The organism is Thermobifida fusca NBRC 14071 = JCM 3263 (assembly GCF_001592045.1).
Taxonomy (GTDB): domain Bacteria; phylum Actinomycetota; class Actinomycetes; order Streptosporangiales; family Streptosporangiaceae; genus Thermobifida; species Thermobifida fusca.
This window is the reverse complement of the sequence record NZ_BCWB01000050.1, coordinates 1-41921: the sequence shown is the minus strand read 5'-3', so window position 1 is coordinate 41921 and position 41921 is coordinate 1. Positions and strand designations below refer to the sequence as shown.

Below are 41921 nucleotides of genomic sequence, written 5' to 3'. Positions count from 1 at the left end.
TCACTTCAGAGCTCTTCCGGCGCCTGCCGGCTTCGCTCTTGGCTTCTTTCTTTACTCTAGCGCCTCTCCGAGAGTGCTCGGACCATCGGCGCTGGAGTGGGAGAACCGGCCCGTCCGCGGCAGCTACCGCGTCCGTCTCGCTCGGTTCGCTTATCCAGATTACCGTGCTCTGCGGAGTGCTTCGCACATCCTCTGGACTGACCACCGTGCCCGGGCACGCCCGGAAGCCCGGCGGCGTTGGAAGACTTTATCCCACGTTCGCCCGCTTGGCGAATCGGGTTCGGCCAGGACGCATATGCCCAGGTCGAACCCGTATCCGCGGATGCGTGCCCGTCGTCGTCAGAGCTTCTCCAGCGGAGCGAACTTGACCATGAGGTCCTTCTGCCCGACCCCCGCTCCGAAGTCGACACGGGCCCGCGTCCGATCCCCGGTGCCGTCGACCGAGAGCACGGTGCCCAGCCCAAAGGAGTCGTGGTTCACCTTGTCGCCTGGCCGCAGCGCTAGCACCGGGCGCTCGGCCTTGCGGGTCGGCCGCGACGTGCGGGCAGGGGACACGGAACGGCGGAGCGCCTCCGTCGTGGACTCTGCCCGGCGCCAGGTCACGAGTTCTGCGGGAATCTCGTCCAAAAACCGCGACGGAGGGTTGTAGGCCGCGGCCCCCCAGGAGCTGCGTGTCGCAGCCCGGGTCAGGTAGAGCCGCTCCTGGGCACGGGTGATACCGACGTAGACCAGCCGCCGCTCCTCTTCCAGTGCGGACCGGTCGCCGAGCGCCCGCAGGTGCGGGAAGACCCCGTCCTCCAACCCGGTGAGGAAGACCACGGGAAACTCCAATCCTTTGGCCGAGTGGAGGGTCATGAGGGTGACGGCCCCGCCCTGGTCGTCCTCGTCAGGGAGCTGGTCGGTGTCGGCGATGAGGGAGACCTGCTCGAGGAAGTCCACCAGGGTCGGTTCCGCACCGTCGCGGCCGGTTTCCCCGTCGGCTCCTTCTGCGGCCAGCGCGGCGTCAAAAGACGATTCGAACTCGCGGGCGACGCCGACGAACTCCTCGAGGTTCTCCACGCGGCTCTCGTCCTGGATGTCCTTGGAGTTGACGAGCTCTTCCAAGTAGCCGGTGCGTTCCAGGACCGCTTCAATCGTCTCGGCCGGGCTGCGGGTGGCAGCCAGCTCCTCGAGTTCTTCGAGGAGCGCGACGAACTCTTTGATCGCTTTGAGCGAGCGGGTGGCGATTCCCGGTGCTTCGTCTGCGCGGCGCAGGGCCTGCGCGAACGTGATCCGCTCCTGTGCCGCGAACTGTTCGATGACCTGCTCGGCCCGCTCCCCGATCCCGCGTTTCGGCACGTTCAGAATGCGGCGCAGGCTCACCGAGTCCTCAGGGTTGGCCAGCACGCGGAGGTAGGCGAGGATGTCGCGGATCTCCTTGCGTTCGTAGAACCGCACCCCGCCGACGATCCGGTACGGCATGCCGGTGCGGACGAACACTTCCTCCAGTACGCGGGACTGGGCGTTGGTCCGGTAGAACACCGCGACATCGCCGGGGGTGCAGGTTCCCGCGTCGGTGAGGGCGTCGATCTCCTGGACGACGAACGTTGCCTCGTCGCGCTCATCGTCGGCGACATAGCCGACGATAGGCTCGCCCTCTCCCTGGGCGGACCACAGGTTTTTCGGGCGGCGCTCCGTGTTGTGCGCGATAACGGCGTTGGCTGCGGAGAGGATGGTCTGCGTGGACCGGTAGTTCTGCTCCAGCAGGATGGTGGTGGCCTGCGGGTAGTCGCGCTCGAACTCCAGAATGTTGCGGATCGTCGCCCCGCGGAAGGCGTAGATGGACTGGTCGGCGTCGCCCACCACGCACAATTCCGGTCCCGGGGTGGCGGGGTCGCCGTCGCCTACGAGCTCCCGGATCAGGGCGTATTGGGCGTGGTTGGTGTCCTGGTACTCGTCGACCAGCAGGTGCCGGAACCGCCGCCGGTAGTGCTCGGCGACCTCGGGGAACATCTGCAGCAGATGGACCGTGACCATGATGAGGTCGTCGAAGTCCATCGCCCCCGCCTCGTAGAGGCGCTGCTGGTAGAGCTGGTACGCCTCCGCGAGAGCGCGCTCCTGCACGGTTTCTGCCCGCCCCGCGAACGTGTCGTAGTCCACCAGTTCGTTCTTCAGGCTCGACACCTGGGCGGAGAACGACTTGGGCGGGAAGCGTTTGGGGTCCAGGTCGAGTTCGCGGCAGACCAGTTGCATCAGCCGCTGGGAGTCCGCGGAGTCGTAGATGGTGAAACTGCTGGGGTATCCCAGGCGGGCCGCCTCGCGGCGCAGGATGCGCACACAGGCCGAGTGGAAGGTCATCACCCACATGGCGCTGGCCGTGCGTTCACCGAGCAGCCGCTCGACACGCTCCTTCATCTCGGCTGCGGCTTTGTTGGTGAAGGTGATCGCGAGCACCTCGCTGGGGCGGACTCCCCGCTCGGCCAGCAGGTAGGCGATGCGGTGGGTGAGGACACGGGTCTTGCCTGACCCCGCTCCAGCGATGATCAGCAGCGGGCTGCCGTGGTGGAGCACCGCGGCGCGCTGGAGCTCGTTGAGACCTTCGAGAAGCTGCTCTTGGGAGGACACCCCACCAAGGGTAGACGCGGCGGAAGGACACCGCTGACCTCCTGCCGCGGCTAGTCTGGGCCGTTGCCCGTGGAAGCAACGGTTGTGGAGGGATTCAGTGCGGGTTTTCGTCGACTGCGACCCGGGGATTGATGACGCGCTGGCATTGGCCTACCTCGCGGCGGACCACAGGGTCGAGATCGCGGGGGTAGGGGCGGTCTACGGGAACACGGGGGTGGAGAGCACCGCGGAGAACGCGGTGCGGCTGCTGCAGCTTTTCGGACGTCCCGAGACCCCGGTTGCGGTGGGGGCGGCGCGCCCGCTCATGCAGCAGCCCCGGCTCGCCCGGCATGTCCACGGGGACAACGGGCTCGGAGGGATCGAACTGCCCGAGGCGGCGAAGCGTCCCGTGTCCGAGTCGGCAGCGGAGCTGCTTGTGCGCCTGGCCCGGTCGGCTCCCGGGGAGCTCAACGTGCTGGCGCTCGGTCCGCTCACCAACCTGGCTGTGGCGTTGGCTCTCGAACCGCGGCTGCCTGAGCTGGTGAACCGGGTCGTGGTGATGGGCGGTGCGGTCCGGTCGCCGGGCAACGTCACCCCGTGGGCCGAAGCGAACGTCAACAACGACCCTGAGGCGGCCGAGGCAGTGCTCGGCGCAGGGTTCGACCTGACTTTGGTGGCTCTCGACGTCACCATGCGAGCCTTGGCGACCGAGTCGTGGCTGGAGGAGTTGGCGGCGCTGCCGGGGGAGCGCGCCCAGTACGCGCACCGGTTCCTCGCCTACTACGTGGGCTGGTACACGTCGTTTCTGGGCCAGCGGGCGTGTCCGATGCACGACCCGCTTGCTGCAGCGGTGCTGGTGGACCCGTCGCTGGTGAAAGAGTCGGAGACCGTTCCCGTGCTGGTGGAGCTGGCCGGTGCGCACACACGCGGCATGACCATCGCGGATCTGCGTCCCCGCCGCGAGGAGACCTCGCGGCCTGCGGTGGTGCTGCCCACCGAGGTGGACGTGCCCAAGTTCCTCTCCCGGATGCTGCGCGCGCTGGCCTGAGCGGGTTAGACGAGTTTGCGGGCCGTAGCCCAGCGGCTCAGTTCGTGCCGGTTGGACAACTGGAGTTTGCGCAAGACCGAGGAGACGTGGGTCTCCACGGTCTTCACCGAGATGAACAGTTCGCGGGCGACCTCCTTGTAGGCGTAGCCGCGGGCGATCAACCGGAGCACTTCGCGTTCCCGCTGGGTGAGGCGGTCGAGTTCCGGGTCGACGGGGGGTGCGTCGGTGGCCGCGAACGCGTCGAGGACGAATCCCGCGAGACGTGGGGAGAACACGGCGTCACCGTCGGCCACCCGCACAATCGCGTCGGCGAGCTCCGTGCCGGAGATGGTTTTCGTGACGTAGCCGCGGGCGCCGGCGCGGATCACTCCGATGACGTCCTCGGCAGCGTCGGAGACCGACAGGGCGAGGAACCGGATCTCAGGGTGTTTCGGCAGGATCCGGCGGAGCACCTCGATTCCTCCGCCGCCGGGCAGGTGGACGTCGAGCAGGACCAGGTCGGGACGCTGTTCGCTGATGACGCGGACCGCCTCGTCGACGTCTCCGGCTTCGCCGACTACGTCGACGGCGTCGCCGAGTTCGCCCCGCACTCCACTGCGGAACAGGTGGTGGTCGTCGACGATGACGATCCTCGGGATACGGCCACTGGCGAAGGTGTTCTCTTCTCCCACATCGTGGGACTCTACCTGGCTGTACCATCCCCGCAAAGACGGCGTCCTCCTTCGGACACGGGCTGCTGGGACTGGAGTGTCGTCTGGGTCGCGCTAGGTCTCCCCAGACGGGGACGGGCGGGGCATGCGTAGTTGGACTTCGGTCCCTTCCCCGGGTGCGGTGCGGATTCGGGCGTGCCCGCCGTGGCGTTCCATCCGGCCGATAATCGAGCCGCGGACGCCCATGCGGTCGGCTGGTACCGCGTCCAGGTCGAATCCGGGGCCGCGGTCGCGGATGAAGACGAGGACTTCGTCCGGTTCCACTTCGCAGAACACGGAGATGGTGTCCACTCCCGCGTACTTGGACGCGTTCACCATGGCTTCCCGGGCGGCTTGCAGGGTGGCACGCAGCCCGTCGTTGAGGGGGCAGTCGCCCACGCAGACCACTTCGATGGGGACCCCGTGGACCTCTTCCACCTCGGCGGCCACTCCTTCCAGCGCGGGGGAGAGAGTGAGATCCACGTCGGTCCGGCGCTGGTAGAGCCAGTTGCGGAGGGCCCGTTCCTGGACTCGAGCCAGCCGCTGCACTTCGCGCGGGTCGTCGGCGCGGCGCTGAATGAGGGTGAGGGTGTGCAGCACCGAGTCGTGGATGTGCGCGGCGAGTTCAGCGCGTTCCTGGCTGCGGATGCGTTCTCGGCGTTCCCGGTCGCGTTCCCGCACCAGGCCAATGATCCAGGGGGCGACAATCAGCCCGATCCCGGCAAGCAGGGTGAGCGCGAACGTGAGTCCGGCGCGTGCTTCGTGGAGCTGCTGCTGGAAGGCGAGGAACCCGATCACGCCGACGATGACGAGCAGGACGCCCAGGCCGGTGCGGATCCACGCTTTGCCGCGCAGCGTGGTGGAGGCGACCCACTCGTCGCGTTCCGCGGGGTTGGCCTGCTGCCACAGGATGGTGCCGCCGAGAGCACCGAAGACCAGGAACCACAGCAGCGGGTCCAGGACACCGCCGAAGAACAGGAAGAGCATGCCCAGTCCGGCGGCCAGGGCGATGTAGGCCAGGATCTGGCTGATGTCGCGGCCTTTGCGGCGGGTGCGCTCCTCCGGGTCGGCTGTCGTGTCCTCTTCCGCCTCCGGGTCGGGGGGGACGAGCAGGAGCAGGACGAGGTAGACCGCGACCCCGATACCGCCGACGGCGAGAGCGAGCAGCGCCAGCCGCGCCACGACCGGGTCGATGCCGAGGTGGCGGGCTAGTCCGGAGCAGACTCCGCCTAGCAGCCGGTCGTCCGTGCTGCGGTACAACTGCGGTGGCTCTTCTCGCGTCGCGGTCACCGTCTCCTCGCATTCGTCTGCCTGGTACCAGCATGCCTGCCGGGCTGCGCGGTCTGCATCGGGGGAACTCCCCGGTCCCCCGGGACCCGAGTTCAGGGTGAGGTCAGGGAACTCCCTGATGGGAAGCGGGAACACCACGGGAGAGCATGGAGCCATGGTGGACGGCGAGCAGAACAGTGCGGCGCGGGCAGCGGAGCCCGCCGCCGCGGAGACGTCCGCTCCGACCAGCGCCGCTGAGCGCGCCCTGTGCCGGGACGATGTCGCCGCCGTGCTTACCGGGGTGGCGGCTGGTTTGGGGCGTTATACGCGGATCGACCCGGTGGTGTGGCGCACGGCGTTCGCGGTCACCGCGCTGGGCGGGGGGACCGGGGTGTGGCTGTACGCCTTTGCGTGGCTGCTGATGCGGGATGCGCGCGGCGGCCCCGCCATGGCGGAGCAGTTGTTCAGCCGGAGGCTGACCGGGGATGCTGTCCTTGCCCTCCTCGGCTGCGGTCTGGCGGTGGGGACAGCTTTCACCCTGTTCGGCGGGTTCAGTTGGACGACGCTGGTCCTGGCGGTGCCGCTGGTGCTGGGCTGCCTGGTCGCGCACAACCGCGGAGTGGATCTGGCCCACACCCTCCGGCAGTTGCCGGAATGGTTGAAGAAGCAGGATCCCCCGCCGAGCGTGGCTGCTCCTAGCCCTGCCCCTGCCTACTACCACCCGGGCCAGTCGTGGACTGCGGCCTCGGACGGCCCCGTCGACTTGGCTGTCCTCGCGCGGCAGGCCACCGAGCCCGAGGCCGGCCAGAAAACGACGGCCCGTCACGAGGCTGCTGCGGGCATCGCAGAGCTGCGGCCGCAGGAGCGGAACGGGGCCTGCTCCTCGTCCCGGCGCGGCGGGGTAGGGCTGTTCGCTCTCGTGGTCTGGGGTGCGCTGGCCTTGACCGGGGTAATGTTCGTCTTCGGTGGGGTGTCGGTGGATGCCCTGCTGGGGCCGCAGACTGCCCCGCTCTACCTGGGAGGGATTGTCACGTTGTGCGGGGCGGTCCTCATCCTGGGCGCGTGGGTGGGGAATCCGCGCGGCATCGTCCCGGTCGCCACCCTAGCGACCGTGCTGGCGGTGGGTGCCACGGCAACCGATGTGACCGAAGCGCGGTTCGGCTCGGTCACCTGGCGGCCGACCGCGGTCGCCGAGATACGGGAGCCGTTCGAGTTGACTGCCGGTCAGGCCCGTCTCGACCTGACCAGGCTTCCCGTGGAGCCGGGCCAGGAGGTGACGGTGCGGGCGCGGGTCGGTCTCGGATCGGTGGAGGTCATCGTGCCGGACACGGTGCGGACCGTGGTCCGCGGTCAGGCCGGGATCGGTTGGGTCACGCTCGGCGACCAGATGTTCGAAGCGGGTCTCAGGGTGGATGTCCACGAAGTCGTTCCCCCGCGCTCGGGCCCGGGCAGTAACGAAGGCGAGGACGCTGCGGCGGAGGTGCCGACGCTGAACCTCATCGTGGATTCCTGCGCGGGCAATCTGGAGGTGTCGCATGTCACGGCGTAGCACCGACTGGGCCTCGCTGGTCGCAGGGCTGCTGTTCGTGCTGCTAGGGCTGGCGTTCGTGGTCAGTGGCACGACTGCGTGGGACTTCAACGTGCTGTGGCTGCTTCCGGTGCTTGCCCTCGGTTTGGGAGTGGTCGGCATCGTGCGTGTGCTGCTGCGGTCACGCCACTCAGAGCACCGGCGTTCCTCGTGAAACCCTGGGTCAGGCAAATTTTCTGTCTGCCGCGCGGAAAAACCTCGTATGGCGGCTCCGCGTGCTGACCGCCGCTGGAACCCCTCGTCTAGGGTCGTTGCGCACTGTGACGTGACGGACACACTGGCGCGTGCGTGAAGCCGGGGACTACGGGTTTCCCCGGCGGGGAGGGGGAGGTCCGTTTGCCTGGCATCGGTGTCACTGTGGACGGCACGCGGTACGAGGACGAGGTTGACGCGTGTCTTCCCCTCTCCCAGTACCTGCGGGAACGGAAAAGCGGCGGTATTCCCGTGGACTGCCCGACCGCCGAGTGCGGGGCGTGCCTCGTGCTGGTGGACGGGGTGGCCGTCAAAAGCTGTCTGATGCTGGCGGTCCAGACGGACGGGTGCACGGTCACCACGGTCGACGGGTTGGCGGACGACGCTACCGCGCACTCTCTCCAGAAAGCGTTCCGGCGGCATGTGCGGCGGTGCACCCGGTGTCGGCCCGGGCTGGTGGTTGCGGCAGTGGAATTGCTGCGGGGCTGCTCTTCCCCTTCGGAGCAGGAGATCCACGAGGGACTGTCGGGGGTCCGGTGCCCCTGCGGCAGTGACGCCGACATCGTGCGCGCGGTGTGCGAGGCGGCGGACGCAGTGCAGGACGCGGACACACAGCTCCCCGAGACGCGGGTGGTCGGATGAGCGGAGACAACGGCGTACTGCCCCCGGGATGCGAGTACGCGCGGGCGCACAGCATCGCGGAAGCGGTGCAGATCCTGGGTGAGAGCCTAGAAGGGCGGGTGCTGGCGGGCGGTCAAAGCCTGGTGCCGCTGCTGCGGTCGCACCAGGTCTGCCCTGATGTGCTCGTGGACCTGGGTGGGGTCGCGGAGCTGCGCGGGGTGCGGGACGAAGGGGACTCGCTGTGGATCGGGGCGCTCACCACCTACCACGAGGTGGCGAGCCATCCGCTGGTGCGGTCCCATGCCCCGTTGCTGGCCAGGGTTGCGGGGGTGATCGCCGACCCGGCGGTGCGCCACCGCGGCACGGTGGGCGGGGCGTTGGCATACGCCGACCCGGCGTTCGAGCTGCCTACTGCGGCAGTGGCGTTGGGGGCGGAATGCCGGATCACCGGTCCTGCCGGGGAACGCGGGGTTCCTGCGGCGCACTTCTTCGTAGCGAAGCGGACCACTGCGATAGGCCCCGACGAGCTGGTGACCGGTATCCGAGTGCCCAAGTGGCCGGGCTGGTCGTTCCACTACGAGCGGTTTCCCACCGACCGGCGGTCGTGGGCGATCGGCGGGGCCGCGGCAGGGGTGCGCCGCGGCGACGGGGTGATCGCTGCGGCCCGCGTGGTGCTCGGCAATGTGGGGCCTACGCCGTTGCGGGCTGCCACCGTGGAGGCGGCGTGCATCGGTCTTCCGAGCCGGGCTGCCCTGCTGCGCGCGGCAGCGCGGGCCGTTGACGAGGTCCTCCCGTCGGACAGTGCCAGCGGCGACGTGGAGCACCGGGGTCTGGCCCGGGTGTTGACGGGTCGGGCGCTGATCACCGCGGCAGGGGTGTGACCTCGCGGTACGCGGAGACCCGGCCCGCTTATCCGAAGGAAAGGCTACTGTTCCACGACGGTTCAGTGAGATTCCGGCTGCGCCCTCGCTTGCTGAGCCGCGGTTCGGGGGACGATGGTGCATGCAACCCGTGGGAGTCAGGGAGTCTCCTCCCCTGGTGTTTGGAGTCACCGCGTGGAACCGCAGTACAACCCCTCCTTCGGGGGTGGCCCGCAGTATGGTCCTCCTCCCGGACAGTATCCGCCTGGCCAGCCGCACCGGGGAGTGCCCCCGCCCGGCTACCAGGTTCCCCCGCCGATGCCCCCTCCTGGACCGGCGGGTTATACGCCGCCGCGCCGCAGCAGCACCGGTCTGATCCTCGGCCTGTTCTCAGCCAGCCTGGCGCTGGTCGTGGTTGTGGTGACGCTCGTCCTCGTCACAAGTTCGCCCGCCACACGGATCAGCGACCTTGACGCGGTGCACGAAGTCATTGAAGAGCGCTACGAGCGCCACCCGTTCCTGGGGGTCGGCGGTTTCGAGGGCAAGCACACGATCTATGTCGGGCTGAGCCTCTCCTACGTTTCCGGCGTCGGTGAACTCCGGCAGGTCTCCGAGGATCTCGTCGGGACTGTCTGGGAGCACGTGCCCGGCTCTTATGAGCAGGTGGTCACCGCACTGCTCTCTTGGAGCGAGGACTCGCTGTTCGTGGAGCAGTGGGACACGGCGGCCCTGCGAGAGCAGTTCGGTCCGCGTCCGAGCGGACTGGCCGTGGAAGAGGTTGACGGCCGGGATCCCACACTGATCCGGCCTGGGGACTGCTCTGCTGAGCAGGGCTACTGCAATTCTTTGCCTGAGGCGCTGCTGACCGAGAACAGTCGGGCGCTGACGGAGTACACCTGCGGCCTGTTCGAGGAGGGGAGCGCGTTCCCCACCGAACCCTTCCAGATCCGCAACGACAAGAACCCGTACGGCGCGAAGTCGTCGGTCACCTACCTGCTTTCTCCGCTGACTGACTCGCGGCCGGACCTCCTCCATGTCGCGCTGTTGGGGAAGCGCGACGCGTTCCTCGAGGTGACGTGCGTCATCGACGGTGTGGAGGAGAACGAATTGTTCAGCCGCGCAGAGTACGAGAAGGCGTTGGAACTGGTGGAGTAGGCCCCTTCCCCGTGCCACGGGAGGCGGGGGTGAAGACAACGCACGGCTCCCCTGGTGCAGGGGAGCCGTTGCGGTCTTCGCGGCGTGGGAGTGAACGGCGACTCCGGTGGAGGCGTCACGGCCGGGTGCGGTCCCCTGCCGTGGCTGCCGCGGACCGGAGGGTCACTCCCATTCGATCGTGCCGGGCGGCTTGCTGGTGATGTCGAGGGTGACCCGGTTGATGTCGGGGACCTCGTTGGTGATGCGGTTGGAGATCGTGGCGAGGACGTCGTAGGGGACCCGGGCCCAGTCGGCAGTCATGGCGTCTTCGCTGGTGACCGGGCGCAGCACGATCGGGTGGCCGTAGGTCCGGCCGTCGCCTTGCACCCCCACGGAGCGCACGTCTGCCAGCAGCACCACCGGGCACTGCCAGATGGCGCGGTCCAGTCCGGCTCGGGTCAGCTCTTCGCGGACAATGGCGTCGGCTGCCCGCAGGATCTCCAGCCGCTCCGCGGTGACCTCGCCCACGATGCGGATGGCCAGGCCCGGGCCGGGGAAGGGGTGCCGCCACACCATTTCTGCGGGGAGGCCGAGTTCTTCGCCGACTCTGCGGACTTCGTCCTTGAACAGCTCCCGGAGCGGTTCGACCAGGGTGAACTGCAGGTCGTCGGGGAGTCCGCCGACGTTGTGGTGCGATTTGATGTTGGCGGTCCCGTTGCCGCCCCCGGACTCCACCACGTCCGGGTAGAGCGTGCCTTGGACGAGGAATTCGACGGCTTCGTCGCCTTCCCCGGCTTCAGCGACGATCTCGCGGGCTGCCTGTTCGAAGACGCGGATGAACTCGCGTCCGATGATCTTGCGTTTGGTTTCCGGGTCGGTGACCCCGGCCAGAGCGGTGAGGAACCGCTCTTGGGCGTCGACGACTTTGAGGCTGGCTCCCGTAGCGGCGACGAAGTCTTTTTCGACCTGCTCCGCTTCCCCTTGGCGCAACAGCCCGTGGTCAACGAAGACACAGGTCAGACGGTCGCCGATAGCGCGCTGCACGAGGGCGGCCGCTACCGCGGAGTCCACTCCGCCGCTCAGCCCGCAGATCGCCCGCTTGCTGCCGATCTGGGCGCGGATGCGCGCCACCTGGTCTTCGACGATGTTGACCATCGTCCAGGTGGGGCGGCAGCCCGCGGCCTCGTAGAGGAAGTGCTGCAGCACGGCCCGGCCGTGCTCGGTGTGGACCACTTCGGGGTGGAACTGGACCCCGTAGAGGGCCCGGTCGCGGTGCTCCATCGCGGCCACCGGGGCGTCCGCGGTCTGCCCGGTGACGGTGAACCCGTCGGGGACCTGGGACACGGCGTCGCCGTGCGACATCCACACGGTCTGCTGCTGAGGCAGGCTGTGGAACAGCAGGCTGTCGGTGGCGACGTTGATCGTGGTGCGCCCGTATTCGGAGCGTCCCGTCCGTTCGACGGTGCCGCCGAGGGTCTGCGCCATGACCTGGAAGCCGTAGCAGATCCCCAAGATGGGCACCCCGGTGTCGAACAGGCCGGGGGGAGCTTGCGGGGCTCCGTCGGCGTACACCGAGGAGGGGCCACCCGACAGGATGATGGCCTTGGGTTTTTTGGCGAGCATCTCCTCGACCGGCATGGTCGGAGGCACGATCTCGCTGTAGACGTGGCATTCGCGTACCCGACGCGCGATCAACTGCGCGTATTGCGCGCCGAAGTCCACGACGAGAACGGTGTCGAACGTGCTCTCGGGAGCACCGGCAACGGACACGTAACGGCCTTCCAGCGGAGATACGGAGACAGAACCACCGCCAGTGTAGTGCGCTGCCGGGTGGTAGAGCGGCGGGAGCGGCAGCAGGGCACGGGTTCTGCTGCCGGATCTCCGCTCTACCACGGCGTCGCAGGGGCACAGAGTGTGCGGAAGCTCACCTCAGCGGATGCGTAGGGCGCGCATGAGCCGGATGCCGGTGGTCATCACTCGCGACAGGGTTTCTGCGGACATCCCCGGGGGGCCGCTGAGGCCGACGACGTGCTGGCTGGACACGGTCTGCGCTTCGGTGTAGCGCAGGATGCCCTCCACTCCGTGGCGTCGTCCCAGGCCGGAGCGTTTCATCCCGCCCATGGGGGCGCCGTAGCTGGCGAACGCGGCGCCATAGCCTTCGTTGATGTTGACTGTCCCGGCTTTCAGCCGTTCCGCGATGCGGCGTCCCCGGGCCACGTCCCGAGTCCACACGCTGGCGTTGAGCCCGTAGGGGGTGTGGTTGGCGCGTTCGATCGCTTCGTCTTCGGTGGTGAACCGGTAGAGGGAGACGACCGGTCCGAAAGTCTCTTCGGCGCACAAGGTCATGGACTCGTCGACGCCGGTGAGCACGGTGGGCTCGTAGAACAGCGGTCCCACGTCGGGGCGGGGGCGGCCTCCGGCCAGGACGGTGGCTCCTTTGCTGCGGGCGTCCTCGACGTGGGCGACGACCCGGTCGAATTGGCGTTGGGACGTGAGAGAGCCCAGGTCCGCGGAGTAGTCGAGGTCCGCTCCGAGCCGCAGGTTCTTCGTCTCTGCCACGAATTTCTCGACGAACGCGTCGTAGATGGAGTCGTGGACGTAGAGCCGTTCCATGGAGATGCACAGTTGGCCGGAGTTGCTGAAGCAGGCGGCTACGGCGCCGTGCACGGTCCGGTCCAGGTCGGCGTCTGCGCACACGATCATCGGGTTCTTGCCGCCGAGTTCCGCGGAGCAGCCGATGAGCCGGGAGGCGGCACGCTGGGCGATGCGGGCTCCGGTCGCTGAGGAGCCGGTGAAGGCGACGTAGTCGGCCTCGTCGACCAGCGGGTCACCGATCTCCGCGGGTTCGCCGAGGACGACGAGCCACAGGTCGCGGGGGAGTCCTGCTTCGACGAGCAGGTCGATGGCCCACAGCGCGCTCAGCGCGGTCTGGGTGTCGGGTTTGGCGACGACGGCGTTGCCTGCCAGCAGGGCGGGGACAGCGTCTGCGACGGGCAGGGTGAGCGGGTAGTTCCACGGGGTGATGACGCTGACGACCCCTTTGGGCTGGTAGTTCACCCTGGTCCGGGTGGCGAGGGGGATGGCGCCGGGCGCGCGGCGGCGGCGGAGGAGTCGGGGGGCATGGCGTGCGTAGTGGAGGGTGCCGAGGGCCGCGTCGCAGACTTCTTCGAAAGCGTTCTTGCGGGCTTTCCCGGTCTCCCATTGCAGGATGTCCAGGATTTCGGTTTGCCGGTCGAGCAGCAGGTCGGAGAAGCGGAGGAAGGGGGCGATGCGCTGGCGGGGCGAGCGCTGCGCCCATTCGCGCTGGGCGGCGCGGGCGCGGCGGAACGCTTCGGTGACGTCGCTGGCCGAGGACTGGGGCAGGGTGGCGAGAGGTTCCCCGGTGAAGGGTGCCGTGGTGACGACGGTACGGCCGGTACTGCTGACCACGTGGCGGGTCAGCCGCTGGACTAGAGCGTCGTCCAAGGGGAGGGAACGCGTTGCTGTGGGGTGCGTCACAGTCTCCATACCAGCAGCTTAGGCGAGCCGCCCTCCACTCGCTACCGGCAAGTAATGAAACAGGGCTGCGCATGTGCCCGCACCCCGGACCGGCACGCTCCCGGGGACGGTCGTCCGGCAGGACTCAGCCGGCGAACCCGTTCGGGTTCATGGTCTGCCAGCGCCACAGGTGGGCGCAGGCCTCGTCCAAGGTGTACGCCGTCTTCCACCCCAAGTCCCGGTTGGCGGCGGACGGGTCGGCGTAGCAGACCGCGATATCCCCCGGGCGGCGGGCCACCACCTCGTAGGGGATCGTCTTGCCGCAGGCCCGCTCGAACGCCGCGATCGCCTCCAGCACGGAGACCCCGTGGCCGCTGCCGAGGTTGTAGGTGCGCATCCCGTAGGCGTCCCCGAGCCGCTCCAGCGCAGCGACGTGCCCGCGGGCGAGGTCCATCACGTGCAGGTAGTCGCGCACTCCCGTGCCGTCGGGAGTGGCGTAATCGTCCCCGTAGACCAGGACCCGCTCCCGGCGTCCAGCCGCCACTTGGGCGATGTAGGGGAAGAGGTTGTTGGGCACCCCTTCGGGGTCCTCTCCGATCAGCCCGCTGGGGTGCGCCCCCACCGGGTTGAAGTAGCGCAGCGTGATAATCCGCCAATCCGGTGCCGAAGCGACCAGGTCGGAGAGGATCCGCTCCGCGAACAGCTTGGTCGCCCCGTAAGGGTTGGTGGCGCGCAGCGGAGCATCCTCAGGAATCGGCACCCGGTCGGGGTCGCCGTAGACGGTCGCTGAAGAGCTGAACACTAAAGAGCGCACGCCGTGGGCGTCCATGGCTTCGCACACCGTCAACAGTGCGTCGAGGTTGTTGCGGTAGTACAGCAGCGGAAGCTCCACGGACTCGCCCACCGCTTTCAACCCGGCACAGTGGACCGCCGCATCGATCCGGTGCTCGGTGAAGACCCGGTCCATCAGCTCCCGGTCGGCGCAGTCGCCGACGTAGAAGTGGACGGAACGGCCGGTAATGCGCTCTACCCGGCGCACCGCTTCCGCGTGGCTGTTGCGCAAATTGTCGACCACGACCACGTCGTGGCCGTTCTCCAACAGCTCGACAGCGACATGCGTTCCGATGTACCCGGCTCCGCCGGTGAGCAGTACGTTCATGGTGATATCCGGATTGACGTGGCACGATGCAGCAACCCTGCTGCGCCACCAGCATAGACGTGCAGGTCGTCTCGCCGGAGCATGCCGCCCCGGCGCCGAGTGATCCGCCGCGCCCTGCGAGCAGCGCCCGGGCTCCTCATGCGCGGCCGTCCGCGACCGTCCACCGGGGGGTGGAGAGCGGACGTGTCGGCGGAAACCAGACGCGTTCCGCTGGCACGCTGACGATCTCCCGTTCGGGGTAGCGCAGCGCGGTCAACCGTCCGCCGAACACGCACCCCGTGTCCACGCACAGAGTGTTGTTGCGCCACTCCACGTCGGCAGCGGGCACGTGTCCGTACACCACGGTCGCCTGTCCCCGGTAGTTCCGGGCCCACGGAAGCCGCACAGGCAGCCCGTACTCGTCGACTTCCCCGGTGGTCTCGCCGTACAACGCGAAAGCACGGACCCGTTTGGAGTCCCGTCCGTGGTATTTCTCCGGCAGCCCGGCATGGGCGACCACCAGTTTTCCGCCGTCGAGAATGTAGTGGCTGACCAGGTCTGCGCAGAAGGCGCGGACCCGGGCCTGGAACGCTTCCGGCTCCGCGGCAAGCTGCTGCAGGGTTTCCCGCAGACCGTGCGAGACCTGCACGCGCCGTCCCTGCAGCGCCCTCCGCAACCGGTCCTCATGGTTGCCCGCCACGCACAGGGCGTCGCCGTCGGCGACCATTCCCATGACCAGGCGGAGCACGCCAGGCGAGTCCGGTCCCCGGTCCACCAGGTCTCCCACGAACACCGCGGTGCGTTCGACGTGGTGGGCGCCGACAGCGCGCCCGTGCTCGTCGCGCACCAACTGGTAGCCGAGCTGGTGCAGCAGCGCCTCCAGTTCGAGCCGGCAGCCGTGGACGTCGCCGATGATGTCGAAGGGGCCGCGCAGCTCGGAGCGGTAACCGGGAAAAGGCACCAGTCGCACCGTGACGGTGTCGACCGTTGCGGGATCGCGGAGCACGTAGACCGCTCTGAACCCTTCCTGGCCCAGGCGGTCCAGGGCGTGCTGCAGGTCGGTGAGCTGCCGGTCGATGGCCTTGGCGCTGAGGGCGCGGTCCGACCGTTCGCGGGCGCGCTGCCGGATCACGTCCACGGGAGGGACGAGGGCGATCGCGACACTCGGCAGATTGTGCCGCCGCGCGATCCGCCGCAGCGCAACCCGGGCGTGCGTGTGGAGGTTGGTGGCGTCGACGACGGTGAGCAGGCCGCGCTGCAGCCTCCGGTCCACCACGGCGTGGAGGATGGTGAACGCGTCGTCGGTGGCGGACTGGTCGTTTTCGTCGTCGCTGACGACCGCCCGGTAGTGGTCCGAGCTGACCACCTGGGTGGGGCGGAAATGCCGGGCGGCGAACGTGGACTTCCCCGCCCCGGAAACCCCGATGAGCAGCACCAGGCTCGCCGCGGGAATCTCGAGGACGCGGGGGGTGTCTGTCGTCTTCCCTTGATCAGCGTTCACTTGCGTGGTCAGACCCGTACGGTGGTGGCTTGCGGCACGATATCCGGGGCACCGTGCTGGACCGCGTCGGCTTCCTGGTCGCTGTCTTGCTCCTGGGCGGCCCGTTCCGCTTCGATCCGGGCACGGTAGTACTCCACTTCTCGGGCGATTTGGGCATCGTCCCAGCCGAGCGGGCCGGCCATGAGCTGTGCCGCCTCCTCAGCCGCGGCAAGGCCGCGGTCCCACGTCTCAATGGCGATGTGGGTGCGGCGGCTGAGCACGTCGTCGAGGTGGCGGGCCCCTTCGTAGCGGACCGCGTAGACCACTTCGGCACGCAGGTAGTCGTCGGCGCCGGTCAACGGCTGCTTCAAATCCGGCTGTTCGGCGATCAGTCCCAGCACTTCGTGGATGAGGGAACCGTAGCGGCGCAGAAGGTGCTGGATCCGGGACACGTGCAGGCCGGTGCGGCGGGCGAGGATGCGACGCTGGTTCCACAGCGCGAAATAGCCGTCGGCGCCCACCAGGGGAAGCCGGTCGGTCACCGACGGGGGCACTCCCCCGCCCAGCCCGTGGGCGACCGCGTCCACCGCGTCCTTGGCCATGACCCGGTAGGTGGTGTACTTTCCGCCCGCGATGAGGACTAGGCCGGGCACCGGGTGCGCCACGGTGTGCTCCCGGGACAACCGGGAGGTCTCCTCGGACTCCCCCGCGAGCAGCGGCCGCAGCCCCGCATACACCCCCTCCACGTCGTCTCTGGTCAACGGGGTTTTCAGGACTGCGTTGACGCGGTTGAGCACGTAGTCGATGTCGGTTCGGCTGGCCGCGGGGTGCGCCTTGTCCAGGTCCCATGCGGTGTCGGTGGTGCCGAGGATCCAGTGCCGTCCCCACGGGATGACGAACAGCACGCTCTTCTCGGTGCGCAGGATCAGCCCGGAGGATGCGTGGATCCGGTCCCGAGGCACCACCAGGTGAACGCCTTTGGAGGCGCGCACGTGGATCTGGCCGCGCCCGCCCACCATCTCCTGGATCTCGTCGGTCCACACCCCGGCCGCGTTGACCACCTGTTTCGCGCGGACCGCGAACTCTCGGCCGGTTTCCAGGTCGACGACGCGGGCCCCGGTGACATGCTCCCCTTCCCGCAGGAACCCGACGGCCTGGGTACGCGAGGCGATGTGCGCGCCGTAGGTGGCGGCGGTGCGGAGCACCATCACCACGTAGCGGGAGTCGTCCACCTGTGCGTCCCAGTACTGCACGGCGCCGACGAGGGCGTCGCGGCGCAGCGCGGGGAAGATCCGCAGGGCGGCACGGCGGCTGAGGTGGCGGTGGCCGGGCAGGCCGCGGGTGCGGGTGCCGGACAGGGCCAGCGCGTCGTAGAGGGCCACCCCCGCCCCGATGTAGGGGCGTTCCCAGTGGGAGCGGAGCGGGAACAGGAACGGCACCGGGCGCACCAGGTGCGGGGCGATCCGGCTGAGGAGCAGGCCGCGTTCGGTGAGCGCCTCGCGGACGAGAGGGAAGTCCAAGTGCTCCAGGTAGCGCAGGCCCCCGTGGATGAGCTTGCTGGACCTGCTGGAGGTTCCTGAAGCGAAGTCGCGGGCCTCCACGAGCCCGACGGAGAGGCCGCGCGCCACCGCGTCCAGAGCGACACCCGCTCCGACGATCCCTCCTCCGACCACCAGCACGTCGAGTTCGGTGTCGGCCATGGCCCTGAGGGCGGCGTCCCGTTCCTGTGGTCCCAACCGTGCTGCCGTCATCTGGTGCGCGGGGTCCCCTCCTCCTTTCCGGGCGCCGGGCGGAGGCAGAGGACGCCGCTTCCCTCCTCTCGCGGGAAGCCGCGTGCGGTGCGGCATGGGAGCGAGCGATGTGGTGAACGACGTTCTGTTCTGCTGGCTTCAGGCTATATCTGACGGTTCACCACAATCTGTACCCACTGTGGAGACGGTCAGTTAAAGCGCGTTGACATAGTCGGCGGCGATGGAGAGAACCTTCCGCCCGTACTCTTCGGACCGGTTGTACGACAAGATCGCTTCCCACCAGTCCTGGCTGGTGGTCAGCACCCGGCCGTCCGCGCACAGGTAGCGGGCGGCGCTCAGCGCGGCGTCGTCGATGTCGTGGGGGTTGGGTGTGCTGTTGTCCGCGGAAGCGCCCCAGATCTCCCACGTGCTGGGGATGAACTGCATGGGGCCGACAGCCCGGTCCCACACCGGGTCGCCGTCGAGCTGTCCGCCGTCGGTATCAGGGATCGCGGCGGTGCCGCGGCTCCCGTCGAGGGGAATGCCGATGACCGGGACAGTGGTGGTCCCGTCGGGGGCGAGCTCCCCGCCCGCGTAGGTGCCGTGGCGGGATTCCACTTCGCCGATCGCCGCCAGAGTCGGCCAGGACACTTGGCACTCCGGCTGCTCCGCGAGGAGCTGCAGTTGTGCAGCCGCGTACGCCTGCAGGGCGCGGCGCGGGATTCCGGTGGCAGCCGAGACCCGGTCGAGCCATGCGGGGTCGATTTCGGGGAGGGCCGCGTGCTGGTCGGACGGCAGCGGGCGGGAGCCCGGGACTCCTTCCGCCTCCGCGGTGCTGGCGTTGGTCTCGGTGAGCGTCTCCACGCGTCCCCCGAGTTCGTGGGGGCCGGGGGGCAGCAGCTGCGGTGCGGAGGATTCAGCGGTGAACGCCACGATGCCGAGAATGCCGCCGGTTACCCCCACCACCGCGGCGATCGCGGCTCCCGCCACGCCCAAGGCACGCCACCCGCCCGACATTCCGGGTTTGGGCGCCGGGGAGGCGGGGGGTGTGTCGGTTCGGACTTTGGAGAGCGTCTCGGCCACCACAACCCCACTCTCTGCCAGACACATGCACGAGCCCGGGGAAGAAGCGTCGGCCTTCCCCTGACGGACAGCAGACGTAACAGGACAGTCACCCTAGTTCGTCGCGTTCCGTCTGTTAAGGGGGGTTCGGAATCAAATGACGCCCCCGGGACTCAACTCGGGGGCGTCGCAGCAGAGGGGGTGCGGTTGTCGTTACGAGGTGAACTGCGCGGTTAGTTCGGCGCCACGACGACCTCGACCCGCTGGAATTCCTTCACATCGGTGTACCCGGCGGTAGCCATGGTGCGGCGGAGCGCGCCCATGAGGTTCATGGAGCCGTCGCTGGTGGAAGCCGGGCCGCGCACGATCTCCTCCAAGGTGCCGATCGTGCCGACCTTGAGCCGCTGGCCCCGCGGCAACTGGTGGTGGTGTGCTTCGCTGCCCCAGTGGTAGCCGCCGCCGGGGGCTTCGACGGCGCGGGCCAGCGGGGAGCCGACCATGACCGCGTCGGCGCCGCAGGCCAACGCTTTAGCGATGTCGCCGCTGCGGGTCATCCCGCCGTCCGCGATGACGTGGACGTAGCGGCCCCCGGACTCGTCGAGGTAGTCCCGCCGGGCCGCGGCGACGTCGCCGATCGCGGTCGCCATGGGCACGGCCACCCCCAGCACGCTGCGGGTGGTGTGCCCCGACCCGCCGCCGAAACCGACGAGCACCCCCGCAGCACCGGTGCGCATGAGGTGCAGGGCGGCGGTGTAGGTGGCGCATCCCCCGACCACGACGGGAACGTCGAGGTCGTAGATGAACTGCTTGAGGTTGAGGGGCTCCGTGCGGCCGGAGACGTGTTCGGCGGAGACCGTGGTGCCGCGGATGACGAAAATGTCCACCCCGGCCTCGATCACGGCCTTGTGGTACTGGGCCGTGCGCTGGGGGGAGAGGCGGGCCGCGGTGACTACCCCGGCGCGGCGGATCTCTTCGATCCGGCGGCCGATCAGTTCTTCTTTGATCGGTTCGGCGTAGATCTCCTGCAGTCTCCGGGTGGCTGTGGCGTCGTCGAGTTCCCGGATCTCCGCAAGCAGCGGCTCGGGGTCCTCGTAGCGGGTCCACAGCCCTTCTAGGTCAAGCACCGCCAGGCCGCCCAGCTCGCCGATGGCTATCGCGGTCTTCGGTGAGACCACGCTGTCCATTGGGCTCACCATCAGCGGCGTGTCGAACCGGTAGGCGTCGATCTGCCACGAGAGGGAGACCTCTTCGGGGTCGCGGGTGCGCCGCGCGGGCACAATCCCGATCTCGTCGAGCTCGTACGCCCGCCGTCCGGCCTTGCCCAGCCCGATCTCAACCTGAGCCAACGCTGTGCTCTCCTCTGTAGTCTGTGAAGCCGTCTCGCTCGGCAGGGTCTTCGGTCAGGACCGCCGAGTGCCGACGGAATCGACCGGAGGTGACCACCGGCGCGAGTCTACCGCCGCGGTATGCGCCCGCCCGGGCGGCGCGGGGTGGAAGGCGGATCAGTTGCGCGCCTGGTAGTTGGGGGCCTCGACCACCATCTGGACGTCGTGCGGGTGGCTTTCTTTCAGCCCGGCAGAGGTGATCTGCATCAACTGGCCGCGCTCACGCAGTTCGTCCAGGGTGCGCACCCCCGCATACCACATGGACTGGCGCAGCCCGCCGATGAGCTGGTGCGCCACCGCGGACAGCGGGCCCCGGTAGGGGACGCGGCCCTCGATGCCTTCGGGGATGAGCTGGTCGTCCGTGACCACCCCGGCCTGGGAGTAGCGGTCCTTGGAGTAGGAGCGGCCCCGCATGGCGCCGAGCGAACCCATGCCGCGGTAGGACTTGTACTGCTTGCCGTTGATGAAGAGGAGCTCGCCAGGGCTCTCCTCCACCCCGGCCAGCAGGCTTCCGATCATCACCGTGCTGGCGCCGGCGGCCACGGCCTTGGCGATGTCCCCCGAGTACTGGAGTCCGCCGTCGGCGATCAGCGGCACGTCGGCGGGGCCGGCGGCTTTCGCGGCTTCCAGGATGGCGGTGATCTGGGGGGCGCCCACGCCCGCGATCACCCGGGTGGTGCAGATGGAGCCTGGGCCCACCCCCACCTTGACCGCGTCCGCGCCGGCGTCGATGAGCGCCTGGGCGGCCGCGCGGGTCGCGATGTTCCCGCCGACGACATCCACCCGGGTGTTGGCTTTGAGCTTGGCGACCATTTCCAGCACCCCGGCGGAGTGGCCGTGCGCGGTGTCCACGACGAGGAAGTCGACCCCGGCGTCCACGAGCGCTTTGGCGCGCTCCTCCGCCTCGGGTCCGACACCGACCGCGGCACCCACGACGAGTCGGCCCTCAGCGTCCTTGGTGGCGTTCGGGTACTGCTCGCTCTTCGTGAAGTCTTTGACGGTGATGAGGCCGCGCAGCCGACCCTCGTCGTCCACGAGCGGAAGCTTTTCGACCTTGTTGGCGCGCAGCAGTCTGAACGCTTCCTCGCGGGACACGCCGACCGGGGCGGTGACCAGCGGCATGGGGGTCATGACTTCGCGGACCGGACGGGAGCGGTCCTCTTCGAAACGCATGTCCCGGTTGGTGACGATCCCGACGAGGCGCCCGTCGTCGTCGACCACGGGGGCACCGGAGATCCGGTAGTGGGCGCTGAGCCGTTCCACGTCGGCGAGCGTGTCGTCGGGGTGGCAGGTCACCGGGTGGGTGATCATCCCCGCTTCGGAGCGTTTGACCAGGTCGACCTGGGCGGCCTGGTCCTCGATCGAGAGGTTGCGGTGCAGGACTCCGGCCCCGCCTTGCCGAGCGATCGCCACGGCCATCCGCGCCTCGGTCACGGTGTCCATTGCCGCGGAGACCAGCGGGATGCTCAGGGTGATATTGCGGGTGAGACGGGTGGTCGTGTTCGCCTCGCCAGGCTGGAGATCCGAGTACGCGGGTACCAGCAGGACATCGTCATAGGTGAGCCCGGGAGGGAGCACTTTCTGGAACTCCTCCTGGTCTCCTGTTGGTTTGAGCGACATGACACCTTCCAACCCAAGCGGCAGCTTCCCTTGCCTCATCCTAGGGCTCATGAACCACTCGCTGTGGCCGGTGGACGGCGTCAGGACTCTCACAAACCGCAGGGAGAAAACTCAGCGCAGTCGGTGCGCGGCACGGCGCAGCCGGGCCAGTGCGCGGTGCTGGGCGACCCGGACCGCGCCGGGAGACATGCCGAGGGCGTGCCCGGTCTCGTCCGCGGACAGGCCCGCGATCACGCGCAGGGACAGGAGGCGGCGCTGCTGTTCGGGGAGTGTGCTGAGGAGTTCTCGGGCCTGTTCTGCTTCGACGATGCGGACCGCGGACTCTTCCGGTCCGGGTGATTCGTCGGGGTGGTCGGGCACCGAGTCGGTGGGAACGTCGGCGCGGGTGCGGCCGCGCAGGGCATCAGCGACCTTGTGGGCGGCGATGCCGAAAACAAAAGAAGCGAAAGGGCGCCCCATGTCCCGGTAGCGCGGCAGCGCGGACAGCAGGGCGAGGCACACCTCTTGGGCCACGTCGTCGAAGTCGTGGGTGGAACCGGGGACGCGGGACAGCCGGGCACGGCAGTAGCGCACCACCATGGGATGGACTTCGCGGATCAGCGAGTCCACCGCGCCGTCGTCCCCTTGGGCCGCCAGCGAGGTGAGGTGGTTGAGCTCTGCGTCGTCTGCCCGCGGGCGGGTGGCCTGCCGGTGAGATGGTGGCGTGCCTTCCGCGACGCGTAGATCCCTCACATATCGAATGATGCCCACTGGCGGAGACTCACTCGCCACGATTCGAGACAACAGAATGGTTACATTTGGGACTATTCTCGCGGGACACCACGCGTGTCCCGGGGGTAGACCCGGGACACGCGTGGTAAAGGCCCGCTGCTTCCCGTGACGGGAGAGGCCTCGGATCAGTGGCTGTGGCCGTGGCCGCCCTCGGCGTTCTCTTCCTCCTCGGGCTTCTCCACGACCAGCGCCTCGGTGGTCAGCAGCATGCCGGCGATGGACGCGGCGTTCTGCACCGCAGACCGGGTGACCTTCACCGGGTCGATGATGCCCTGCGCCACCAGGTCGCCGTACTCCCCGGTCGCCGCGTTGTATCCGTGGCCGGGCTCCAGTTCCGCGATCCGGGAGACGACCACGTTGCCTTCGGCGCCCGCGTTGTTGGCGATCCAGCGGGCCGGCGCCACCAGCGCACGGCGCACGATCGCCACACCGGTGGCCTCGTCACCGGTCCGGCCCAGGTCGCCTTCCAGGGTCTTCGCGGCGTGCACCAGGGCGGAGCCGCCGCCGGCGATGATGCCTTCCTCCACGGCCGCGCGGGTCGCGGAGATGGCGTCCTCGAGACGGTGCTTGCGCTCCTTGAGCTCGACCTCGGTCGCGGCGCCCACCCGCAGCACGCAGACACCGCCCGCGAGCTTGGCCAGCCGCTCCTGGAGCTTCTCGCGGTCCCAGTCAGAGTCGGTGGCCTCGATCTCCTTGCGGATCTGGTTGATGCGGTCGTTGACCTCGGACTGGTCTCCGGCACCGTCCACGATGGTGGTGGTGTCCTTGGTGACGGTGATGCGGCGGGCCTTGCCGAGCACGTCGAGCTCAGCGTTCTCCAGGGTCAGGCCGACCTCTTCAGCGATGACCTGGCCGCCGGTGAGGATCGCGATGTCCTGGAGCATGGCCTTGCGGCGCTCACCGAAGCCGGGGGCCTTGACCGCGGCCACGGACAGCGTGCCGCGCATCTTGTTGAGCACGAGCGCGCCCAGCGCGTCGCCCTCCACGTCCTCGGCGATGATGAGCAGCGGCTTCTTGGTCTGGACGATCTTCTCCAGCAGCGGCAGCAGCTCGGCGAGGTTGCTGATCTTGCCCTGGTGGATCAGGATCAGCGCGTCCTCGAGCACCGCCTCCTGGCGGTCCGGGTCGGTGACGAAGTAGGGCGAAATGTAGCCCTTGTCGAACTGCAGACCCTCCGTGAACTCCAGGTCCATACCGAAGGTCTGCGACTCTTCGACGGTGATGACCCCGTCCTTGCCGACCTTGTCGAAGGCCTCGGCGATCAGCTCACCGATCTGCTTGTCCTGCGCGGAGTTGGTGGCCACGTAGGCGATGTCGCCGCGCTCGTCGATCTCGCGGGCCCGCGACAGCAGAGTCTCGGAGACCGCCTGGGCGGCGGCGTCGATGCCCCGCTTCAGCAGGATGGGCGAGGCACCCGCGGCAACACTGCGCAGCCCTTCGTTGACGAGCGCCTGGGCGAGCACCGTCGCGGTGGTCGTACCGTCACCGGCCGCGTCGTTGGTCTTGGTGGCGACTTCCTTGACGAGCTGGGCGCCCAGGTTCTCGTAGGGGTCCTCCAGCTCCACCTCGCGGGCGACGGTGACACCGTCGTTGGTGATGGTCGGGGCACCCCACTTCTTGTCGATGACGACGTTGCGGCCCTTCGGGCCGAGCGTCACCTTGACGGCGTCAGCGAGGCGGTTCACACCGCGTTCCAGAGCGCGCCGCGCAGACTCGTCGAACTCCAGGATTTTGGGCATTGGACTTCCTCGGATAGTGCTGAGATCGACTGCGGTGCACCGGCCGCGCCGGCTCAGGCACAGCGCGGCCACACGGAAAGCGCGCGGGCGGGTGGTCCCGCCCGCGCGCAGTCACACCTTGCTCGGAAGGATGTTCCGTGGCTTACTTCTCAACGACCGCGAGCAGGTCGCGAGCGGAGAGCACCAGGTACTCCTCACCGTCGTACTTGACCTCGGTGCCGCCGTACTTGCTGTAGAGGACGATGTCGCCCTCCTTGACATCCAGCGGGATGCGCTTGCTGCCCTCGTCGTCCCAACGGCCCGGGCCCACAGCGAGGACCTTGCCTTCCTGGGGCTTCTCCTTGGCGGTGTCCGGGATGACCAGGCCGGACGCGGTGGTCTGCTCGGCCTCCAGAGGCTGGACGACGACGCGGTCCTCGAGCGGCTTCAGCACAATCTTGGTGGCGGTCGACACGGTGTGACCTCCCCCTTCAGAATTTCTGAACGATGAATGGCATGCAGACAAAAGGGACGACCACGGCGGCCTGCCGTCGCGGGTGCCAGACCAACCTCGTCGCGATTAGCACTCTACCCTTGAGAGTGCCAATACGAAACAGTAGTGGCGCCCATCGGGGTCGTCAAACAACAGGTCACAGGGGAACACGAACGTGACAAACAGGGAGCTGGCAGGCTTTCTCGCTTTACGCAGTCCGGTGGGGGAACGCCTGCTTGGTGAAGTGGCCCCGGGCGAGTCGGCAGCCGACCCGCTGCGGGCAGTGGACCGGCTGCGCCGCCACCCAGCCCTCGCCGAGCTCCCTGAGGAAGAGGCCGCGGCACTCGTCCACGCGCTCCTCACCCAAGTCCGGTTGCGCAGTCGCGCCAAAGCGAAGTTCGGCCCGCTCGCCGACCAGATGTTCTTCACCCCTGCAGGCCTGGAACAGGCCACCCGGGCCCCGGTGGCGGCCTACCGGGCCCGCCGCATCGCCGACCGCGTCGCCAGCGCCACCGCCCCCGTCGCGGACCTGTGCTGCGGCATCGGCGCAGACCTGCTCGCGCTAGCCCGGGCCGGACTGTCCGTGGAAGGCGTCGACCAGGACCCGCTCACGGTCGCCGTCGCCGAAGCGAACATCGCGGCCGCGGGCCTGGCCGGGCGCGCCCAGGTGCGGCTCGGCGACGCCACCCAGGTCCGCTCTGCGGAGTACGCGGCTGTGTTCTGTGACCCCGCGCGGCGCAGCCACCGCGGCCGGGTCTTCGACCCGCGCGCCTACTCCCCCGCCTGGGACACGGTCGTGGCCCTGGCCCAGGCCGCCCCAGCCGGATGTGTCAAAGCCGCGCCGGGACTGCCGCACGAGTCGATCCCCGACGGCACCGCCGCCGAGTGGATCTCCGTGGACCGGGAGGTCAAAGAGACCACGCTGTGGTTCGGGGCACTCGCCGAGGGGGCCCCTTCCCGGCAGGCCACCCTGGTGCGTACCAAGCCCGGCTCCGGCGAAGTGGAGATCATCACGGTGGTCGACCACCGCCTGGGCACGCCTCCCCTCTCCCGGCCGCTGCGCTACCTGTACGAGCCGGACAACGCGGTGGTCCGGTCCCACCTGGTGGCCGAGGCCGCGGCAGCGGTCAACGGGTCGCTGCTCGACCCCGCGATCGCCTACCTCACCTCCGACTCCCTGGTCCGCACCCCGTTATGCCAGGTCTACGAGGTGCGCGAGGTGATGCCCTTCTCCTTGAAGCGGCTGCGGGCCGCGCTGCGAGAGCGGAACGTGGGCACGGTGACCATCAAGAAGCGCGGCTCCGCGGTCGACGTGGAACGGCTGCGCCGCGACTTGAAGCTGCGCGGGTCGGAGACGGCCGTGGTGGTGCTGACCCGGTTCGGCTCCCGGCCGTACTGCCTGTTGTGCGCCGAGGTTGCCGCAGGTGAGGACGGTGGGTCACCGTGAGCGCTCTTCTGCCGCGGTATCGCTGTACATAACGGTATGTATGGTTCTTTCGCTGTCTCATGAGACAACGGCTGGTCTGTCGTTAGACTGGCCGCGCTGAATGTTTCTCCCCTCAACTCGCGATTAGTCCGGCGGCTACTTTTACCCCCTTTTGGTGGGTTTCTTCTAGCAACCCATCACGACTCTGAGTAGGGACAAGACTCTGATCTGTCACGACGTGGATGTCCACGGCACCGTCGGACCTCGCGAGGACTCCCCGCCCTGAGCCACTGACGGGCGGGGAAGTGCCACATCTAAAGGAGCACCTCGGTGGAACAGACCAACCACAACTTCCTCAGCGGGGGAGGTCAGACCGGGATCTCTGATCGCATGCGGGAGCTGCTCTCCCGGGCCGCCCAAGAGCATCTCTCGGAGCAGAAAACACAGGATGCGATCACCGAGGAGATGCGCCAACGGCTGGAGGGCATGGAGTGGCTGCTGCGTGAGGTCCGGGAACGCGAGCTGGCCACTCTGACCGACGGCGTCACCACGGTCCAGGCCGGGGTCGAGTCGCTGTCCACCCGTCCTCCGGAGTGGGCGGAGACGCTCGCGGAACACATCGAGCAGGTGGGTGCCCGGGTTGAGCCGCTCGCGGAGATGGCCCCGCTGCGCTCGGACGTCACCGGGCTCGTCAGTGGCCTGGAGAGTGTGCTGGGCCGCCTGGCGGAACTCGCCGAGACCGCGTCCCGCACCGCAGAGCAGACAGCCGCGCTCACCGAGCGGTTGGACGGGCTGGCCAGCGCGATCGACCTGCGCCTGTCGCGGATCGACGAGGCCATCGAATCGCTGAGCACGCGTGCCGCGACCTTGGAGAACGCGGTGGAGACGGTCGGGGAGCGCGTGGAGCAGCGTCTCCTCGCCGCACTGGCCGAGCAGCGCGACGCGCTGCAGGAGGCCCGCACCGAACTCGGCCAGCGCATCACCGAAACCGCCGACGCCCTGCGCCAGGAGACGGCGGAGCAGACAGCCGCGCTCACCACCGCCCTGACCGAGCAGCGCGACGCGCTCACCACACGGCTCGACGAGCACCGCGACGCGTTGCAGGAGGCCCGCACCGAACTCGGCCAGCGCATCACCGAAACCGCCGACGCGCTACGTCAGGAGACGGCGGAGCAGACAGCCGCGCTCACCACCGCCCTGACCGAGCAGCGCGACGCGCTCACCACACGGCTCGACGAGCACCGCGACGCGCTCAGCGGCACCTTCTCGCAGAGCATGGAGTTCCTGACCACGCAGGCGGACGAGAACCACGCCGAGGCCACTGCTGCGATCGCCGACGTCAACAGCGCGGTGGCGGCGCTGAGCAGCACCACCGAAGAGCGGCTCGGCGAAATGCGGGAGCAGTTGCGCCGCAACCGGGTGGAACTGTCCGAACAGTCCGCGTCCCAGCACGCGGAACTGCGGGAACGCGACGAAGAGCTCCGCGAAGCGCTGCTGGCCCGGCTCGCGGAAACCGCGGACAGTCTGCGCGCCGCCTTCGACGAAGGGCGCTCCGCTGCGGCGACCGCGGCCGCTGAACTGGCGTCGGCGCTCGCCGAGGCCCGTTCCGACGCCAAGTCGGACTCTGCCGAACTCCTCGAGCAGCTCACTGCCCGGGTCGAGGAGCTGCGTGCCGCGGTGGCTGAAGAGCTCCGCACGCTCGACGCCGCGGCCCAGGAGCGGGGCGCCGCGCTCAGCGAACGGTTCGCGGAACACCACAACGCTGTCACGGAACGGCTCGACCAGCACGAGCGGGAGCTGGCGGAGCGGGTCGACACGCACCTGTCCACGATCACGACCCGGTTGGACAGCCAGCACGAGTCGCTGGCCGGCAAGTTCGAGAACAGCCTGGAGAACCTAGGCAGCCGCTTCGACACGTTCGAAGGCCGCTTCGACGGCAGTTTCGAAGGCATCGACGGCAAGATCGACGGGATCAACGGGCGGCTGGACGGCCTCGACGGCCGGGTCACCGGTGTGGAAGGCAAGTTCGAAGGGGTCCACGGCCACTTCGAAGGGGTTGACGGGCGGCTGGAGGCGATCGACGACCGGCTGGAGGCCGTCAACCAGCGTCTCGCTCAGCTTCCGGCTTCGCTCGAAGTCAGCGAGGTGCACCGTCGCCTGTCCGAGCTGGTGGAACGCCCGGTCATCGACCACAGCGACCGGCTCGACTCGCTGGACCGCAAGCTCGACGAGAACCTCAACCCGCTGCTGAACGAGCTGCGGGCCCGGCCGGACCGGCACGAGTTCGAAGAGACCCTCAGCGAGGTGGTGGAGACGTCGCACGACGACGTCACCAAGCGCCTGGCGGCTCTCGAAGAGACGATGCTCGCGCTCGCCGAAGCCCTGCTCCGCCCCGGCCGCGACGGCGGCAAGAAGCGGCGCAACAGCAGCGACTTCGACGACCTGGACGACGAGTAAGTCTCATCCTCTCCCGGGGCCGGTCCGCGTGCGGGCCGGCCCCTGCCGCTGTCTGGGGGCCGCTGGGGCAGTAGAGCCCCAGCGGCGGATCGGGATGCTCGCGGCCCGGTCAGTTCACGAGCACGCTGCTCACCGGCAGCGAAGTGTCCACGGCCATGTCCAGCGGGGACGGCGGTAGCCCCGCGGCCACCACTTCCGCGCCCAGTGCCGCGATCATCGCCCCGTTGTCGGTGCACAGCCGAGGCCGGGGCACACGCACTTCGATCCCTGCCGCGGCGCACCGCTCTTCCGCGAGCGCCCTCAGCCGCGAATTAGCGGCCACCCCGCCGCTGATCACCAGGTGGCGCACCCCGTGCTCCCGGCACGCGTCCACTGCCTTGCGGGTCAGGACGTCCGCGACCGCCTCCTGGAACGCTGCGGCCACGTCGGGCACGCTCACGGGCCTCCCCTGCCGTTCCGCGTCCTCTACCCAGCGGGCCACGGCGGTCTTCAACCCGGAGAACGAGAAGTCGTAGGTTCCGTCCCCCCATTTGCCGCGCGGGAAGTGGATGGCGGTGCCGTCCCCGTCGCGGGCGGCGCGGTCGATCGGCGGTCCCCCTGGATACGGCAGGTTGAGCAGGCGCGCCACTTTGTCGTAGGCCTCGCCCGCGGCGTCGTCCACGGTCTCGCCGAGCAGTTGCACGTCGGTCGCCAAGTCCCGGACGAGGAGGAGGGACGTGTGCCCGCCGGACACGAGGAGCGCCACCACCGGTTTGGGGAGCGGCCCGTGCTCCAACTGGTCAACGGCGACGTGGCCGACCAGGTGGTTCACCCCGTACAGCGGTTTGTCCAGGGCGAGCGCGTAGGCTTTGGCCGCGGACAGGCCGACCAGGAGCGCCCCCGCCAGGCCAGGCCCCACGGTGACCGCGATCGCGTCGACATCGGACAGCCGCACCCCGGCGCGTTCCGCGGCCCGGCGCACGGTGGGGGTCATCGCCTCCAAGTGGGCGCGGCTGGCGACCTCGGGCACCACGCCGCCGAACCGGGCGTGCTCATCGACGCTGGACGCAACCTCGTCGGCGAGCAGTTCACAGCCGCGCACGAAAGCGACCCCGGTCTCATCGCAGGAACTCTCGATCCCCATGATCAGGGGCGGCTGGCTGGCAGTGGTCATCGCTCTTCCTCAATGGGCTCCAGGCGGCGCATGATGATGGCGTCCGCGCCGACGTAGTAGCCGGAGCGGACTCCGACCTCCACAAAGCCGAACTTCTGGTACAGGTCCCGGGCACGCGGGTTGTCCGACCGGACTTCCAGGAACATGGCGGTGATGCCGCGGCGGCGCGCCTCGTCCAGCAGCGCGGTCAGCAGGGCGCGGCCGATCCCCTTCCCCCACCGTTCGGGGGCCACGGCAATGGTCTGCACGTCGCCTTCGGGAGGTACCGCGCGCAGTCCCGCATAGCCGACGAGTGTCCCGTCGGCCTCCTCAGCGACCAGGTAGTAGCGGTCGGGTTGGGCGAGTTCGTCGCGGAAGATCCCCTCGCTCCACGCGTCGGCGGGAAACAGGGTCCGCTCCAATGCGAGGACTTCTGCGACGTCGTCGAGGGTCATCGAACGCAGCAGCGGAGTCATCGGGACCGTCCCAGTTCGGCCGCCGTGGGCTGGCGTACTTTCTTCGGCGCCCCGGGGATCTGGGCGTCGGGTCGGCGCAGGTACAGGGGACGCGGCTCCGGCAGGGGGGTGCCGTCGCGCAAGGCCCGCACCGCGAATTCACCGAGCGCGGCCGCTGTCGGGTACAGCGGTTCGGCTGCCTCAGGGTCCTGTCCGAAGACGTCGGCATACAGGTGGGCGCCGTGCCCGATCACCGGCAGGCCCGCGGTGTCGACGTCGGCGGGCCGGTTCACGGCGATGTCCCCGACCCGGGTCGCAGCATCGGTGTAGCGGGCCCAGAACACTTCTTTGCGGCGGGCGTCGGTGGCGGCGATGAACGGGGTGGTCCGTCCCGACGCCCACGCGAGAGCGTCCAGGGTGGCCACGCCTACGCAGGGCACGCCCAAGGCTTCGGCGAGGGCGTGCGCGGTCGCCAAGCCGACCCGCAGCCCGGTGTACGGGCCGGGACCGATACCCACCGCGATGTGGGTGACGTCCTCCAGGTCTACCCCGGCGTCCGCGACGACCGTGCGGATCTGGGGGGTGAGGAGCTCCCCGTGGCGGCGCGCGTCCACGGTGGTGCGGGCGGCCCGCACCCGTACCCCGTCCGGGCCGGACTCGCACAGCGCCGTCGTCACAGCGGGAGTGGCAGTGTCGAAAGCCAGTAGCAGCACGGTGGACCAGCCTATTCGAGTTTGTCCCCGGCGAGTGCGGTCAGTGTGCCGCGCCAGCGGTCGCCGATGCGGCGGATCTGCACGGTCCGCGTGTCGTCGGCGTGCCGGTCGATGCTGATCTCCAGGCGGTCGTCGCTGAGCCACTCCGCGATTCCCGTCCCCCATTCGACGACGGTGACCGACTCCGCCATTCCCGCTTCCAGGTCGAGGTCGTCGAGTTCTTCGGGGCCGCTGAGCCGGTAGGCGTCCACGTGGACCAGGTCGGGGCCGCCGACGAGGCTGGGATGGGTGCGGGCAATAGCGAAGGTCGGCGACGTCACGGGGCCGCGCACCTGCAGTCCTTGGGCGAGCCCTTGGGTGAAGGTGGTCTTGCCTGCGCCCAGCGGCCCGGAGAGCAACAGGAGGTCTCCGGCGCGGGTTTCGGCCGCAATAGCGCGGCCGAGGGCCCGCATCGCCGTGTCGGTGGCGACGGTGACAGTGGTCGTGTCAGGTGAGGAGGTGTCGGTCATATCCGTTCGGCTCGCGGCGTTGTGAGGGAAGCGGTGGGTACCGCGCCGTACAGCACCAGGGTAGGCACTCGGGGGGAGCGGTCCGGACAGTGTGCGGTGCGGGATCAGCGCACAGCGCCGGTGTAGACGCGCGGCACCCGCCGGCCGATGCGGGTGACGATCTCGTAGGAGATCGTGTCCAAGGCGTCCGCCCAGTCTTGGGCGGTGGGTTCGCCGTGGTCGCCGGGGCCGAACAGGATTGCACGGTCGCCGGGGGTGACCGTGTCGTCGCCGATGTCCACCACGAACTGGTCCATGCACACGGTTCCGGCGATGGTGCGGCGGCGGCCTGCCACGAACACGGGGGCGCGGTTGGTTGCGGCGCGCGGCACCCCGTCGCCGTAGCCGAGGGGTACCAGGGCGAGGTTGGTTTCCCGGTCGGTCACGTAGCGGTACCCGTAGGAGACGCCGCTGCCGGGGCGGACTCGTTTGCAGCCCACCAGGGTGGCGCTGAGTGTCATGGCGGGCCGCAGGCCCGGCACGTCCAGGCCGGGGATGGGGGACAGCCCGTAGGTGGCGATCCCGGGCCGCACCAGGTCGAATCGGGCATCGGGTCGGGTGAGGAGCGCCGCAGAGTTGGCGATGTGCCGGACCTGGGGGTGCAGCCCGGCCTTGTCGACGACGGACAGCGCCTGGTGGAAGGCTTCAAGCTGGGCGGTGGTGGCGGGGTTGTCGGGCTCGTCGGCACAGGCGAGGTGAGAGAACACTCCGGTGACGGTGAGCAGCCCTGCGGCTTCGGCGCGCGCCAGGGCCGCAGCTGCGGCAGACCAGTCGGCGGGGCCGATACCGCCGCGGTTCAGACCGGTGTCGACTTTGAGGTGGATGCGGGCCTGGCGGCGCGCCTGCCGGGCCGCGTCAATGACCTCGTTGATCACCCACATCGATCCGATACCGAGGTCGATGCCGGCGTCGATCGCCTCGGTGAGGGGTTCTCCGGGGGGCACCAGCCAGGCGAGGATCGGCGCGTCGATGCCGGCAGCACGCAACTGCAGCGCCTCGGCAATGAATGCGGTGCCCAGCCAGGTTGCCCCTCCGGCGAGCGCTGCCCGCGCGGCAGGGACCATGCCGTGCCCGTACCCGTCTGCTTTGACCACGCCCATCACCTGGGCGCCCGCTGCTCGTTCAGCGAGGAGCGCAATGTTGCCGCTGATGGCGTCCAGGTCGATCCTGGCTTCGGCAAAAGACGACATGTATGCAAGTCTGACACGAAATCGGACGTCCGACCCGGGACTGCGGTCCCTGATTTGTGCGGGTTTACCAGCAGAAATCGGCTCCTTACCGAGAGCGCACCAGCAGGCGTGCGGTGCTCTTCGGCAGCAGCAGTCCCAGCATGCCCACGGCCGCATAGGGCAGCTGCCCCGGGGCGGCTGCGCCCAGGACCGCGCCGATCGTGGCACGGGGAGTGCGCAGGAAGCGGCGTGGATTCGGCTGGTCGCGCGGCACCGACCAGCCGCTGGCCAGCAGCGAGACCAGGGCTCCTGCCCCGACCAGCACCCAGACGGCGTCAGCAGTGGGCAGCGCGGTGAACCATGCGGTCACGGCGAGGAGTGTGGGGAGCGCGTAGGCGCCGCCTAGTACTCCAGGGTCGAGGCTGTCCACGACCGCGGCTGCCGCGGCACAGACAGCCAGTGCTGCCGGGGTGGCCAGCCCGAGCCGTACCAGCAGTCCGTCTGCTTCCGCGGCGAGCTTGTCCCGGTCGGGGACCCGGGTCGGCTGTCCCGCGGCTCGGGCCACGCCCATGGCGTGTTCGCGGCGGCGGCGCAGGACACGCCAGCCCGTGCAGAGCGCTGTCGGGCCCCGGCTGGCGGCCGCGAGCTGGACCGTGTATTCGTGCAGGATCGCGGCTGCCGCTTCGACGAGGGTGACAGGGAGCCGCGCCCAGGCCAAGGCGATGCGGCGGAACAGCGGGGCGATGTCCCCGGGCAGGTGGGAGCGGTACCACACTGCACGGCCGTAGGCTTGAGCGGCCAGACGGCGCAGCGGGGCTTTCCCCGGGAGAGGCGGCGTGGTGTGGGCGGCGAGCCGCTGCATCCGGTAGTCCAGCAGGACCCCGCAGACCAGGAAGAGGAGCAGCAGCCAGCGGGTTGCCGCGCCGTTGCCGTAGAGCGCGAACACGGTCGCGGTGAGGGCGGTGGGCTCCAAACCGGCGAGCAGAGCGTTGAAGGTGAGGTGTTCGAGGGCGGCCGCGCCCAGCGCGAGAGGCGGCAGCAGCCACAGCTTGGCCCCGTACAGGCGCCGTCCCACGACGGCGATCCCGAGTGTGGCGCCCACGAGTCCGGTGGTGACCGCATGCCCGGAGAAGCGGATGTCTGCCCACGGGATCTCCAGCCATCCGGGGAAGAGGGTGAACGCTCCTCCTTGCGGCAGGGGGTGGAAGGCGGTCTCGTCCGCGCTCAGGACGGTGGCGACGGTCTCCGCGAGCTGGAAACCTGCCCCGCAGGCTGCCGCGGCCAGCAGGTAGTCCACGGCGGCGAAGCGCCGCATCCGACGGCGGGCCACCAGCCAGAACACGAGGAACGGCAGGAATTTCGCGACCTCTTCGACGGGTACCGCGACGGCGACGGAGGCGAGCGGGTCGAAGGGGTCGAGGCGCAGCAGCGCGGCCACAGCCAGTTCCAGGAAAGCGATGGGGCCGAGGGCGAGGGCACCGAGGACGGTCAGGCGCAGCAGCGCGGCGAAGCTGAGGGTGCGGGACCGGGCCAGCCAGGCGAGTTGCGCGAGCAGCCACACGGTCAACGCGACAGCGGTGAGCGCGGTGGGGATCGCAGGGACGACCAGGGCGGCGAGGGCGAGCAGGAGCAGGGCGATCCACCCCCACGCGCCCCGCACCGCACGTGCCCGGGCAACGGAGCGCGGTGACCGGTCGCGGAGCGCTTCCCCCCATGCGCTGACGCGTTCCCCCACGTCGCCCCGGGGTTTGCGTTTGTCACGGCCGGCGGGGTCGAGGCAGCCGTAGCGGACAGCGGCCTGGAGGAGTTCCGGATCGTTCCTGGTGTGCGCGGTCTCCGCGAATTCGGCGCGGGCGCGGCCGATGTCGTCGCCGACAAAGGCGGCCACATAGTCCGCGGGTCCGGCGGCCACGGTGAGCTCGTCTGCGGTGACGAGGACCGCTGCGGAGAGGTCTTCGAGGCAGACGAGGAAGTCGGTGGGGGTGTCGCCCCAACTGCGGATGACCCCGATCAGCGAGGAGGTGGCCGCGCGCACTTGAATGACCGGTTCGTAGGCGTATTCGGAGCGGGTGCGGCAGATCAGCACGTGGTCGACGCCTACCGCTGCGGCGGCTGCGGTGATCCGCTCAATAAGGGAAGTGTCGCGCGCTGCGGTGAACGGCGCCACGATTTTACGGTCGAATTCGATCCAGTCCAGGTCGAATTCGGTGGCGGTGGCGCAGATCCGCAGTACCAGATCGCGCGTGAGCATGGCCTGCTGGTCCATGGCCTCGTTTTCCTGTATCCGGGGTGCTGGCGCAACACGTCACACCGGAGCGCTCCGGCGAAGTGTTTACGTTATCGCGGCGAAACGACTCTTTTTCAAGAGGTCTGGGAACACGGTCCCACTCGGGGGCGAACCCGGCATGTTCACGGTGTGGTATTGCGTGCCAGAGGGATAAGGGGAACTCCTGTCGTGTGATCGGATCAGTTCCGTTTTTGGTGCGGGAGAAAATACCCGCGGTTTTTCGACGACGCTCGCCTTCGTCCGGGCATGGAAACACCCCGGCACCAACCGTGTTGAATCAACCGGTCCCGTTTTCGGACCGCGCCGTGCTGACGAGTCGCAATTCCCCGCTAGGAGCCTCCACGCGGCTTTCGGGCCGAGGGCAGAGCGGCAGCCCGACTCATCAGCGGCCCCAGCACCAGGGCTGGACGTGCAGGAATTCCGCCTGGCTGGGTGCGCTGTCCTCTTTTCTCAAGCTGCGCGACGGGTGCTTTCCTCCGCTGGAGGACGTCCTGCAAGGAGAATGCGTGCGCCTGGACGGTTGGCGAACGCCCTGCGGTAGCGCGGCAGGCCTTATTCGCGGTACACGACCGCGGAGATCGCCCGCGGAATGGCGTCGAACAAGTCGGATGCACTGATCGGAGCGCCGCCGTGCGCCAACCGGGCCGCCATACCGTGCAGGTAGGCGCCGCACGCCGCTGCCTCCCACGGAGGCAGGCCGGTAGCCAGCAGTGCGCCGATCATGCCTGCCAGCACATCCCCGCTCCCCGCCGTGGCGAGCAGGGGCGTGCCCGTCGGGTTGGCCGCCACCGCCCGGTTCGGTTCCGCAACCAGTGTCGTCGACCCCTTCACCAGCACGGTGCAGCCGTATTCGGCGGCAGCGCGCCGCGCATAGTCCAACCGGTGCGCTTCGACGTCGGCGCGCTCCACGCCGGGCAGGAGCCGCGTCAACTCTCCGGCGTGCGGGGTGAGCAGGGTGGGGGCTGTGCGCTCCCGCACCAGGGCCGGGTTGCGGGCGAGCAGAGTGAGAGCGTCGGCATCCACCAGCACCGGAACGTCACTGGCGAGCACCGCTTCCAGCTCGGCGAGCGCTGCGGGGTGCAGTCCGCGCCCCGGGCCGATCACCCAGGCCGCGACCCGCTGCGGCAGGCTCGCCACCGGGTCTACCGGGTCCAGCGCCGAGGCGACCGTCTCCGGCCACCGGGCCACTACCTCGCGCGCCACCTCCGGTTCGCCCACATACCGCAGCAAGCCCACCCCGGTGCGCAGTGCGCCCCCTGCGGCGAGCACCGCGGCCCCCCGGTAGCGGTTGCTGCCCGCGGCCAGCGCCAGCACTCCCCGACGGTATTTGTCGCTCTCCGCGGTAGGCCGGGGCAGCAGCGCGGCAACATCCTCAGCTTGGAAAGACACCAGGTCCGGGTCGGGTAGTTGCGGGGCCAGCCCGATATCGACGAACTCGACCACGCCTGCGCGCCCCGCGCCCGGGTCGACCAACAGTCCCGGCTTGTACGTGCCAAACGTGACCGTCACGTCGGCCCGCACGCTAGCCCCCGGCACCGCTCCCGTGTCCGCGTCCACCCCGCTGGGCAGGTCCACGGCAACCACCGCGGCATCGGTGGACTCGGTCAACGCGGCCAGTGAAGCGTGCGGTTCCCGCAACGCCCCGCGCACCCCGATCCCCACCAGGCCGTCCACGACGAGATCCGCTCCGGCGACAAGGGCCGCTGCCTGCTCCACCGAGGCCGTGCGGCCGCCGGCGGCCCGCAGTGCGGCCAGGCCGCGCTCATGCAGGGTGCGTCCCGCGCCGACCGCGGTGACCGCGGCGCCGCGACGTGCCAGCTCAGCCCCGGCGAAAAGCGCGTCACCGCCGTTGTCCCCGCTGCCGACCAGCAGCACTACGCGCGCCCCGGACACGCGGGGCAGGATCCGCACGCACACTGACGCCAGGCCGAAGGCGGCTCTCCGCATCAGCGTGCCTTCCGGCAGTTGCGCTAGGAGCGCGCCTTCCGCGGCGCGGACGGTTTCCACGATGTGTGCGGTGCGCATACCTCTCCCCGTGGTCGCTTCCGGGTGCGGGCACACCCGTCCTCCGGTGCAATCATGGTTGCGGACGGCATCGGATCGTGTGGTGCGGTGGTCCTTATCCAGCTACCCATCCGTCACCGATGCTGCCCGCCCGTCCTGGTTTACTTCTTCCAACGCGAAAGAGAAAGATCAGTCGTCATCCATCGACAAGCAGCACGGGACGCTCCCATGACCTACACCGACGACCGTGTCGATTCCGGTTTGACCGACCGCGTCTCCCTCCTGCAGAACGCCATGCACAAGCTCGGCGCGGACGTCATCCGGCTGCAGACCCAGCTCAGTGAGATCGCGACCGCGGCACCGCCGCGTTCGCAGGAACGGGCCCCCGCCTCGCAGTTCATCTTCAACCTGTCCCGGGATGAGTACCGGGGAGAACTCGCCGCTCTCGTCTCGTGGGTGAACGACTTCTTGATCCCCGTGTATGCGGGCCCAGTGACCCGCTGGTGCCCTGCCTGGTGGGAGCATCACGAGGCGGTAGGCAGGCTCCACGCGCTGCGTCTGTCCTACCTGGAGCTCACCGACACCACGATCTCCGGGGCATCGGGGCCGGGAATCTGGCACCGCGATCACCTGGACCCTGTCCTGGACCGGCTCTTCGCCCCTGACGGCCCGTTCGTGAACTGCCTGGGCCCCGCCGGGCACCGTCCGAAAGACTCCTGACTTCAGGTCTTCCGCAAACGGACCCGGCGGACCCGGTGGTCTTCTCCTTTGAAGAGGACCAGGGTCGCGCGCGGCCGGGTGGGGATGATGTTCTCCACCAGGTTGACCTCGTTGATGGTGTGCCAGGTGTGCATCGCGAATTCTTTGGCTTCTTCCTCAGAAGCGGACGTCGCCATCGCGTGGAAGTAGGAGCGCGGGTCCTCGAACGCGGTGCGGCGCAGTTCCAGGAACCGGTTCAGATACCACGACCGGATGTGCTCCACGCGGGCGTCCACGTAGAGGGAGAAGTCGAAGAAGTCGGCCAGCGCCAGCCGCCCGGGCGGAGGCGGCTGAAGCACGTTGATGCCCTCCACGATGAGGATGTCGGGCCGGTGCACGATCTGCGTCTCGCCAGGCAGGATGTCGTAGGCCAGGTGCGAGTAGACGGGGATCTCCATCTTGTCCGCTCCGGCCTTCATCTCTGAGACGAACCGGAGGAGAGCGCGCCGGTCGTAGCTTTCCGGGAAGCCCTTCCGGTTCATGATCCCGCGCTCCTCCAGCACCGCGTTGGGGTAGAGGAAGTTGTCGGTGCTGACCAGTTCGACGTGGGGATGGTCCGGCCACTGCGACAAGAGTGTCCGCAGCAGCCTGGCTGTCGTGGACTTGCCGACGGCTACGCTCCCCGCTACTCCGATGACGAACGGGGTGGGACGGTCGCTTTCCCCGAGGAAGTCCCGCACCGCCGCGTGCCGCTGCCGGGTCGCTTTGACATACAAGTTGAGCAGTCGGGAGAGCGGCAGGTAGATGTCCCGGACTTCGTCCAGCGACGTGGGGTCCGCGGTACCGCGGAGCTTCTCCAGTTCCGCTTCCGTCAGCGACAGCGGAGTCGCCGCCCGCAACTCGGCCCATGCTTGGCGGTCGAGTTCCACGTACGGCGTCAAAAAGCCGTTTTTCGTCGCGTGAGACACGTCTGCTCACCCTAGACGAACGGGATTCGGTACCTGTGGGGCACCCCGCCTCTTCACGCGTTCAGGCCCCTGACCATGGGTGGCACGGTGCGCCGGTGGAGCTTCCCCGGCCCCCTGCACCGCTGCGCAGTCCTGGCATAGGACTCTTCCGACAGTATGGGGCGGTGCTGTTCCCGTCCCGGCAGGGGGAAGGCTGCCCCTGCCCTGCAGACGCCGCGACACGCATTCCTCGCCTCTTTCGCTGTGTGGCCTGGCCGAGGATTCCGGGCGCCTCCCCGCAGCGTCCCCTCCCGATGTCCGCGGTGTTTTCCAGGGAGGTGCGGGACCCCCGGCTGAAAACCCGGTGTGAGAAGTCAGACGCTTTCCTGAGGCAACCACGGCAAACCCGCGGGGCCCGACCTGCGCCAAACCGGCGGGCTGGAGCACTGGTCTATACCGCTACCTGCGAAAATCATGCAAAGACAGGACCGCTGCTCCTCTCTTTCTCCCCCTTTTTTGGTTACTCTGACGCTCATGTGTGGAATCGTTGGCTACGTCGGGCCGAAACCGGCGCTGGAAGTCGTCGTCGAAGGTCTGGCCAGGCTTGAGTACCGGGGATACGACTCCGCGGGAGTTGCAGTGCTCAGTGACGGCAAACTCCAGACGGAGAAACGGGCCGGCAAGCTGGCGAACCTGCGGGCCGCGCTGCAAGCCAATCCGCGTTCCGCCGACGGCATCGGCATCGGCCACACCCGCTGGGCCACCCACGGTGCGCCCACCGACGGCAACGCCCACCCCCACGTAGACGAGATGAACCGTGTGGCGGTGGTCCACAACGGCATCATCGAGAACTTCGCGCAACTGCGGATGGAGTTGGAGGAGCGTGGCTGCAAGTTCCGCTCCGAAACCGACACCGAAGTCGTCGCCCACATGCTCAGCGAGCAGCTCACTGAGCACAACGGCGACCTTGGTGCGGCTATGCGCTCGGTGTGCCGCCGTCTTGAGGGCGCCTTCACCCTGGTCGCGATCTCCGAAGACGACCCGGGACTGGTGGTAGCCGCGCGCCGCAACTCCCCGCTGGTCGTCGGCCGTGGCAACGGAGAGAACTTCCTTGCCAGCGACGTGGCCGCGTTCATCGCGCACACCCGCGACGCCATCGAACTGGGCCAGGACCAGGTGGTCGAGCTGCGGGCCGACTCGATCACTATCACCGACTACGACGGTGCCCCTGCCCAGGTGCGCGAATACCACGTGGACTGGGACGCTTCCGCCGCGGAGAAGGGCGGCTATGACTACTTCATGCTCAAGGAGATCGCCGAACAGCCGCGTGCGATCGCGGACACGCTGCTCGGCCGGGTCGCCGTGGACGGCACGCTGACCCTGGACGAGATGCGGCTGGCTCCCGAGGAGCTGCGGCAGATCTCCAAGATCGTCATCGTCGCCTGCGGCAGCTCGTACCATGCGGGCCTGATCGCCAAGTACGCCATCGAGCACTGGTGCCGTATCCCGTGCGAGGTCGAGGTCGCCAGCGAGTTCCGCTACCGCGACCCGATCCTGGATCCCCAGACGCTGGTCATCGCCATCTCCCAGTCGGGGGAGAGCATGGACACCCTGATGGCGGTGCGCTACGCCCGGGAGCAGCAGTCCCGGGTGCTGGCGATCTGCAACGTCAACGGCTCCACGATTCCCCGGGAGTCCGACGGGGTGCTGTACACGCACGCCGGCCCCGAGGTGGGTGTGGCCGCGACCAAGACCTTCCTCACCCAGCTCGTCGCCTGCTACCTGGTCGGCCTCTACCTGGCTCAGGTGCGCGGCCTGAAGTTCGGCGACGAGATCAACGCGATCATCGGGCAGCTCGCCCGCATGCCGGAGCAGGTGGAGAAGGTACTCAACACCGTGCAGCCGGTCCGCGACCTGGCCCGCTCGCTCGCCGAAGCGAAGACGGTGCTCTTCCTAGGCCGGCACGTGGGCTACCCGGTGGCTATGGAAGGCGCCCTCAAGCTCAAGGAACTGGCCTACATGCACGCGGAAGCGTTCGCGGCCGGGGAACTCAAGCACGGACCGATCGCGCTCATCGAGGACGGTCTGCCGGTCGTTGTCGTGGTGCCGTCCCGCGAGGGCCGCAGCGTGCTGCACGACAAGATCGTCTCCAACATCCAAGAGATCCGGGCACGGGGTGCGCGGACCATCGTGATCGCGGAGGAGGGAGACGAGAGTGTCCGCCCCTACTCTGACACTCTGATCGAAATCCCCGCCGTGCCCACCCTGCTGCAACCGCTCGTGGCAACCGTGCCCCTGCAGGTGTTCGCCTGCGAGCTGGCACTGGCCAAGGGCAACGACGTGGACCAGCCACGCAACCTGGCCAAGAGCGTGACCGTGGAGTAAGTCTCGCATCTCGTGCGGAAGGGGCCGGCACGCCGAGTGCTGGCCCCTCGCTGTGTCCGCGGTCCTCGAGCAGGGCCGGGCAGCAGAGCCTTGGCGCACACACGCTGCCCTGTTTCCCGCCGGGCGGGAAACAGGGCAGCAGCGCTTCCCAGCAGGCTTTTTACGCGTTGATGGACAGTTCGTCTCGGACTACGTCGGCCAGCCGGTCAGCGATGGCCTGAGCACGGTCCTGCGACGTTGCCTCCACCATCACCCGGACGATCGGCTCGGTGCCGCTCGGCCGCAGCAGGACGCGGCCGCTGTCCCCGAGCTCCGCCTCGGCCGCAGCCACTTCCGCAGCGATCCGCTCCGATGTGGCAACCCGGGTCTTGTCCACCCCGGACACGTTCACCAGCACCTGCGGCAGCCGGTTCATGACCTTGGCGAGCTCAGCCAGCGCCACTCCCCTCCGGTTGACCGCGGCGAGCAGGTGCATGCCGGTCAGCAGGCCGTCGCCCGTCGTCGCATGGTCCAGCAGGATGATGTGGCCGGACTGCTCCCCGCCCAGCGAATACGACCCAGCCCGCATGGCTTCGAGGACGTAGCGGTCGCCCACCTGGGTTTCGACCAGGGTGATCCCGGCTTCCTTCATGGCGAGTTTGAGTCCCAGGTTCGACATGACCGTGACCACGAGGGTGTTGTTGTGCAGCGCGTTCGCCTCGTACAGTTCCAGCGCCAAGACGGCCATGATCTGGTCGCCGTCGACAACAGATCCGTCAGCGGCCACCGCCTGGCAGCGGTCAGCGTCCCCGTCGTGCGCGATGCCCGCATCGGCGCCGTGCTCCAGCACCGCCGCGCGCAG

The 41921-nt window shown here is 68.9% G+C and carries 32 protein-coding genes and 1 pseudogene; 10 read left to right on the top strand and 23 right to left on the bottom strand.

Annotated features, from left to right (window positions below):
* Nucleotides 1-339: 339 nt before the first annotated feature.
* Nucleotides 340-2604: a DNA helicase PcrA gene (pcrA, locus tag TF1_RS13360; RefSeq protein ID WP_011293003.1), complete on the bottom strand. Its 2265-nt coding sequence runs from the start codon at nt 2602-2604 to the stop codon at nt 340-342.
* A gap of 97 nt (nt 2605-2701) precedes the next feature.
* Here pcrA and TF1_RS13355 point away from each other — a divergent pair, with 97 nt between their 5' ends.
* The gene (locus TF1_RS13355; RefSeq protein ID WP_011293004.1) at nt 2702-3631 is read left to right on the top strand and encodes a nucleoside hydrolase; all 930 of its coding nucleotides are present in this window, start codon (nt 2702-2704) and stop codon (nt 3629-3631) included.
* A 5-nt stretch (nt 3632-3636) separates the two neighbouring features.
* On the opposite strand, the gene TF1_RS13350 is transcribed toward TF1_RS13355, so the two are convergent.
* Together TF1_RS13350 and TF1_RS13345 are read right to left on the bottom strand one after the other, a co-directional pair.
* Nucleotides 3637-4302, bottom strand: a complete 666-nt coding sequence (locus tag TF1_RS13350; RefSeq protein WP_038044131.1) for a response regulator — start codon at nt 4300-4302, stop codon at nt 3637-3639.
* Between the two features lie 93 nt (nt 4303-4395).
* Nucleotides 4396-5580: an ATP-binding protein gene (locus TF1_RS13345; RefSeq protein ID WP_011293006.1), complete on the bottom strand. Its 1185-nt coding sequence runs from the start codon at nt 5578-5580 to the stop codon at nt 4396-4398.
* Nucleotides 5581-5728: 148 nt separating this feature from the next.
* On the opposite strand from TF1_RS13345, the gene TF1_RS13340 reads away from it, so the two are divergent.
* The 5 genes from TF1_RS13340 (at nt 5729) to TF1_RS13320 (ending at nt 10005) form a co-directional block, all read left to right on the top strand.
* The gene (locus tag TF1_RS13340; protein ID WP_011293007.1) at nt 5729-7138 is read left to right on the top strand and encodes a PspC domain-containing protein; all 1410 of its coding nucleotides are present in this window, start codon (nt 5729-5731) and stop codon (nt 7136-7138) included.
* On the top strand, nt 7125-7331 hold the full coding sequence (locus TF1_RS13335) for a hypothetical protein (RefSeq protein WP_011293008.1): 207 nt from the start codon (nt 7125-7127) through the stop codon (nt 7329-7331). Before TF1_RS13340 ends, TF1_RS13335 begins: the two co-directional genes overlap by 14 nt.
* 182 nt (nt 7332-7513) lie before the next feature.
* Nucleotides 7514-8011 carry a (2Fe-2S)-binding protein gene (locus TF1_RS13330; protein WP_011293009.1) on the top strand — a complete coding sequence of 166 codons (498 nt, stop codon included), beginning with the start codon at nt 7514-7516 and terminating at the stop codon, nt 8009-8011.
* A complete protein-coding gene (locus TF1_RS13325) occupies nt 8008-8871 on the top strand; it encodes an FAD binding domain-containing protein (RefSeq protein ID WP_011293010.1) in 864 nt (287 codons plus the stop codon). Before TF1_RS13330 ends, TF1_RS13325 begins: the two co-directional genes overlap by 4 nt.
* A gap of 174 nt (nt 8872-9045) precedes the next feature.
* Nucleotides 9046-10005 (top strand): hypothetical protein, encoded by a 960-nt coding sequence (locus TF1_RS13320; protein ID WP_227480925.1) that lies wholly within the window; start codon nt 9046-9048, stop codon nt 10003-10005.
* Between the two features lie 162 nt (nt 10006-10167).
* Here TF1_RS13320 and guaA read toward each other — a convergent pair whose 3' ends face one another.
* The 11 genes from guaA to groES all read right to left on the bottom strand — a co-directional run bounded on the left by guaA (nt 10168) and on the right by groES (nt 24840).
* Nucleotides 10168-11754 (bottom strand): glutamine-hydrolyzing GMP synthase, encoded by a 1587-nt coding sequence (guaA, locus tag TF1_RS13315; protein WP_011293012.1) that lies wholly within the window; start codon nt 11752-11754, stop codon nt 10168-10170.
* Between the two features lie 159 nt (nt 11755-11913).
* The gene (locus TF1_RS13310) at nt 11914-13491 is read right to left on the bottom strand and encodes a succinic semialdehyde dehydrogenase (protein ID WP_011293013.1); all 1578 of its coding nucleotides are present in this window, start codon (nt 13489-13491) and stop codon (nt 11914-11916) included.
* Between the two features lie 115 nt (nt 13492-13606).
* On the bottom strand, nt 13607-14620 hold the full coding sequence (gene galE / locus TF1_RS13305) for a UDP-glucose 4-epimerase GalE (protein WP_011293014.1): 1014 nt from the start codon (nt 14618-14620) through the stop codon (nt 13607-13609).
* Between the two features lie 136 nt (nt 14621-14756).
* Complete coding sequence (locus tag TF1_RS13300; RefSeq protein ID WP_011293015.1) at nt 14757-16100, bottom strand: AAA family ATPase; 1344 nt, start codon at nt 16098-16100, stop codon at nt 14757-14759.
* Nucleotides 16101-16108: 8 nt separating this feature from the next.
* Nucleotides 16109-17830: a glycerol-3-phosphate dehydrogenase/oxidase gene (locus tag TF1_RS13295; protein WP_061783938.1), complete on the bottom strand. Its 1722-nt coding sequence runs from the start codon at nt 17828-17830 to the stop codon at nt 16109-16111.
* 192 nt (nt 17831-18022) lie between these two features.
* Nucleotides 18023-18895 carry a lytic transglycosylase domain-containing protein gene (locus TF1_RS13290; RefSeq protein WP_016189222.1) on the bottom strand — a complete coding sequence of 291 codons (873 nt, stop codon included), beginning with the start codon at nt 18893-18895 and terminating at the stop codon, nt 18023-18025.
* A 209-nt stretch (nt 18896-19104) separates the two neighbouring features.
* The gene (locus TF1_RS13285) at nt 19105-20217 is read right to left on the bottom strand and encodes a GuaB3 family IMP dehydrogenase-related protein (RefSeq protein ID WP_011293018.1); all 1113 of its coding nucleotides are present in this window, start codon (nt 20215-20217) and stop codon (nt 19105-19107) included.
* 156 nt (nt 20218-20373) lie between these two features.
* Complete coding sequence (gene guaB, locus TF1_RS13280) at nt 20374-21876, bottom strand: IMP dehydrogenase (RefSeq protein ID WP_011293019.1); 1503 nt, start codon at nt 21874-21876, stop codon at nt 20374-20376.
* Between the two features lie 111 nt (nt 21877-21987).
* A complete protein-coding gene (locus TF1_RS13275) occupies nt 21988-22608 on the bottom strand; it encodes a sigma-70 family RNA polymerase sigma factor (protein ID WP_049755075.1) in 621 nt (206 codons plus the stop codon).
* Between the two features lie 164 nt (nt 22609-22772).
* A complete protein-coding gene (gene groL / locus TF1_RS13270) occupies nt 22773-24386 on the bottom strand; it encodes a chaperonin GroEL (RefSeq protein ID WP_011293021.1) in 1614 nt (537 codons plus the stop codon).
* A 142-nt stretch (nt 24387-24528) separates the two neighbouring features.
* Nucleotides 24529-24840 (bottom strand): co-chaperone GroES, encoded by a 312-nt coding sequence (gene groES / locus TF1_RS13265; RefSeq protein ID WP_011293022.1) that lies wholly within the window; start codon nt 24838-24840, stop codon nt 24529-24531.
* Between the two features lie 193 nt (nt 24841-25033).
* Between groES and TF1_RS13260 the strand changes: the two genes are divergently transcribed.
* Nucleotides 25034-26305, top strand: a complete 1272-nt coding sequence (locus TF1_RS13260; RefSeq protein WP_011293023.1) for a class I SAM-dependent methyltransferase — start codon at nt 25034-25036, stop codon at nt 26303-26305.
* Between the two features lie 309 nt (nt 26306-26614).
* Nucleotides 26615-28741 carry a coiled-coil domain-containing protein gene (locus TF1_RS13255; RefSeq protein WP_016189228.1) on the top strand — a complete coding sequence of 709 codons (2127 nt, stop codon included), beginning with the start codon at nt 26615-26617 and terminating at the stop codon, nt 28739-28741.
* 109 nt (nt 28742-28850) lie between these two features.
* Here TF1_RS13255 and tsaD read toward each other — a convergent pair whose 3' ends face one another.
* The 7 genes from tsaD to TF1_RS13220 all read right to left on the bottom strand — a co-directional run bounded on the left by tsaD (nt 28851) and on the right by TF1_RS13220 (nt 37070).
* Complete coding sequence (tsaD, locus tag TF1_RS13250) at nt 28851-29894, bottom strand: tRNA (adenosine(37)-N6)-threonylcarbamoyltransferase complex transferase subunit TsaD (protein WP_011293025.1); 1044 nt, start codon at nt 29892-29894, stop codon at nt 28851-28853.
* Entirely contained in the window at nt 29891-30349 is a 459-nt protein-coding gene (gene rimI, locus TF1_RS13245) for a ribosomal protein S18-alanine N-acetyltransferase (protein WP_011293026.1), read from the bottom strand. Before rimI ends, tsaD begins: the two co-directional genes overlap by 4 nt.
* Nucleotides 30346-31041, bottom strand: a complete 696-nt coding sequence (gene tsaB / locus TF1_RS13240; RefSeq protein ID WP_016189229.1) for a tRNA (adenosine(37)-N6)-threonylcarbamoyltransferase complex dimerization subunit type 1 TsaB — start codon at nt 31039-31041, stop codon at nt 30346-30348. Before tsaB ends, rimI begins: the two co-directional genes overlap by 4 nt.
* 11 nt (nt 31042-31052) lie before the next feature.
* On the bottom strand, nt 31053-31550 hold the full coding sequence (gene tsaE / locus TF1_RS13235) for a tRNA (adenosine(37)-N6)-threonylcarbamoyltransferase complex ATPase subunit type 1 TsaE (RefSeq protein ID WP_011293028.1): 498 nt from the start codon (nt 31548-31550) through the stop codon (nt 31053-31055).
* Between the two features lie 104 nt (nt 31551-31654).
* The gene (alr, locus tag TF1_RS13230; RefSeq protein ID WP_011293029.1) at nt 31655-32779 is read right to left on the bottom strand and encodes an alanine racemase; all 1125 of its coding nucleotides are present in this window, start codon (nt 32777-32779) and stop codon (nt 31655-31657) included.
* 85 nt (nt 32780-32864) lie between these two features.
* Complete coding sequence (locus TF1_RS13225) at nt 32865-35024, bottom strand: PrsW family intramembrane metalloprotease (protein ID WP_061783937.1); 2160 nt, start codon at nt 35022-35024, stop codon at nt 32865-32867.
* 573 nt (nt 35025-35597) lie between these two features.
* Nucleotides 35598-37070 carry a bifunctional ADP-dependent NAD(P)H-hydrate dehydratase/NAD(P)H-hydrate epimerase gene (locus TF1_RS13220; RefSeq protein ID WP_011293031.1) on the bottom strand — a complete coding sequence of 491 codons (1473 nt, stop codon included), beginning with the start codon at nt 37068-37070 and terminating at the stop codon, nt 35598-35600.
* 207 nt (nt 37071-37277) lie between these two features.
* Between TF1_RS13220 and TF1_RS13215 the strand changes: the two genes are divergently transcribed.
* The gene (locus TF1_RS13215) at nt 37278-37769 is read left to right on the top strand and encodes a DUF4913 domain-containing protein (RefSeq protein WP_011293032.1); all 492 of its coding nucleotides are present in this window, start codon (nt 37278-37280) and stop codon (nt 37767-37769) included.
* A gap of 2 nt (nt 37770-37771) precedes the next feature.
* Here the strand turns inward: TF1_RS13215 and coaA are convergent, their stop codons facing one another.
* Nucleotides 37772-38677: a type I pantothenate kinase gene (gene coaA / locus TF1_RS13210; RefSeq protein WP_016189231.1), complete on the bottom strand. Its 906-nt coding sequence runs from the start codon at nt 38675-38677 to the stop codon at nt 37772-37774.
* Between the two features lie 552 nt (nt 38678-39229).
* Here coaA and glmS point away from each other — a divergent pair.
* The gene (gene glmS, locus TF1_RS13205; protein WP_016189232.1) at nt 39230-41080 is read left to right on the top strand and encodes a glutamine--fructose-6-phosphate transaminase (isomerizing); all 1851 of its coding nucleotides are present in this window, start codon (nt 39230-39232) and stop codon (nt 41078-41080) included.
* Between the two features lie 160 nt (nt 41081-41240).
* On the opposite strand, the pseudogene TF1_RS13200 reads toward glmS, so the two are convergent.
* Nucleotides 41241-41921 (bottom strand): annotated as a pseudogene (locus TF1_RS13200) (phosphoglucosamine mutase); the annotation flags it as partial.

Bases quoted from the DNA above. Each gene is read 5' to 3' on its own strand.
- alr (WP_011293029.1), bottom strand. From the start codon at position 32,779: ATGTCGTCTTTTGCCGAAGCCAGGATCGACCTGGACGCCATCAGCGGC.
- TF1_RS13295 (WP_061783938.1), bottom strand. From the start codon at position 17,830: ATGACGGCAGCACGGTTGGGACCACAGGAACGGGACGCCGCCCTCAGG.
- TF1_RS13310 (WP_011293013.1), bottom strand. From the start codon at position 13,491: ATGGAGACTGTGACGCACCCCACAGCAACGCGTTCCCTCCCCTTGGAC.
- TF1_RS13325 (WP_011293010.1), top strand. From the start codon at position 8,008: ATGAGCGGAGACAACGGCGTACTGCCCCCGGGATGCGAGTACGCGCGG.
- TF1_RS13340 (WP_011293007.1), top strand. From the start codon at position 5,729: ATGGGAAGCGGGAACACCACGGGAGAGCATGGAGCCATGGTGGACGGC.
- TF1_RS13215 (WP_011293032.1), top strand. From the start codon at position 37,278: ATGACCTACACCGACGACCGTGTCGATTCCGGTTTGACCGACCGCGTC.
- galE (WP_011293014.1), bottom strand. From the start codon at position 14,620: ATGAACGTACTGCTCACCGGCGGAGCCGGGTACATCGGAACGCATGTC.
- tsaD (WP_011293025.1), bottom strand. From the start codon at position 29,894: ATGACCACTGCCAGCCAGCCGCCCCTGATCATGGGGATCGAGAGTTCC.
- tsaE (WP_011293028.1), bottom strand. From the start codon at position 31,550: ATGACCGACACCTCCTCACCTGACACGACCACTGTCACCGTCGCCACC.
- groL (WP_011293021.1), bottom strand. From the start codon at position 24,386: ATGCCCAAAATCCTGGAGTTCGACGAGTCTGCGCGGCGCGCTCTGGAA.
- TF1_RS13220 (WP_011293031.1), bottom strand. From the start codon at position 37,070: ATGCGCACCGCACACATCGTGGAAACCGTCCGCGCCGCGGAAGGCGCG.
- glmS (WP_016189232.1), top strand. From the start codon at position 39,230: ATGTGTGGAATCGTTGGCTACGTCGGGCCGAAACCGGCGCTGGAAGTC.
- TF1_RS13335 (WP_011293008.1), top strand. From the start codon at position 7,125: ATGTCACGGCGTAGCACCGACTGGGCCTCGCTGGTCGCAGGGCTGCTG.
- TF1_RS13225 (WP_061783937.1), bottom strand. From the start codon at position 35,024: ATGGACCAGCAGGCCATGCTCACGCGCGATCTGGTACTGCGGATCTGC.
- rimI (WP_011293026.1), bottom strand. From the start codon at position 30,349: ATGACTCCGCTGCTGCGTTCGATGACCCTCGACGACGTCGCAGAAGTC.
- guaB (WP_011293019.1), bottom strand. From the start codon at position 21,876: ATGTCGCTCAAACCAACAGGAGACCAGGAGGAGTTCCAGAAAGTGCTC.